The sequence below is a fragment of the Streptomyces echinatus genome, from assembly GCF_014203595.1.
Lineage (GTDB): Bacteria > Actinomycetota > Actinomycetes > Streptomycetales > Streptomycetaceae > Streptomyces > Streptomyces echinatus.
The window spans coordinates 172,714-229,116 of the sequence record NZ_JACHJK010000010.1 but is presented as its reverse complement, the minus strand read 5'-3'; the positions used below and the strand labels follow the sequence as shown (position 1 = coordinate 229,116).

The 56,403-nt window shown below is 72.2% G+C and carries 52 protein-coding genes, 1 pseudogene and 1 riboswitch (2 of these 54 cut by a window edge); of the genes and pseudogenes, 31 read left to right on the top strand and 22 right to left on the bottom strand.

The window, feature by feature from the left end:
- The 4 genes from FHS34_RS26890 to FHS34_RS26875 form a co-directional block, all read right to left on the bottom strand.
- Positions 1-228: the start of a response regulator gene (locus FHS34_RS26890; protein WP_184969952.1), read on the bottom strand. The gene continues 453 nt to the left of window position 1, outside the view; the window shows 228 of its 681 coding nt (coding positions 1-228); its start codon is at positions 226-228; the stop codon falls past the left edge of the window.
- Positions 228-1,922, bottom strand: a complete 1,695-nt coding sequence (locus FHS34_RS26885) for an ATP-binding protein (RefSeq protein WP_184969950.1) — start codon at positions 1,920-1,922, stop codon at positions 228-230. The genes FHS34_RS26890 and FHS34_RS26885 overlap by 1 nt, the downstream gene beginning before the upstream one ends.
- 100 nt (positions 1,923-2,022) lie before the next feature.
- Positions 2,023-2,964, bottom strand: coding sequence for a ferredoxin family protein (locus FHS34_RS26880; RefSeq protein WP_184969948.1), 942 nt, complete (start codon positions 2,962-2,964; stop codon positions 2,023-2,025).
- 53 nt (positions 2,965-3,017) lie between these two features.
- On the bottom strand, positions 3,018-4,274 hold the full coding sequence (locus FHS34_RS26875) for a citrate synthase (protein ID WP_184969946.1): 1,257 nt from the start codon (positions 4,272-4,274) through the stop codon (positions 3,018-3,020).
- 112 nt (positions 4,275-4,386) lie between these two features.
- Between FHS34_RS26875 and FHS34_RS26870 the strand changes: the two genes are divergently transcribed.
- Positions 4,387-5,553: a citrate synthase/methylcitrate synthase gene (locus FHS34_RS26870; protein ID WP_184969944.1), complete on the top strand. Its 1,167-nt coding sequence runs from the start codon at positions 4,387-4,389 to the stop codon at positions 5,551-5,553.
- A gap of 64 nt (positions 5,554-5,617) precedes the next feature.
- Positions 5,618-6,715, top strand: coding sequence for a CobW family GTP-binding protein (locus tag FHS34_RS26865; protein ID WP_225817618.1), 1,098 nt, complete (start codon positions 5,618-5,620; stop codon positions 6,713-6,715).
- Here FHS34_RS26865 and FHS34_RS26860 read toward each other — a convergent pair.
- Positions 6,712-9,168 (bottom strand): DNA gyrase/topoisomerase IV subunit A, encoded by a 2,457-nt coding sequence (locus FHS34_RS26860; protein WP_184969940.1) that lies wholly within the window; start codon positions 9,166-9,168, stop codon positions 6,712-6,714. The two genes, FHS34_RS26865 and FHS34_RS26860, sit on opposite strands and share 4 nt — an antisense overlap.
- 317 nt (positions 9,169-9,485) lie before the next feature.
- Between FHS34_RS26860 and FHS34_RS26855 the strand changes: the two genes are divergently transcribed.
- From FHS34_RS26855 to FHS34_RS26840, 4 genes are all read left to right on the top strand, one after another.
- Positions 9,486-10,883, top strand: coding sequence for a M16 family metallopeptidase (locus FHS34_RS26855; RefSeq protein ID WP_184969938.1), 1,398 nt, complete (start codon positions 9,486-9,488; stop codon positions 10,881-10,883).
- Positions 10,880-12,268 (top strand): M16 family metallopeptidase, encoded by a 1,389-nt coding sequence (locus FHS34_RS26850; RefSeq protein ID WP_184969936.1) that lies wholly within the window; start codon positions 10,880-10,882, stop codon positions 12,266-12,268. The genes FHS34_RS26855 and FHS34_RS26850 overlap by 4 nt, the downstream gene beginning before the upstream one ends.
- Positions 12,269-12,478: 210 nt before the next feature.
- Positions 12,479-12,638: riboswitch (cyclic di-AMP (ydaO/yuaA leader) on the top strand.
- 12 nt (positions 12,639-12,650) lie between these two features.
- Positions 12,651-13,406 (top strand): M23 family metallopeptidase, encoded by a 756-nt coding sequence (locus tag FHS34_RS26845; RefSeq protein ID WP_184969934.1) that lies wholly within the window; start codon positions 12,651-12,653, stop codon positions 13,404-13,406.
- A gap of 197 nt (positions 13,407-13,603) precedes the next feature.
- Complete coding sequence (locus FHS34_RS26840) at positions 13,604-14,290, top strand: GntR family transcriptional regulator (RefSeq protein ID WP_184969931.1); 687 nt, start codon at positions 13,604-13,606, stop codon at positions 14,288-14,290.
- Positions 14,291-14,471: 181 nt separating this feature from the next.
- Here FHS34_RS26840 and FHS34_RS26835 read toward each other — a convergent pair whose 3' ends face one another.
- Positions 14,472-14,753 carry an HPr family phosphocarrier protein gene (locus tag FHS34_RS26835; RefSeq protein ID WP_014675499.1) on the bottom strand — a complete coding sequence of 94 codons (282 nt, stop codon included), beginning with the start codon at positions 14,751-14,753 and terminating at the stop codon, positions 14,472-14,474.
- A gap of 178 nt (positions 14,754-14,931) precedes the next feature.
- On the opposite strand from FHS34_RS26835, the gene FHS34_RS26830 reads away from it, so the two are divergent.
- The 5 genes from FHS34_RS26830 (at position 14,932) to FHS34_RS26810 (ending at position 20,793) form a co-directional block, all read left to right on the top strand.
- Positions 14,932-17,862 carry a bifunctional acetate--CoA ligase family protein/GNAT family N-acetyltransferase gene (locus FHS34_RS26830; protein ID WP_184969929.1) on the top strand — a complete coding sequence of 977 codons (2,931 nt, stop codon included), beginning with the start codon at positions 14,932-14,934 and terminating at the stop codon, positions 17,860-17,862.
- A 255-nt stretch (positions 17,863-18,117) separates the two neighbouring features.
- The gene (locus tag FHS34_RS42755) at positions 18,118-18,285 is read left to right on the top strand and encodes a hypothetical protein (RefSeq protein ID WP_225817619.1); all 168 of its coding nucleotides are present in this window, start codon (positions 18,118-18,120) and stop codon (positions 18,283-18,285) included.
- A gap of 1 nt (position 18,286) precedes the next feature.
- Positions 18,287-18,883: a DUF5998 family protein gene (locus tag FHS34_RS26820; protein ID WP_184969927.1), complete on the top strand. Its 597-nt coding sequence runs from the start codon at positions 18,287-18,289 to the stop codon at positions 18,881-18,883.
- Positions 18,883-20,073, top strand: coding sequence for an alkaline phosphatase family protein (locus FHS34_RS26815; protein WP_184969925.1), 1,191 nt, complete (start codon positions 18,883-18,885; stop codon positions 20,071-20,073). Before FHS34_RS26820 ends, FHS34_RS26815 begins: the two co-directional genes overlap by 1 nt.
- A gap of 69 nt (positions 20,074-20,142) precedes the next feature.
- Positions 20,143-20,793 carry a thymidine kinase gene (locus FHS34_RS26810; protein ID WP_184969923.1) on the top strand — a complete coding sequence of 217 codons (651 nt, stop codon included), beginning with the start codon at positions 20,143-20,145 and terminating at the stop codon, positions 20,791-20,793.
- Positions 20,794-20,797: 4 nt separating this feature from the next.
- Here the strand turns inward: FHS34_RS26810 and FHS34_RS26805 are convergent, their stop codons facing one another.
- Complete coding sequence (locus tag FHS34_RS26805) at positions 20,798-21,589, bottom strand: VOC family protein (RefSeq protein WP_184969921.1); 792 nt, start codon at positions 21,587-21,589, stop codon at positions 20,798-20,800.
- Between the two features lie 318 nt (positions 21,590-21,907).
- Between FHS34_RS26805 and FHS34_RS26800 the strand changes: the two genes are divergently transcribed.
- Positions 21,908-22,759 carry a sulfurtransferase gene (locus FHS34_RS26800; RefSeq protein ID WP_184969918.1) on the top strand — a complete coding sequence of 284 codons (852 nt, stop codon included), beginning with the start codon at positions 21,908-21,910 and terminating at the stop codon, positions 22,757-22,759.
- Between the two features lie 58 nt (positions 22,760-22,817).
- On the opposite strand, the gene sepH is transcribed toward FHS34_RS26800, so the two are convergent.
- Positions 22,818-23,858, bottom strand: coding sequence for a septation protein SepH (sepH, locus tag FHS34_RS26795; RefSeq protein WP_184969916.1), 1,041 nt, complete (start codon positions 23,856-23,858; stop codon positions 22,818-22,820).
- A gap of 480 nt (positions 23,859-24,338) precedes the next feature.
- Here sepH and FHS34_RS26790 point away from each other — a divergent pair, with 480 nt between their 5' ends.
- Complete coding sequence (locus FHS34_RS26790; RefSeq protein WP_184969914.1) at positions 24,339-25,115, top strand: hypothetical protein; 777 nt, start codon at positions 24,339-24,341, stop codon at positions 25,113-25,115.
- On the opposite strand, the gene FHS34_RS26785 is transcribed toward FHS34_RS26790, so the two are convergent.
- The gene (locus tag FHS34_RS26785; RefSeq protein ID WP_184969912.1) at positions 25,039-26,358 is read right to left on the bottom strand and encodes a D-arabinono-1,4-lactone oxidase; all 1,320 of its coding nucleotides are present in this window, start codon (positions 26,356-26,358) and stop codon (positions 25,039-25,041) included. The two genes, FHS34_RS26790 and FHS34_RS26785, sit on opposite strands and share 77 nt — an antisense overlap.
- Positions 26,318-27,556, bottom strand: coding sequence for an MFS transporter (locus tag FHS34_RS26780; RefSeq protein WP_184969910.1), 1,239 nt, complete (start codon positions 27,554-27,556; stop codon positions 26,318-26,320). Before FHS34_RS26780 ends, FHS34_RS26785 begins: the two co-directional genes overlap by 41 nt.
- Positions 27,557-27,736: 180 nt before the next feature.
- On the opposite strand from FHS34_RS26780, the gene FHS34_RS26775 reads away from it, so the two are divergent.
- On the top strand, positions 27,737-28,864 hold the full coding sequence (locus tag FHS34_RS26775) for a ferrochelatase (protein ID WP_184969908.1): 1,128 nt from the start codon (positions 27,737-27,739) through the stop codon (positions 28,862-28,864).
- Positions 28,865-28,872: 8 nt separating this feature from the next.
- The gene (locus FHS34_RS26770; RefSeq protein WP_184969906.1) at positions 28,873-29,688 is read left to right on the top strand and encodes an inositol monophosphatase family protein; all 816 of its coding nucleotides are present in this window, start codon (positions 28,873-28,875) and stop codon (positions 29,686-29,688) included.
- A gap of 98 nt (positions 29,689-29,786) precedes the next feature.
- Here FHS34_RS26770 and FHS34_RS26765 read toward each other — a convergent pair whose 3' ends face one another.
- Positions 29,787-29,960, bottom strand: a complete 174-nt coding sequence (locus FHS34_RS26765; RefSeq protein ID WP_184969904.1) for a hypothetical protein — start codon at positions 29,958-29,960, stop codon at positions 29,787-29,789.
- Positions 29,961-30,372: 412 nt separating this feature from the next.
- On the opposite strand from FHS34_RS26765, the gene FHS34_RS26760 reads away from it, so the two are divergent.
- From FHS34_RS26760 to FHS34_RS26745, 4 genes are all read left to right on the top strand, one after another.
- Complete coding sequence (locus FHS34_RS26760; protein ID WP_003993508.1) at positions 30,373-31,026, top strand: response regulator transcription factor; 654 nt, start codon at positions 30,373-30,375, stop codon at positions 31,024-31,026.
- 5 nt (positions 31,027-31,031) lie between these two features.
- On the top strand, positions 31,032-32,288 hold the full coding sequence (locus FHS34_RS26755) for a sensor histidine kinase (RefSeq protein ID WP_184969902.1): 1,257 nt from the start codon (positions 31,032-31,034) through the stop codon (positions 32,286-32,288).
- Between the two features lie 393 nt (positions 32,289-32,681).
- Entirely contained in the window at positions 32,682-32,978 is a 297-nt protein-coding gene (locus FHS34_RS26750; protein ID WP_003997302.1) for a DUF4193 domain-containing protein, read from the top strand.
- A 13-nt stretch (positions 32,979-32,991) separates the two neighbouring features.
- Positions 32,992-33,906: a hypothetical protein gene (locus tag FHS34_RS26745; RefSeq protein ID WP_184969900.1), complete on the top strand. Its 915-nt coding sequence runs from the start codon at positions 32,992-32,994 to the stop codon at positions 33,904-33,906.
- Between the two features lie 68 nt (positions 33,907-33,974).
- Here FHS34_RS26745 and FHS34_RS26740 read toward each other — a convergent pair whose 3' ends face one another.
- A complete protein-coding gene (locus FHS34_RS26740; protein ID WP_184969898.1) occupies positions 33,975-34,439 on the bottom strand; it encodes a DUF3093 domain-containing protein in 465 nt (154 codons plus the stop codon).
- A gap of 150 nt (positions 34,440-34,589) precedes the next feature.
- Between FHS34_RS26740 and FHS34_RS26735 the strand changes: the two genes are divergently transcribed.
- The 8 genes from FHS34_RS26735 (at position 34,590) to FHS34_RS26700 (ending at position 42,175) form a co-directional block, all read left to right on the top strand.
- On the top strand, positions 34,590-35,174 hold the full coding sequence (locus FHS34_RS26735) for a PaaI family thioesterase (RefSeq protein ID WP_184969896.1): 585 nt from the start codon (positions 34,590-34,592) through the stop codon (positions 35,172-35,174).
- Complete coding sequence (gene dut, locus FHS34_RS26730) at positions 35,174-35,740, top strand: dUTP diphosphatase (RefSeq protein ID WP_184969895.1); 567 nt, start codon at positions 35,174-35,176, stop codon at positions 35,738-35,740. Before FHS34_RS26735 ends, dut begins: the two co-directional genes overlap by 1 nt.
- A 1-nt stretch (position 35,741) precedes the next feature.
- Positions 35,742-36,503 carry a DUF3710 domain-containing protein gene (locus FHS34_RS26725; RefSeq protein WP_184969893.1) on the top strand — a complete coding sequence of 254 codons (762 nt, stop codon included), beginning with the start codon at positions 35,742-35,744 and terminating at the stop codon, positions 36,501-36,503.
- A gap of 249 nt (positions 36,504-36,752) precedes the next feature.
- Positions 36,753-37,448, top strand: a complete 696-nt coding sequence (locus FHS34_RS26720; RefSeq protein WP_184969891.1) for an ABC transporter ATP-binding protein — start codon at positions 36,753-36,755, stop codon at positions 37,446-37,448.
- Between the two features lie 221 nt (positions 37,449-37,669).
- Complete coding sequence (locus tag FHS34_RS26715) at positions 37,670-40,279, top strand: DUF4118 domain-containing protein (RefSeq protein WP_225817620.1); 2,610 nt, start codon at positions 37,670-37,672, stop codon at positions 40,277-40,279.
- A complete protein-coding gene (locus tag FHS34_RS26710) occupies positions 40,276-40,962 on the top strand; it encodes a response regulator (protein WP_184969889.1) in 687 nt (228 codons plus the stop codon). Before FHS34_RS26715 ends, FHS34_RS26710 begins: the two co-directional genes overlap by 4 nt.
- 43 nt (positions 40,963-41,005) lie before the next feature.
- Positions 41,006-41,404: an OB-fold nucleic acid binding domain-containing protein gene (locus FHS34_RS26705; RefSeq protein ID WP_078629620.1), complete on the top strand. Its 399-nt coding sequence runs from the start codon at positions 41,006-41,008 to the stop codon at positions 41,402-41,404.
- A 3-nt stretch (positions 41,405-41,407) separates the two neighbouring features.
- Entirely contained in the window at positions 41,408-42,175 is a 768-nt protein-coding gene (locus tag FHS34_RS26700; RefSeq protein WP_184969887.1) for a DUF3159 domain-containing protein, read from the top strand.
- A 74-nt stretch (positions 42,176-42,249) separates the two neighbouring features.
- On the opposite strand, the gene FHS34_RS26695 is transcribed toward FHS34_RS26700, so the two are convergent.
- From FHS34_RS26695 to FHS34_RS42010, 3 genes are all read right to left on the bottom strand, one after another.
- Positions 42,250-42,921, bottom strand: coding sequence for a potassium channel family protein (locus FHS34_RS26695; RefSeq protein ID WP_184969885.1), 672 nt, complete (start codon positions 42,919-42,921; stop codon positions 42,250-42,252).
- Positions 42,921-43,592 (bottom strand): potassium channel family protein, encoded by a 672-nt coding sequence (locus FHS34_RS26690; RefSeq protein ID WP_184969883.1) that lies wholly within the window; start codon positions 43,590-43,592, stop codon positions 42,921-42,923. The genes FHS34_RS26695 and FHS34_RS26690 overlap by 1 nt, the downstream gene beginning before the upstream one ends.
- 63 nt (positions 43,593-43,655) lie before the next feature.
- The gene (locus FHS34_RS42010; RefSeq protein ID WP_221509486.1) at positions 43,656-43,802 is read right to left on the bottom strand and encodes a hypothetical protein; all 147 of its coding nucleotides are present in this window, start codon (positions 43,800-43,802) and stop codon (positions 43,656-43,658) included.
- A 161-nt stretch (positions 43,803-43,963) separates the two neighbouring features.
- Here FHS34_RS42010 and FHS34_RS26685 point away from each other — a divergent pair, with 161 nt between their 5' ends.
- Both FHS34_RS26685 and FHS34_RS26680 read left to right on the top strand, forming a co-directional pair.
- Positions 43,964-46,015: an APC family permease gene (locus FHS34_RS26685; RefSeq protein WP_184969881.1), complete on the top strand. Its 2,052-nt coding sequence runs from the start codon at positions 43,964-43,966 to the stop codon at positions 46,013-46,015.
- 109 nt (positions 46,016-46,124) lie between these two features.
- Entirely contained in the window at positions 46,125-47,453 is a 1,329-nt protein-coding gene (locus FHS34_RS26680) for a class I SAM-dependent RNA methyltransferase (RefSeq protein WP_184969878.1), read from the top strand.
- Between the two features lie 172 nt (positions 47,454-47,625).
- Here FHS34_RS26680 and FHS34_RS26675 read toward each other — a convergent pair whose 3' ends face one another.
- Both FHS34_RS26675 and FHS34_RS26670 read right to left on the bottom strand, forming a co-directional pair.
- The gene (locus FHS34_RS26675; RefSeq protein ID WP_184969876.1) at positions 47,626-48,306 is read right to left on the bottom strand and encodes an NAD(P)H-binding protein; all 681 of its coding nucleotides are present in this window, start codon (positions 48,304-48,306) and stop codon (positions 47,626-47,628) included.
- A 20-nt stretch (positions 48,307-48,326) separates the two neighbouring features.
- Complete coding sequence (locus FHS34_RS26670) at positions 48,327-49,370, bottom strand: zinc-dependent alcohol dehydrogenase family protein (protein ID WP_184969874.1); 1,044 nt, start codon at positions 49,368-49,370, stop codon at positions 48,327-48,329.
- Positions 49,371-49,481: 111 nt separating this feature from the next.
- Between FHS34_RS26670 and FHS34_RS26665 the strand changes: the two genes are divergently transcribed.
- Positions 49,482-50,435 (top strand): LysR family transcriptional regulator, encoded by a 954-nt coding sequence (locus FHS34_RS26665; RefSeq protein WP_184969872.1) that lies wholly within the window; start codon positions 49,482-49,484, stop codon positions 50,433-50,435.
- 6 nt (positions 50,436-50,441) lie between these two features.
- Here FHS34_RS26665 and FHS34_RS42005 read toward each other — a convergent pair whose 3' ends face one another.
- Together FHS34_RS42005 and FHS34_RS42750 are read right to left on the bottom strand one after the other, a co-directional pair.
- The gene (locus tag FHS34_RS42005) at positions 50,442-50,777 is read right to left on the bottom strand and encodes an aldehyde dehydrogenase family protein (RefSeq protein ID WP_225817621.1); all 336 of its coding nucleotides are present in this window, start codon (positions 50,775-50,777) and stop codon (positions 50,442-50,444) included.
- The gene (locus FHS34_RS42750) at positions 50,731-51,291 is read right to left on the bottom strand and encodes a carboxylesterase family protein (protein ID WP_225817622.1); all 561 of its coding nucleotides are present in this window, start codon (positions 51,289-51,291) and stop codon (positions 50,731-50,733) included. Before FHS34_RS42750 ends, FHS34_RS42005 begins: the two co-directional genes overlap by 47 nt.
- 44 nt (positions 51,292-51,335) lie before the next feature.
- Here FHS34_RS42750 and FHS34_RS44210 point away from each other — a divergent pair.
- Positions 51,336-51,839 (top strand): annotated as a pseudogene (locus FHS34_RS44210) (AMP-binding protein); the annotation flags it as partial.
- 58 nt (positions 51,840-51,897) lie between these two features.
- On the opposite strand, the gene lpdA reads toward FHS34_RS44210, so the two are convergent.
- The 3 genes from lpdA to scpA all read right to left on the bottom strand — a co-directional run.
- Positions 51,898-53,298, bottom strand: a complete 1,401-nt coding sequence (gene lpdA, locus FHS34_RS26650; RefSeq protein ID WP_184969868.1) for a dihydrolipoyl dehydrogenase — start codon at positions 53,296-53,298, stop codon at positions 51,898-51,900.
- Between the two features lie 309 nt (positions 53,299-53,607).
- Complete coding sequence (meaB, locus tag FHS34_RS26645) at positions 53,608-54,612, bottom strand: methylmalonyl Co-A mutase-associated GTPase MeaB (RefSeq protein WP_184969866.1); 1,005 nt, start codon at positions 54,610-54,612, stop codon at positions 53,608-53,610.
- A gap of 6 nt (positions 54,613-54,618) precedes the next feature.
- On the bottom strand, positions 54,619-56,403 hold the 3' portion of the coding sequence (gene scpA / locus FHS34_RS26640) for a methylmalonyl-CoA mutase (protein WP_184969864.1). The gene runs 390 nt beyond the window's last position; the window shows 1,785 of its 2,175 coding nt (coding positions 391-2,175); its start codon lies off the right edge, out of view; its stop codon occupies positions 54,619-54,621.

The following is a 56,403-nucleotide window of genomic DNA, read 5'->3' as shown; positions in this document are numbered from 1 at the left end:
CTGGTGGCCGCGCCTGCGCATCTCCTGGACGACCGCGAGGCCCGTGTCGTCGGGCAGATAGTGGTCCATCAGGACGAGATCGAGCTTCGGCAGGGTCTCCACCCGGCGCAGCGCCTCGGCCGCGTTGTGCGCCTCGCCGGCCACGTGGAAGCCCGGCACCTTCTCCACGTAGGCCGCGTTGACCCGGGCCACCCGGGTGTCGTCGTCCACGACCAGGACCTCGATCATCACGCCTCCTCCTCGGCGACGGCCGGGACGTTCGCGGTCTCCGTGGCCGGCTCGGCCGCCCCGGTGAGCGCCGGTTCAGGCTCCGGCTCGGTCAGCGCCTCGGGCAGGACGACGGTGAACTCCGCGCCTCCGCCGTCCGCCCCGCTCACGGTGGCGCTCCCGCCCTGCCGTTCGGCGAGCCGCCGCACCAGGGAGAGGCCGATGCCCCGCTTGCCGTGCGCGGGCGGCTTCTTGGTGGACCAGCCATCCGTGAAGATCAACTCCCGTTGGTCCTCCGGGATCCCGGGGCCCGTGTCGCGCACCCGGAGAACGACGGTGCGGCCCTCCGCGTGCAACTCGGCCTCCACGCGCGCGTGGAGTGTGCCCGCGACCGCGTCGAGCGCGTTGTCGACGAGGTTGCCCACGACGGTGACCACTCCCCGCGGGTCGATCAGCCGGTCCGGGAGCCGGGTCCGCTCCGACACCCACAGGGCGACCCCGCGCTCGGCCGCCACCGTCGCCTTGCCGACCAGCAGCGCGGCCAGCAGCGGGTCCTGGATCTTCTCCGTGACCTGCTCGGCGGTGACCCGGTGGTCCCCGACCACCTCACCGACGAACTCCACGGCGTCGTCGTACATCTCCAGCTCCAGCAGCCCCAGCAGGGTGTGCATGCGGTTGGCGTGTTCGTGGTCCTGGGCGCGCAGGGCGTCGATCAGCCCGCGCGTCGAATCGAGTTCGCGCCCCAGTTGCTCCAGCTCGGTGCGGTCGCGCAGGGTGGCCACGGCGCCACCGTCGTCGGTGGGCATGCGGTTGGCGACCAGGACCCGCTGGCCGCGCACGGTGAGCAGATCGGTGCCGGTCACCCGGCCGGCCAGCACGTCCGTCGTACGGCCCGCGCCGAGGGCCTCGTCCGGGGTCCGCCCCACGGCCTCGTCGCCGATGCCCAGCAGCCGCCGTGCCTCGTCGTTGAGCAGGCGGACCCGGCCGCCGTGGTCCAGGGCGACCACACCCTCCCGGATGCCGTGCAGCATCGCCTCGCGCTCCGCGAGCAGCGCCGAGATGTCGGAGAAGGCCAGGTCCCGGGTCTGCCGCTGGACCCGGCGCGAGATCAGCCAGGCGGCCAGCGCGCCCACCGCGAGCGCGCCGCCGGCGTACGCGAACAGTCCCGGGATCGCACTGATCAGCCGCGCCCGCACACTGTCGTAGGCGATGCCGACCGAGACCGCGCCGACGATGCGGTGGTCGGCGTCGTACAGCGGCACCTTGCCGCGCGCCGAGCGCCCCAGGGTGCCCTTGTCGATCTCCATGACCTCGTTGCCCTTCAAGGCGTCGGAGGGACTGGTGGATACGGGCCGGCCGATCTCCGAGACCGTGGGGTGCGACCAGCGCACCCAGTGCTCGTCCAGCACCACGATGTACTCCGCGTGCGTGGCGCGCCGGATCCGCTCGGCCTCCCGCTGCACCGGGCCGTTCCTGGTCGGCGGGGTGGTACGGACGCCCTCGGCGATCTGCGGGTCCTGGGCCGTGGTCTCGGCGATGGCCAGTGCGCGGCGCATCGCCTCCTGGTCCAGCTGCTTGCTCAGCGGCGCCAGGAAGAGCCCGGTCGCGAGCACCGCCACGCCCGCGGCGATCGCCACCTGCATCAGCAGCACCTGGGAGAACATCCGCCGGGGCAGCCCGAGGCGCGGACGGCGTGCGGGGGGAGTGGGGCTCATGTCCCCGACCGTACGTGGGGCCGCCGGAAGGACCCCAGGGGGGTGTGGTGTGGATCTCTTGATCGACTATTGACCCCAGCGATCAATTGTTGAGATCCGGCTAGCTCGCCAGCGCCGTAGGCCGCAGTTCGCGCACCTCGACCACGTCCATCCGCGCGGGCGCGCCCAGCACCGCCGCGCCGCAGCTCTCCGGGCGGGGCGGCAGCGACGCCCCCTGCGCCACGGTGACCCGCCACCGGCGGCCGTCGGTGTGGGCGACCGTGACCTCCCGGCGCGCGGCCGTGCCGGCGGTCCGCACGACGGTCAGCACTCCCGCCCGGTACTCGCCCACGGCCGACCGCACGGCCAGCTCCGCCGCCTGTCCGGGCCGTTCCCACGCGGAGCACCCCCGGCACCCCTCGACCACCACACGCCCCTCCCGGACACCGTCCAAGGCCTCCTTGACGGTGTGGACCTCGGCGCGGCCGTAGGCGTAGCCGTACGGCAGGACGAGCACCGTGGGCGCGAACCGATGTCCACCCAGATGGGTGACCTCCCAGACGCCGCGCACCCCCGAGGCGACCAGCTCCGTGGCGAGGGGGCGGCCCAGGAGGGCGCAGCAGCGGTCGCGCTTGCCGTTGGTGCACACGAGCGCCAGCGGGTCCCCCCGATGCGGCCGCCCGTCGAGCACCGCGCCGAAGGAACGGTGGTCGCCCGCCCCGAGGGCGGAGAAGTCGAGGTCGAGCAGCCGCCGGGGATCACGGGTGGTGGCGCCGTGCAGCCACACACGCCCGGGAACGGTGTGTGCGGCGTACACCTGCCGCATCGGGGGCGTGCCGGGGTCCGCGTGGCGTCCGGGGTGCCGGATGAGCGCGATACGGACACCGGTTCCGTCGGCGGCGGCCTCCAGCGCCCGGCCCAGAGCGGGGTCCAGGTGGCTGGAGGTGAGCGCCTTGGCACCCCACGGGCCGGGCTGTTCCAGCAGCAGCCACGTCGTCGCCGTGGCAGCCGTGCCGGACACCGGTTCGTCAAGGCTCCGGGAGACGGTCGCACACCTACTCACAGAGGTGAGCCTAACCTGACTCGTCCGGAGGGGACTTCCGGGCCCTGCGTGTCCTACTCCGGGAGGGGCTGCGGCGGGCGCGGACCGACGTAGTGACCGCTGGGGCGCATGCGCAGCGGGCGCTCGCCGTACTCCTCCAGGGCATGGGCGATCCAGCCCGCGGTCCGGGCGACGGCGAAGATCGTCTCGCCGGCCGTGGACGGCATGCCGCAGGACGCGGTGAACACCGCCAGGGCCAGGTCCACATTGGCGTGCAGCGGGGTGTGCCGGGCGGTCGTGGCGACGATGTCACGGGCCGCGAGCAGCGCGGACTCCGCGCGCGGGACCTGTTCCAGCAGGCCGAAGAGCATCCGCGCGCGCGGGTCCTCACCGGTGTACAGCCGGTGGCCGAGGCCGGGGACGCGGCGGCCGGCGCGCAGCTCCTCGGCGATCACCGGGACGGCCGTGCCCTGGTCGAGCACGTCCAGGAGCATCCGGTGGGCCAGCCCGCTGGCCGCGCCGTGCAGGGGGCCCTCCAGCACGCCCAGCCCGGCCGACACGGCCGCGTAGGCGTGGGCGCGGGCCGAGGCGGCGACCCGGACGGCGAGCGTGGACGCGGCGAGGTCGTGGTCGGCGAGCAGGGCGAGCGCGGTGTCGAGGACCCGCAGGGAGGCCTCGTCGGCGGGACGGCCGGTCAGCCGGCCCCACAGCCGGTGGGCCAGCGGACCGGTGTCCTTGTGCTCGTGCCGGGCCGGCGGCAGCGCGGCGACGAGGGTGGGGATGAGGGTGCGCGCCGTGTTCAGCACGGCGTCCTCGGAGAGGTCGAAGCGCAGCGGGTCCTCGGCCGCCGCGGCGATCGCCGCCACCCGCAGCCGGTCGACGGGGGAGGCGTGTCCGGACAGGGCGTCCACCGCGCGGCGGGCGACCCGCACGGTGTCCTCGGGCGCGGTGAACGACACCCCCGGGGCCGGCCGGCCGGTCCACAGCCACTCCGCGACCTCCTCGTAGGAGTGACGGGCGGCCAGCTCGACGGCGTCCACACCCCGGAAGAAGTACCGGTCCCGGTCGATGAGCGTGATCCGCGTGCGGACGGACAGATCGCCGCCGGAGCCCGGACTCCCGGCGGCCTCCCGCCGGTTGCGGCGGGCCAGTGTCTCCACCTCCCCGGCCTCGAAGGTGCTGGCCCGGCCGCCGGGTTCGCGTCTGCTGCTGAGCAGGCCGCGGCTCACGTACGCGTAGACCGTCTCGGGCTTCACGCCGAGCAGTTCGGCGGTCTCCTTGGTGGTCAGCCGGCGCCCGGGACGGTGAGGAGCGGTGTCGTGGTCGCGCATGGGGTCACCGTAGTCGCATCTGTACACGTTGATGGACCTGCATTGATCCGATCAACATTGACAGAAAGTTCGTCAAGCCTGGACAGTCGGATCAAGTCCAGGGAGGAAAACCATGACCATCAACAGGGCCGCCACCCCGCTCATCGACGCCCCGCGCGGCCTCGCGGGCGTCGTCGTCGCCGAGACCGAGGTCGGTGACGTCCGGGGCAGGGAGGGCTTCTACCACTACCGTCAGTACTCGGCCGTCGACCTCGCCCGCACCCGCAGCTTCGAGGACGTCTGGCACCTCCTGGTCCACGGCACGCTCCCCGACGCGCGGCGCGGCCCCGCCTTCGCCGCCGAGACCGCCGCGCTGCGGCGCCTGCCCGAGGACGTCCGCGCGGCACTGCCCGCCATCGCCGAGGCGGGCCGGCTGTCCGGACCCCTGGCCGGACTGCGCACGGCACTGTCCCTGCTGGGCGCCGCCCAGGGCTTCCGGCCGGTCTACGACATCGACGCCGACCGGCGGCGCGCCGACACCGTGGCGGTCTGCGCGGCCGTACCCACCCTGCTCACCGCGCTGTACCGGCTCGGCCGGGGGCTGGACCCGGTCGAACCGCGAGAGGACCTCTCGTACGCGGCCAACTACCTGTACATGCTGACGGGTTCGGAACCGGACCCGCGCCGGGCCCGTGCCGTCGAGCAATACCTGATCTCAACCATTGACCACGGATTCAACGCGTCAACCTTCACCGCACGCGTCATCGCCTCCACGGGCGCCGACGTCGCGGCCTGCCTGACCGGTGCCCTCGGTGCCCTGTCCGGGCCGCTGCACGGAGGCGCGCCCAGCCGGGCCCTGGACACGCTGGACGCGATCGGCACGCCCGGCCGGATCGACCCCTGGATCCGTGAGCGGGTCCTCGCCGGTGACCGGATCATGGGCTTCGGGCACGCCGTCTACCGCACGGAGGACCCCCGCTCGCGGATGCTCCGGGAGATCGCCCTGGGCTTCGGCGGTCCGCGGGTGGACTTCGCGGTGGAGGTCGAGCGCCGCGTGGAGGCGATCCTCGCCGAGCTGAAGCCCGGCCGCGAGCTCCACACGAACGTCGAGTTCTACGCCGGTGTGGTCATGGAACTGTGCGGCCTGCCCCGGGAGATGTTCACCCCCACCTTCGCCGCGGCACGGGTGGTCGGCTGGAGCGCCAACATCCTGGAACAGGCGGACGACTCGAAGATCATCCGCCCGGCGGCCCGCTATGTCGGCCCCCAGCCGCCCGTCGCGGTCCCCGCCGCCGGCTGACGCACCAGCCTCCGGGGCCCTCTTATCCTGGTCCGCAGCAGGTTCACAGGAGAGAGGTCCCCCCTTGGCGAACAGCTTGGCGAACAGCCAGGACAGCAGCCGTAGTCCGCAGCAGATCCCGGTCGTCGTGCTCGCCGGCTTCCTGGGGTCGGGGAAGACCACACTCCTCAACCACCTGCTGCACCGCAGCGGAGGCAGCCGGATCGGGGCCGTCGTCAACGACTTCGGCGCCATCGAGATCGACGCGATGGCCGTCGCCGGCGCCCTCGGCGACTCGACCGTCTCGCTGGGCAACGGCTGTCTGTGCTGTGCCGTCGACGCGAGCGAACTCGACCTCTACCTGGACCGGCTGGCGGCGCCCGCCGCCGGCATCGACGTGATCGTCATCGAGGCCAGCGGGCTGGCCGAGCCCCAGGAACTCGTGCGGATGGTGCTCGCCAGCGAGCATCCGGGCATCGTCTACGGCGGTCTCGTGGAGGTCGTGGACGCCGCCGAGTTCGACGACACGCGCGCGAAGCACCCCGAGATCGACCGGCATCTCGCCCTCGCCGACCTGGTCGTCGTCAACAAGCTCGACCGTGCCGACGACACCGGCCGGGTCCTGGAGCTCGTCCGCTCGCTCACCGACCGCGCGGCCGTCGTCCCCGCCACCTACGGCCGTATCGACCCCGAGTTCCTCTTCGACTGCCGGCCCGGCGAGGAGCGCATCGGACAGCTGTCCTTCGACGACCTCCACCCGCACGGGGAGGACGGGCCCGGCCACGCCGGACATCTGCACACCGGCTACGACAGCCTGTCCTTCGCCTCCGATGTCCCCCTGGAGCCCCGCCGGCTCATGCAGTTCCTGGACAGCAGGCCCGAGGGGCTGTACCGGATCAAGGGGTATGTGGACTTCGGGCCGTACGACCCCGGCAACCGGTACGCCGTGCACGCCGTCGGGCGGTTCCTGCGTTTCTACCCGGAGCCCTGGGCGCCCGGCGAAGCCCGCCTCACCCAGCTCGTGCTGATCGGCTCGGGCATCGACGCGGACGCCCTCGGCAAGGAACTGAAGGCGTCCGAGAACGACGCCCCACACGCCGACGAGCGTGGCATGTGGGGCGTCCTGCGCTACGTACAGGGACCGGACGAAACGGAAGCCGATCTCGAGGATCCGCCCGTCTAGAGCACCGGTCCGGCCACCACCGCGACCGTCTTCGGCAGCGACGTGCCCGAACCGTCCCGGCGCGGGTCCGGCTCCGGCAGTTCCACCGGGGTGCCGTTCTTCTGCGCCGCGAGCGCGGGCACCCGGCCCGCCCAGGCCAGCGACAGGCAGTCCTCGCCCTTCAGGAACCGCTGGCAGCGCACGCCACCCGTGGCGCGGCCCTTGCGCGGGTACTGGTCGAACGGCGTCAGCTTGGCCGTCGTCTGCACCGAGTCGTCCAGCGTGCCGCGCGAGCCCGCGACCGTGAACACCACCGCTTCGGCGGCCGGGTCGATCGCCGTGAAGGAGATCACCTTCGCGCCCTCGGTGAGCTTGATGCCCGCCATGCCGCCCGCCGGGCGGCCCTGCGGACGGACGATGGAGGCCTGGAAGCGCAGCAGCTGCGCGTCGTCGGTGATGAACACCAGGTCCTCCTCGCCGGTGCGCAGCTCCACCGCACCGACGATCCGGTCGCCCTCCTTCAGCGTGATGACCTCCAACTCGTCCTTGTTGGACGGATAGTCGGGCACCACACGCTTGACGACACCCTGCTCCGTGCCGAGCGCCAGACCCGGGGACGACTCGTCCAGCGTGATCAGGCAGATCACCGTCTCGTCGCCCTCCAGGGAGACGAACTCCGCCAGCGGGGCTCCTCCGGAGAGGTTCGGCGCGGTCGCCGCCTCGGGCAGCTGCGGCAGGTCGACCACGTTGATCCGCAGCAGCCGGCCGTCCGAGGTCACCGCGCCGATCACGCCGCGCGCCGTCGTCGGCACCGCCGAGACGATCACATCGTGCTTGACGCGCTTGCCACCCGCCTCCGGGAGCGGCTCGCCGGTCGCCGTACGGGCCAGCAGCCCGGTCGAGGACAGCAGCACCCGGCACGGGTCGTCGGCCACCTGCAGCGGCACCGCCGCCACCGCGGTGCCCGCGGCCTCCAGCAGGACCGTCCGCCGGTCGGTGCCGAACTTCTTGGCCACGGCCGCCAGTTCGGCCGAGACCAGCTTGCGCAGCTCCGCGTCCGAGTCCAGGATCCGGGTCAGCTCCGCGATCTCCGCGGTGAGCTTGTCCTTCTCCGCCTCCAGCTCGATCCGGTCGAACTTCGTGAGCCGGCGCAGCGGCGTGTCGAGGATGTACTGCGTCTGCACCTCGCTCAGCGAGTAGCGCTCCATCAGGCGCTGCTTGGCCTGCGCGGAGTTCTCGCTGGAGCGGATGATCCGGATGACCTCGTCGATGTCGACCAGCGCGGTCAGCAGGCCCTCGACCAGGTGCAGCCGGTCGCGCTTCTTGCCGCGGCGGAACTCGCTGCGGCGCCGGACCACGTCGAAGCGGTGGTCCAGGTAGACCTCCAGCAGCTCCTTCAGGCCCAGGGTGAGCGGCTGGCCGTCGACCAGGGCGACGTTGTTGATGCCGAAGGACTCCTCCATCGGGGTCAGCTTGTACAGCTGCTCCAGGATCGCCTCCGGCACGAAGCCGTTCTTGATCTCGATGACCAGGCGCAGCCCGTGCTCGCGGTCGGTGAGGTCCTTGACGTCGGCGATGCCCTGGACCTTCTTCGCGTTGACCAGGTCCTTGATCTTCGCGATGACCTTCTCGGGGCCGACCGCGAAGGGCAGTTCCGTGATCACCAGGCCCTTGCGGCGGGCGGTGACCGTCTCGATCGAGACCGTGGCACGGATCTTGAAGGTGCCGCGGCCGGTCGCGTACGCGTCCCGGATGCCGTCCAGGCCGGCGATCCGGCCGCCGGTGGGCAGGTCCGGGCCCGGGACGTGCTTCATCAGCGCGTCCAGGTCGGCGTTCGGGAACCGGATCAGGTGGCGGGCGGCGGCGATGACCTCGCGCAGGTTGTGCGGCGGCATGTTCGTCGCCATACCGACCGCGATGCCCGACGAGCCGTTGACCAGCAGGTTCGGGAAGGCGGCGGGCAGGGCCACCGGCTCCTGCTCCTGGCCGTCGTAGTTCGGCGTGAAGTCGACCGTGTCCTCGTCGATCGACTCGGTCATCAGGCTCGTCGCCTCGGCCATCCGGCACTCGGTGTACCGCATGGCGGCCGGCGGGTCGTCGTTGCCCAGCGAGCCGAAGTTGCCGTGGCCGTCGACCAGCGGCACGCGCATGGAGAACGGCTGCGCCATGCGCACCAGGGCGTCGTAGATCGACGCGTCGCCGTGCGGGTGGAGCTTGCCCATGACCTCGCCGACGACACGCGCGCACTTCACGTAGGAGCGTTCGGGGCGCAGGCCCATCTCGTTCATCTGGTACACGATCCGGCGGTGTACCGGCTTGAGGCCGTCGCGGGCGTCCGGCAGGGCGCGCGAGTAGATGACCGAGTAGGCGTACTCGAGGTAGGAGCCACGCATCTCGTCGACGACGTCGATGTCGAGGATCCTCTCCTCGAACGAATCGTCGGGCGGCGGGGTCTTCGTGCTGCGGCGGGCCATCGCTGCCGGCTCCTCCTGATCTGGTCGCTCACCGAGGGGGCGCGCACCCTCCGGCTCGCTCTTGCTGAAGCGATTGACTGATCTGTCGCGGACCATTGTGGACCGCGGCACTGACAACCCGGGCCACGACCCGGTCTGCGTGGGCCCGCCGCGCGCCCGCAGGGCGTCCGGAGGGGGCCGGACGCAGGCTACGCGATCCGCTCTGGGCGTACGGCCCGCGGGAACTTCGCCGAGCCCCCGCACGCTTTGCATACAGTGGCAGGAACGGCAGGAAAAGCGCGGTTTCCACAACCGCCTCCGCTCGCGAAGGGACGTACATGCCCATGGGTCACACGACCACAGCCGAGGCAGGCTCCGGGGGCCTGACAGCGACCGAGCACCGCCTGGCCAACGGTCTGCGCGTGGTGCTCTCCGAGGACCACCTGACCCCGGTGGCGGCGGTCTGCCTCTGGTACGACGTCGGTTCGCGCCACGAAGTCAAGGGACGCACCGGTCTGGCTCACCTCTTCGAGCACTTGATGTTCCAGGGCTCCGCGCAGGTCACGGGCAACGGACACTTCGAGCTGGTGCAGGGCGCCGGCGGCTCGCTGAACGGCACCACCAGCTTCGAGCGCACCAACTACTTCGAGACCATGCCCGCCCACCAGCTGGAGCTCGCCCTCTGGCTGGAGGCCGACCGCATGGGCTCGCTGCTGGCCGCGCTGGACGACGAGTCCATGGAGAACCAGCGGGACGTCGTCAAGAACGAGCGCCGCCAGCGCTACGACAACGTGCCGTACGGCACCGCCTTCGAGAAGCTGACCGCCCTGTCCTACCCGCAGGGCCACCCGTACCACCACACGCCGATCGGCTCGATGGCGGACCTGGACGCGGCCACCCTGGAGGACGCCCGCCAGTTCTTCCGCACCTACTACGCGCCGAACAACGCGGTGCTCTCCGTGGTCGGCGACATCGACCCCGAGCAGACGCTCGCCTGGATCGAGAAGTACTTCGGCTCCATCGCGTCCCACGACGGCAAGCCCGCGCCCCGCGACGGCTCCCTGCCGGACGTCATCGGCGAGCAGAAGCGCGAGGTCCTCGTCGAGGAGGTCCCGGCGCGCGCCCTGATGGCCGCCTACCGGCTCCCGCACGACGGCACGCGCGCGTGCGACGCGGCCGACCTCGCCCTGACCGTCCTCGGCGGCGGCGAGTCCTCCCGCCTCTACAACCGGCTGGTGCGCCGGGACCGTACGGCCGTCGCCGCCGGCTTCGGTCTGCTGCGCCTGGCCGGCGCGCCCTCCATGGGCTGGCTGGACGTGAAGACCTCCGGTGACGTCGAGGTGCCGGTCATCGAGGCCGCCATCGACGAGGAGCTGGCCCGGTTCGCCGAGGAAGGGCCCACGCCCGAGGAGATGGAGCGCGCCCAGGCCCAGCTGGAGCGAGAGTGGCTGGACCGGCTCGGCACGGTGGCCGGCCGCGCCGACGAACTGTGCCGGTACGCCGTCCTGTTCGGCGACCCGCAGCTCGCCCTGACCGCCGTGAAGCGCGTTCTTGAGGTCAGCCCGCAGGAGGTCCAGGAGGTCGCCAAGGCCCGCCTGCGGCCCGACAACCGAGCGGTCCTCGTCTACGAGCCCAAGTCCCCGGAGACCGTCGAGGACGCCCGGGTCCCCGAGGACCCGGAGCGCGAAGCGACCGTAGAGGCCGGCAACGACAGCGACGAGGAGACGGCCAAGTGACCGAGCTCGCCACCATGGAGTTCCACCCCCAGCCGCAGGCCGGCGAGGCCAAGCCCTGGGCGTTCCCGGCCCCCGAGCGCGGCACGCTGGACAACGGCCTGACCGTGCTGCGCTGCCACCGCCCCGGCCAGCAGGTCGTCGCCGTGGAGGTACTGCTGGACGCGCCCCTGGACGCCGAGCCGGCCGGCCTGGACGGCGTCGCCACGATCATGGCGCGGGCCTTCTCGGAGGGCACCGACCGGCACTCCGCCGAGGAGTTCGCCGCCGAGCTGGAGCGCGCGGGCGCCACCCTCGACGCGCACGCCGACCACCCCGGCGTCCGGCTCAGCCTGGAGGTCCCGGCCTCCCGCCTGGCCAAGGGCCTCGGCCTGCTCGCCGACGCCCTGCGCGCGCCCGCCTTCGCCGAGAGCGAGGTCGAGCGGCTGGTGCGCAACCGTCTGGACGAGATCCCGCACGAGCTGGCCAACCCCTCCCGCCGGGCCGCCAAGGAGCTGTCCAAGGAGCTGTTCCCGGCCGCCTCGCGCATGTCCCGTCCGCGCCAGGGCACCGAGGAGACGGTCGAGAAGATCGACGCGCCGGCCGTACGCGGCTTCTACGACCGCCATGTGCGGCCCGCCACGGCCACCGTGGTCGTGGTCGGCGACCTGACCGGCGTCGACCTGGACGCGCTGCTCGGCGAGACCCTGGGCGCCTGGACCGGCACCCCGGGCGAGCCCCGGCCGGTGCCGCCGGTGACCGCCGACGACACCGGGCGCGTGGTCATCGTGGACCGTCCCGGTGCCGTCCAGACGCAGCTGCTCATCGGCCGCGTCGGCTCCGACCGGCACGACCGCGTGTGGCCCGCCCAGGTGCTCGGCACGTACTGCCTCGGCGGCACCCTCACCTCCCGCCTGGACCGCGTCCTGCGCGAGGAGAAGGGCTACACGTACGGCGTGCGGTCCTTCGGCCAGGTCCTGCGGTCCGCGCCGGAGGGCACGGGCGCGTCGATGCTCGCCATCAGCGGCTCCGTCGACACGCCGAACACGGGCCCGGCGCTGGACGACCTGTGGAAGGTGCTGCGCACCGTGGCGGCGGAGGGCCTGACCGACGCCGAGCGGGACGTCGCCGTGCAGAACCTCGTCGGTGTGGCCCCGCTGAAGTACGAGACCGCGGCCGCCGTCGCGGGCACGCTGGCCGACCAGGTCGAGCAGTACCTGCCCGACGACTTCCAGGCGACGCTGTACCGGCAGCTGGCCGCCACCGGCACGGTGGAGGCCACCGCGGCCGTCGTGAACGCGTTCCCGGTGGACCGTCTGGTGACCGTCCTCGTCGGTGACGCCTCCCAGATCAAGGCACCGGTCGAGGCGCTCGGCATCGGTGAAGTGACCGTGGTGGCGGCCGAGTAGCGGCACGCGCGCGTGGGGCCCTGACGACCTACGGATCGTCAGGGCCCCTGCTGTTCCACTCTTTCCTCCAGATGCCCGTTTTGGGGCGGAGGTTGCCTGTCTGCCCTGTGGGATGCGCTACAAAAGGGCCGATCTGTTTGAGGATTGAAAGCGCGCCCCCTTAGCGTCGTCCAGGCTGTTCGTCAGGCAGTGCGCCGCGCCCGCGGCACCGGACAGTCATCGCCGAGTCCCCGTACGGCGCGAGCCAGGGGAGCCGGGGACCCACGTCCCTGGGGTGAATCGGGCGCCCGCGCGGCAGCGAGGGGGCCCGTAGGAGACCTTCCTGCTCCGAACCCGTCAGCTAACCCGGTAGGCGAGAGGGAAGGAAAGGACCAGCCACTACATGGCGTTCATGTGCGCCACCGGGAAGCACCGCAAGCCCGGCCGGGTCAAGCGGACGACCGCTCAGGCGGCCGGCGTCGCGGCCCTCACCACCACCGGTGTGATCGGTACCCTCGCCGCCTCCCCGGCGCTCGCCGCCGAGAACACCGCGGAGCAGACCGGCCTCATCCCGGTCCTCGCCGCGACCGACGACGTCGCCGAGCAGATCGACGCGCAGGCCGCCGCCCAGCAGCATGCCGCCGACCAGAAGGCGGCCGAGGAGGCCGCGGCGAAGGCGGCCGCCAAGCGGGCCGAGGAGGTACGCGCGGCCAAGGCCCGCGCCGCCCGCGAGGCCGAGCGCAAGCGGCTGAACGCCTTCACCGCCCCCATCGCGCAGTCCTACGTCTCCACGGGCTACCAGGCCAGCAGCTCCCTGTGGTCCTCCGGCTCGCACACCGGCGTCGACTTCCATGCGGCCAGCGGCACGACCGTCCACGCCGTGGGTTCCGGCACGGTCGTCTCCACGGGCTGGGGCGGCGCGTACGGCAACCAGATCGTGATCCGGATGGCCGACGGCATGTACACCCAGTACGGGCACCTGTCCTCCATCGGTGTCACGGTGGGCCAGAAGGTCGTCCCGGGCCAGCAGATCGGCCTGTCCGGCGCCACCGGCAACGTCACCGGCCCGCACCTCCACTTCGAGGCGCGCACCACCCCCGACTACGGCTCCGACGTCGACCCGGTCGCCTATCTGCGTCACCACGGCGTGAACGTCTGACGCGCACCGCAAGCCCTTCGAAGCCCCGGCTCACCGAGCCGGGGCTTTCGTCGTTCTTTCGCGTCGTCCGCCGGGCCGCTGTCCAAAAAATATCCATGGATCGGCGCCCGCCGTCGGAAATTCCGGCTCATTGGAATAGAGTCACGGAAACACAAGTCCGTCGTGGCGTTTCACGGGGATCAAGGCGGAGGTCGGTCATGCGTATTCCGGCGCATTCGGTGTGCACCGCGGTCCGGGACGACATCGTCGCCGGCGTCCACGAGCGCGGCAGCCGCCTCACCGAGGAAGTCCTGGCCCGCCGCTACGGCGTCTCGCGCGTCCCCGTGCGCGAGGCGCTGCGCACGCTGGAGGCCGAGGGCTTCGTGGTGACCCGGCGGCACGCGGGCGCGTGCGTGGCCGAGCCGACCGAGCAGGAGGCCGCCGACGTGCTGGAGATGCGGTCGCTGCTGGAGCCGCTGGGTGCCGCACGGGCGGCCCAGCGGCGTACCGAGGCCCACCTCAAGGTGCTGCGTGGCCTGGTCAGGCTCGGCCAGGAGCGGGCCAGGACGGGAAACGGCGCCGATCTGCGCTCGCTGGGCGGCTGGTTCCACGAGACGCTCGCCCAGGCCTCCGGCAGTCCCTCGCTGACCCTGATGCTGACCCAGCTGCGGCACAAGATCGCCTGGATGTACGTGGCGCAGGCGCCGCCGAGCCCGGTGGACTCCTGGGCGGAGCACGGCGCGATCGTGGACGCGGTGGCGCGCGGGGACGGTGAACGCGCGCGGACGCTCACGGCACTGCACACCGAGCGCGCGACGAGGGCGCACCGGCTGCGCCTTTCCGGCACCGCGGACCGTGTGAGGACTTCGCAACACGCCGTAAACACGTCGGGCCCGCGGTATTAACACCGACGCCGTATACAAAGAAGAGTTATTCGGCGGAGGTGTTTCCGCGATTTTCCGCTGCCCTTTTCGTGCCGTGAATTGCGCAGGGTGATCGTCTCGGGTGCCGGTGGGGAATTCGGCCGGCCGGGAAAACGCGGAAGCCGCGCCGCCCGGTACGGACGACGCGGCTTCCGGGTCCCGCTCAGACGGTCTCGGGCAGCTCTTCCAGGCCCTCGGAGACCAGCTTGGCCAGACGGTCGAGGGCGGCGTCCGCGCCCTCGGCGTCGGAGGCGAGGACGATCTCCTCGCCACCCTGGGCGCCCAGGCCCAGGACGGCCAGCATCGAGGCCGCGTTGACGGGGTTGCCCCCGGCCTTGGCGATCGTCACCGGGACGCCTGCGGCCGTGGCGGCTCGGACGAAGATGGAGGCGGGGCGGGCATGGAGGCCCTCGGCCCAGCCGACGTTGACGCGGCGCTCAGCCATGTGTTGCTGCCCTTCAGTGCTCAGGGTTGTCTAGACCAGTTTCCCACATCGTGAAGCGTGCCCGGAGAGGACCTTCGTTCCCTCGCGGTGTGGCCCCGGACCGCGGCCTCGGTCCGGCTTGTCGTCCTCCACAGACTGCCTCGCGCTGTTGTCCTACGCGAGCCGTACTCTGGGGCCCATGCAGACCTCGGCGGACCGGCAGGACCGGCACCAGTACCCCGCCCACTGGGAGGCGGACGTGGTGCTGCGCGACGGTGGCACCGCACGCATCAGGCCCATCACCGTTGATGACGCCGACCGCCTGGTCAGTTTCTACGAGCAGGTCTCGGACGAGTCGAAGTACTACCGCTTCTTCGCGCCGTACCCACGGCTCTCCGCCAAGGACGTCCACCGCTTCACGCACCACGACTTCGTGGACCGGGTGGGTCTCGCCGCCACCGTCGGCGGCGAGTTCATCGCCACCGTACGCTACGACCGCATCGGCGCCGACGGCATGCCCGCCTCCGCGCCCGCCGACGAGGCCGAGGTCGCCTTCCTGGTGCAGGACGCCCACCAGGGCCGCGGCGTCGCCTCCGCCCTGCTGGAGCACATCGCCGCCGTCGCGCGCGAGCGCGGCATCCGCCGCTTCGCCGCCGAGGTGCTGCCCGCCAACAACAAGATGATCAAGGTGTTCACCGACGCCGGCTACACCCAGAAGCGCAGCTTCGAGGACGGCGTCGTCCGCCTGGAGTTCGGCCTCGAACCCACCGACCGCTCCGTCGCCGTGCAGCGCGCCCGGGAGCAGCGCGCCGAGGGTCGCTCGGTACGGCGGCTCCTCGCCCCCGGCTCCGTCGCGGTCGTCGGCGTCGGCCGCGCCCCCGGCGGCGTCGGCCGCAGCATCCTCGGCAACATCCGCGACGCCGGCTACGCGGGCCGGCTGCACGCCGTGAACAAGGCCTTCCCGGAGGACCTCAAGGAGGTCGACGGGGTGCCCGCGTACCGCTCGGTGCGGGACATCGACGGGCATGTGGACCTCGCCGTCGTCGCCGTACCGGCCGAGCTGGTGCCCGCCGTGGTCGCCGAGTGCGGCGAACACGGCGTCCAGGGGCTGGTCGTGCTCTCCGCCGGATACGCCGAGAGCGGTCCCGAGGGACGCGAACGGCAGCGGGCCCTCGTCCGGGCCGCGCGCGCGTACGGCATGCGGACCATCGGCCCGAACGCCTTCGGGATCATCAACACCGCCCCCGACGTCCGGCTGAACGCCTCCCTCGCCCCCGAGATGCCCCGGCCCGGCCGCATCGGACTGTTCGCCCAGTCCGGCGCCATCGGCATCGCCCTGCTGTCCCGGCTGCACCGGCGCGGCGGCGGGGTGACGGGGGTCACCGGCGTGTCCACGTTCGTGTCCGCCGGCAACCGCGCCGACGTCTCGGGCAACGACGTCCTCCAGTACTGGTACGACGACCCCGAGACCGACGTCGCCCTCATGTATCTGGAGTCCATCGGCAACCCCCGCAAGTTCACCCGCCTCGCCCGGCGGACGGCGGCGGCGAAGCCGCTGGTGGTGGTGCAGGGGACCGGAACGGCTCCGCCGGGGCACACGGTCCGGGCCACCCGGCTGCCGTACGCGACCGTCTCCGCGCTGCTCCGGCAGGCGGGCGTGATCCGGGTCGACACGATCACCGAGCTGGTCGACGCGGGGCTGCTGCTCGCCCGGCAGCCGCTGCCCGCGGGGCCGCGCGTCGCCATCCTCGGCAACTCGGAGTCGCTCGGCGTGCTGACGTACGACCGGTGTGTCGCCGAGGGTCTGCGGCCGGCGCGGCCGGTGGACCTGACGACCGGGGCGACGGCGGAGGACTTCCACCGTGCGCTCGCCGCCGCGCTGGCGGACGACACGAACGACGCCGTCGTCGTCACGGCGATCCCGGCGATCGGGGAGGCCTCGCCCGGGGACGCGGAGCTGGCGGAGGCGCTGCGGTCGGCCGCGGCCGCTGTGCCGGGGAAACCGGTGCTGGTGGTGCACGTGGAGCTGGGGGGACTGGCGGAAGCGCTGTCCGCCGCGGCCAGCACGGCCCCCCGTGCCTCCGACATGGCTCCCGCAACCGGCACGGCTCCCGCAACCGGCACGGCTCCCGGAACCCACACGGCTCCCGGAACCCCGGGCCGAGCCCCCGCCCCCCCGTCCCGGGAGGACGCGCGCCCCGGGAGCCGGCTGTCCGACGCGGTGTCGGAGCGGCCGCCGGGCGCGGTGCCGAATCCTCCGGAAGGCCCCCGTCTCATCCCCGCCTACCCCGCCGCCGAGCGCGCCGTGCGCGCCCTCTCCGAAGCAGTGGGGTACGCGCGGTGGCGGCGGGAGGCGGCCGACCCCGGGAAGGTGCCGGAGTACGACGACATCGACGAGAGGGCGGCCGCCCGGCTGATCCAGGGGCTGCTGGAGCGCGGCGAGGGGCTGACCATCTCCGCCGCCGAGACCTGCGAGCTGCTCGGGAAGTACGGCGTCCACGTCCGCCGGGCGCTTCCCGCGCCCACCCCCGGCGCCGCCGTCGAGGCCGCCCGCGCGCTCGGCTACCCGGTGGCCCTCAAGGCCACCGCCCCGCACCTCAGGCACCGCGCCGACCTGGGCGGCGTACGGCTGGACCTCGCGGACGAGGAGCAGCTGCTGCGGGCGTACGCCGAGCTGACCGAGCTGTTCGGACGGCCGGAGGAACTGCGCCCGGTGGTCCAGTCGATGGCGCCCCGGGGCGTCGACACCGTCGTCCGCGCGGTGATCGACCCGGCGGCCGGGGCCGTGCTGTCGTTCGGTCTGGCCGGGGCCGCTTCCCAGTTGCTCGGGGACATGGCCCACCGGCTGATCCCCGTCACCGACCGGGAGGCGACCTCGCTCGTGCGGTCCATCCGCACCGCCCCGCTGCTGTTCGGCTGGCGCGGCTCCACCCCCGTCGACACCCCCGCGCTGGAGGAGCTGCTGCTGCGGGTGTCCCGGCTGGTCGACGACCATCCGGAGGTGGTCGCGGTCACCCTGGAGCCGGTCGTCGTCGCCCCGCACGGCGTGAGCGTTCTCGGCGCCACCGTACGGATCGCGCCGCCGCCCGTCCGCGACGACCTCGGCCCGCGCACGATGCCGGCCTACTGAGCGGGGAGGGGGGACCTGGCATGGAGATCGCCGGGCGCCGGCTGCCCGGGAGCAGCTGGTGGGACCGGGAAGTGATCGTCCGGGACGGCGGCGGGCGGCTGCACCTGGCCGCCGGGTACGACCTCACCCCCGACCACGGCCTGGAGCCCGCCTTCGTGTCCCCTCCGCCCGGCCTCCAGGACCCCGTCTTCCGTGCGCCCATCGCCGAGGCGGCGGCAGGCCCCGCGCGGCGGCCGGGCGAAACTCCGCCCCCCCGTGGTCGCCTTCGAAGCGGACGCCGGCGGCCGGGAACCCGTCTCCTGCCCGGTGGCCGCCGAGCGGCTGGACGTCCTGCCGCGGCTCGTCCCGGGGCACCCCGCGAGCGAGGCCCAGGCCTCCCCGGGTGTCGCCGACTGGCCCGGACCCCCCTTGCCCACGGATTAGGATGGACGCCATGGCCAAGACCAGTACGACGACCCAGGGGCTGCGCGCGGCGATCGAGCGCAGCGGCTACTACCCGGCCCTCGTGGCCGAGGCGGTGGAGGCCGCTGTGGGCGGCGAGCCCATCCGGTCGTACCTGGTCCACCAGGAGACGACGTTCGACCAGAACGAGGTGCGCCGGCACGTGACCGTGCTGGTCCTCACCGGCAACCGCTTCATCGTCAGCCACACCGACGAGCAGGCCGCCGACAGCACCTCCCCGACGCCCTACGCCACCACCTCCACCGAGTCCGTGAAGCTGGACCGGATCTCCTCCGTCGTGGTCAGCCGGGTGGTCGCGAACCCCGAGCAGTACACGCCGGGCACGCCGCCCCGCGAGGTCGTGCTGACCATCGGCTGGGGCGCGGTCAGCCGCATCGACCTGGAGCCCGCCGCCTGCGGCGACCCCAACTGCGACGCCGACCACGGCTACACGGGCAGCTCCACGGCGGACGACCTCAGCCTGCGGGTCAGCGAGGCGGGGGACGGCCCGGAGACGGTGCGCCAGGCGCTCGCCTTCGCGCAGTCCATCTCGGAGGCGACCGCGGACGTCACGCGCTGATGTCCCAGCTCTCCGCCTGGGACCACCCCGAACCCCTCGCCCTCGACTCCGCGCCGCTGCCCGAGTACGGCACCGGCTCCCTGGCCGACCTGCTGCCCACGCTGGCCGCCGGCATGGGTGTGCCCGGCCTGACCGCCACCATCGAGGAACTGACCGCCGCCGACCGGGTCTGTGTCTTCCTGGTCGACGGTCTCGGCTGGGAGCAGCTCAGGGCGCACCCGGACGAGGCTCCGTTCCTCACCTCCCTGCTCGGCACCTCGCGCGGCGGCACCGGCCGCCCGCTCACCGCCGGCTATCCGGCGACCACCGCGACCTCCCTCGCCTCCGTCGGCACCGGCCTGCCGCCGGGCGCCCACGGCCTGCCGGGCTACACCGTGCGCAATCCCGGCACCGGCCAGCTGATGAACCAGCTCCGCTGGCAGCCGTACACGGAACCGCGCCCCTGGCAGCCGTACCCCACCGTCTTCCAGCTGGCCCACGAGGCCGGCGTGCACGCCGCGCAGGTGTCCTCGCCCACCTTCCAGCACACCCCGCTCACGAAGGTCGCGCTCAGCGGCGGCACCTTCGTCGGGCGGCTCACCGGCGAGGACCGCATGGACCTCGCGGCCGAGCAACTGGCCGCCGGCGACCGCTCTCTGGTGTACACGTACTACGCCGAGCTGGACGGCTCCGGCCACCGCTACGGCGTCGCCTCCGACACCTGGCGCGGCCAGCTCATGTGCGTCGACCGGCTCGCCCAGCGGCTGGCCGAGCAGCTGCCGCCGCGCAGCGCCCTCTACGTCACCGCCGACCACGGCATGGTCGACGTGCCGTTCGACGAACAGCACCGCATCGACTTCGACGAGGACTGGGAGCTGCGGGCCGGCGTCGCCCTGCTGGGCGGCGAGGGCCGGGCCCGGCACGTGTACGCGGTGCCCGGCGCCGAGAACGACGTCCTGACCTGCTGGCGCGAGGTGCTGGGGGAGCAGTTCTGGGTGGCCTCGCGGGACGAGGCGATCGCGGCCGGCTGGTTCGGGCCGAGCGTGGACGAACGCGTGTACCAGCGGATCGGTGACGTGGTCGCCGCCGCGCACGACGACGTCCTGCTGATCGCCTCCGAGCGCGAACCGAAGGAGTCCGCGCTGGTGGGCAACCACGGCTCCATGACCCCGGCGGAACAGCTCGTCCCCCTCCTCGAAGTACGCTCCTGACACCCCCTGACCCCGTGCCGCGCCCCCGCACACGATCCTGACGACTTGCCGAAAGGTGCTCAACTCCTCATGCCCGAGCTGGTGTTCTTCTCCGGAACGATGGACTGCGGGAAGTCGACGCTGGCTCTGCAGATCGAGCACAACCGGTCCGCGCGCGGTCTGACCGGCATGATCTTCACCCGTGACGACCGCGCCGGCGAGGGCAAGCTGTCCTCCCGGCTGGGCCTGGTCACCGACGCGGTGGAGGTCGAGGACGGCCAGGACCTGTACGCGTACCTGGTGGACCATCTCTCGCAGGGCCGCCGGGCCGACTATGTGATCGCGGACGAGGCGCAGTTCCTCGCGCCCGAGCAGATCGACCAGCTGGCGCGCGTGGTGGACGATCTCGGCCTGGACGTGTTCGCCTTCGGCATCACCACCGACTTCCGCTCCAAGCTCTTCCCCGGCTCCCAGCGGCTGGTGGAACTGGCCGACCGGATCGAGGTGCTCCAGGTGGAGGCGCTGTGCTGGTGCGGCGCCCGCGCCACGCACAACGCCCGCACGATAGGGGGCGCGATGGTGGTCGAGGGCGCCCAGGTCGTCGTCGGCGACGTCAACCACTCAGCCGACGAGATCGGCTATGAGGTGCTGTGCCGCCGCCACCACCGGCGCCGGATGACCGCCGCGTCGGCCCGCGCAGCGGCCCTGTCCCCGGACGTGCTGCCCGTGCCGTCCCCCTGAGGGCTCAGCTCGGGTTCTGCACCACCGAGAACTCGGCGCCCTCCGGGTCCGCCACCGTCGCCACCCGCCCGTGCGGGCTGTCGTGGGCCGGCCTGAGCACCCGGCCGCCCAGCTCGATGACCTGCCGCAGCGTCGCGTCGACGTCCGCGGCCTCGAAGTACGTCTGCCAGTGCGGCCCCCGGTCGCGGGGCAGGCCGTGGCCCAGGCCGTGCAGCCCGGCCACCGGACGGCCGTCCAGGTGCAGGGTCAGATAGTCGAAGTCGGCGGAGACCACCGGCTCCTCCGTGTAGCCGAACACGGACGTGTAGAACTTGGCGACGCTCTCCGTCTCGAAGGTGAGCAGTTCGTTCCAGACGGGCGTGCCGGGCACCCCGGTGATCGCCGTGCCGAGATGCGCGGTGCCCTGCCAGAGCCCGAACACCGCCCCGGAAGGGTCGGAGGCGATCGCCATCCGCCCGGCCTCGGCGGCGTCCAGCGGGCCGACGGCCACCGTGCCGCCGCACAGCCGTACCGTGTCGGCGGTCTGGTCCACGTCGTCCGTGGCGAGATACGGCGTCCAGGCGACCGGCAGCCGGCGGTCCGGCGGCAGGTGGCCCATGCCCGCCACCTCCCGCCCGTCCAGCAGCGCCCGCACGTACGGGCCGAGCTGCTGCGGGCCCGGCCGGAACTCCCAGCCGAACAGCTCACCGTAGAACTCCTCGGTGGCGTCCAGCGCGTGCACCATCAGGCTCACCCAGCAGGGTGTGCCGGGCACGCGCCCCGCGTGCGGACCGGCCGACTCCCGTGCCTCGGTCATCGATCACTCTCTCCCCGGCCCCTCGTGGTGGCCGTGTCGCTTCCGCTCCCCGGAAGGGGTGTCCACGCCGTCGGCGCGTACTCCCGTGCCGGTGCCCGCATCCTCCACGGTGCCGGGGGCGGTACCGCGCCGCTCGGCGACACCTCCGAGAGAATGCCTGATATGCCGTCTTTCGCCACTTCCAGACGATGGCCGACGGATGTCCGTCGGCTGTACAGCCCGTGCTCGATCCCGTACGCCTCGTGATCGAGCCTGTCCGGCCGAGCAGAGTAGCCGGACCTGGACGCAACGGCCACCCCTGGCGTATGGATGGACGCCATGAGAGCCATCATCACCGCATCCGAACTCGCTCATGAGCTGACCGGGGGCGCCCCGCCCCTGTTGCTGGACGTGCGCTGGCAGTTGAGCCTGGCGAAGGCCGCGGGCGCGCCGGCCTTCGACGGCCGGGCCGAGTACGCGGCCGGGCACATCCCCGGCGCGGTCTTCGTCGACCTGGACCGGGAGCTGGCCTCCGCACCCGGTGCGAGCGGCCGGCACCCGCTGCCCGACCTCGCGGAGTTCGGTGCCGCGATGCGCCGTGCGGGTGTGTCGGCGGGCCGGCCGGTCGTCGTGTACGACGGCGGACAGGGCTGGGCGGCCGCGCGCGCGTGGTGGCTGCTGCGCTGGACGGGTCACCCGGACGTGCGGGTGCTCGACGGCGGGTTGCCGTCCTGGCGGGGCGAACTGTCCACGCGGACGCCGGCGCCGGCCGAGGGCGACTTCGCACCCGCGCCCGAGGCCGTGGGGCGGTTGGACGCCGACGCCGCCGCGGTGCTGGCCCGCACGGGTGTGCTGCTGGACGCCCGCGCGGGGGAGCGGTACCGCGGTGAGGTGGAGCCGATCGACCGGGTCGGCGGGCACATCCCGGGCGCGGTGTCGGCGCCGACGACGGAGAACGTGGGCCCCGACGGCCGCTTCCTGCCCGCGGCGGAACTGAGGGACCGTTTCAAGGCCCTGGGAGTGTCGGAGGACACCGAGGTGGGCGTGTACTGCGGTTCGGGCGTCTCCGGCGCGCACGAGGTCCTCGCGCTGGCGGTGGCGGGCATTCCGGCGGCCCTGTACGTCGGTTCCTGGTCCGAGTGGTCCTCGGACCCGTCCCGGCCGGTGGCGGTGGGGGCGGATCCGCAGTAGCGGGACAGCCCGGTGAGGGGGCACGCGCGCGTGCCCCCTCACCGATGTTCGCGGAGTCCTACTCCTGCTTCTTGCGGCGGGTGCCGAACACGATCTCGTCCCAGCTCGGGACGGCCGCGCGGCGGCCGGGCCGGACGCCGTCCGCCTCGGCCTGACGGTCGGTCGCGCCGACGAGCCGGTCACGGTGGCTGCCGACGGAGCGCGGCATGAGGACGTCCGCGTAGGCGGAGCCGGCCGAAGCGGCGGGCGCCGGCGGCTCCTCGGCGGCGGGCTCGTCGTCGGTCTCCTCCGGGGACTCCGCCGGGCGCTCCGGGACCACCAGGTCGCCGCGGAAGCTCGGTACGGCCTCCAGCAGGCTGGTCAGCGAGTCGCGTTCGCCCGTGCTCTCCTCCGCCGGCTCCGACGCCTGCGCGGGCAGGCTGGGCCGTTCCCGGTCGCTCCGGTCGAGGGCGCGGTCCATCCCCCGCTCGCGCGGCAGCCGCGCGATCCGCGGGACGAACGGGAAGCTCGGCTCCGGCACGGCGAGGTCGTCGGACTCGCCGATCAGCGAGCGCGCCTCGTCGTCCACGGCCTGGACGAGCCGCCGGGGCGGGTCGTACGTCCAGCTCGCCGAGTGCGGTTCGCCCGCGACTTGATAGACGAGGAGCACTTCCCAGGTGCCGTCGTCGCGGCGCCAGGAGTCCCACTGCACGGTGTCCTTCTCGGCACCGCGCAGCAGCAGCCGCTCCTGTACCGCCTCGCCGAGGAGCGGGCCGGAGTTCTCGCCGGGGCGGCGGACGGGCGTCTTGCGGGCCCGCTCGGCCATGAAGGCGCGCTCGGCCAGCACCGGACCCTCGAAGCGCCGCACCCGGTCGACGGGGATGCCGGCGAGCTGGGCGACCTCTTCCGCGGTCGCACCCGCACGTATACGGGCCTGGATGTCGCGGGGGCGGAGATGGCTCTCCACCTCGATCTCGATCTGGCCGAGGCGGGGCCGGTCGCCGCGCACGGCGGCGCGCAGGCGTTCGTCGATCGGAAGTGTGTACTCCGTGGAGTCGGCAGCCTTGAGCACCAGCCGTGTGCCGTCATTCGAGACGGCCACGACACGCAGTTCGGGCATGGGGACCTCCCGGGTGGTGCCTGCCGACGTCACGTGCGTCGCTGCTTCCGCTAGTCGAGTGTGGCCTGCCCGGGTGCAGCCTGCCACAACCTTGCCGAGTTGCCCGGCGTGTCGGGCACGGGCCCGGGACCGCCGTTATGGCACGGTTACCTGTTCGCAACGCTAAGTGACCAACTCCGTCACCCTGTGCAACTAGCCCCCTCCCGGCGGTCCTGCAAGGCCGCGGGCACCCTGGTAGGAGGCCGGGCCCAGGGCTCGCAACAGTACTCCATTCGGACCACGTGCGTGGATCGGCGCGCGGTCCAACTTCCGGCAAGAGAGCCGACTTCGCCGTCCGCAACCGGTTTTGTCGATCATGAACGTGGTGAACTTCACGCAATCACCAGAAACGGAACTAATGGTTTCGTCTGTACGTCCCCTTCTCGTGCAGTCGGTCGAGCAATGTCGATCAAGTACGGGAAAGGCAGGCAAGTTCCGGGTATGCGTGAGACACCCGATACGGGTCGCAAGCGGATCGACCTGAGCGTCCCCCAGGTCGCGGGCAGCGCCCTGGCGGCGGTCGTGGCGGCCAAACTGGCTTCGTACTTCGGGGTGTACGGCACGATCCTCGGCGCCGGAGTGGTCAGCGTCGTCGCCACCTGCGGGGGCTCGCTGTTCCAGCACTTCTTCAAGCGGACCGGCGAGCAGTTCCGGGAGAAGACCGTGGCGACGGCCCGGCCGGGCGAACGGACGGCCCCGCCGCCCGGCGAGTTCACCGCGGGCACCGTCTACCGCGCCCGCGTGAGGGGCCGGCGCGGCCCGCTGGTCGCCGCCGCCCTGGTCTTCGGGGTCACCATGGCCGGCATCACGACGTACGAGCTGGTGTCCGGCGACAGCTTCAGCGGCGGCGGGGGCACGACGGTCAGCGACGCGGTCACCGGCCGCGGGTCGTCCGGCGGCAAGTCCGTGGACTCGCCCGCCTCTTCGGGCACACCGTCGCCGGAGCGCACGCCGTCCACCGGCGACGGCGCGACCCGGGGCACTCCGCGGGGCACGTCCCCGGCCCCCGGCGACCCGACGGGCGGGGCGCCGAGCACCGGTCCGGACGGGAAGCCGAGCGGCGGACCCGGCGGGGAACCGAGCGGCGACCCGGCCACTCCGGCCCCCACACCCGGCACGCCCGACGCGTCGGCCACGACGCCTACGCCCCCAGAACCCTCCTCAAGTAGTCGTTCTGGAACAGACGTTCCGGGTCGAGACGATCCCGCAGCGCGGTGAACTCGCCGAAGCGCGGGTACACCCGGGCGAGGTACTCCGCGTCCCGCGTGTGCACCTTGCCCCAGTGCGGACGCCCCTCGTGCGCGGTGAAGATGCGCTCGGCGGCGGTGAAGTACGCCTGGTACGGCGTGCCCCGGAACATGTGCACCGCGATGTAGGCGCTGTCCCGGCCGGACGCGGTGGACAGGGCGATGTCGTCGGCCGGGGCGGTGCGCACCTCGACCGGGAAGCTCACCCGCAGGCCCGAGCGGTCGACCATGGCCCGCAGCTCGCGCAGCGTCTCCACCAGGGCGGCGCGCGGGACGGCGTACTCCATCTCCAGGAAGCGCACCCGGCGCGGCGAGGTGAAGACCTTGTAGGGAATGTCCGTGTACGTCCGTGCGGACAGGGCCTTGCTGGAGACCCGGGCGATCGCGGGGATCGTGGCCGGGGCGGCGCGGCCGGCCCACTGGGCCGCCTGGAACACCCCGTTGGAGAGGAACTCGTCCTCGAACCAGCCGGCCAGCCGCCCCACCGGCTGCTCGGGGCCGGCGCTGCGGTTGTTGCGCTTGGTGTTGGTGCTGCCCGTGTGCGGGAACCAGTAGAACTCGAAGTGCTCGTTCTCGGCCCACAGCTGATCGAACTCGGCGAGGACCCGCTCCAGGGGCATCGGCTCCTCGCGCGCAGTGAGCAGGAAGAGGGGCTCCACGGCGAACGTGATCGCGGTGACGACGCCCAGGGCGCCGAGGCCGATGCGGGCGGCGGCGAAGACCTCGGGGTTCTCCTTCTCGGAACAGGTGAGCACCGAGCCGTCGGCCGTGACCAGTTCGAGCCCCTTGATCTGGGCGGCGATGGAGGCGGACTCGCGCCCCGTGCCGTGCGTGCCGGTACTGGTGGCTCCCGAGACGGTCTGCTCCATGATGTCGCCCATGTTGGTGAGCGACAGACCCTCGCGCGCGAGAGCGGCATTGAGTCTCTTGAGCGGGGTACCGGCGTCCACGGTGACCGTCATGGATTCCCTGTCGACCTTGCGTATGCCGGTCAACAGTTGAGGGCGTATCAACACACCGTCGGTGGCGGCGATCGAGGTGAAGGAGTGCCCGGTCCCGACCGCCTTCACCTTCAGACCGTCCTCCCGGGCCCGGCGCACCGCCGCGGCCAGTTCCTCCACCGAGGCCGGTGCGATCTGCCGGGCGGGCCGGGCGGTGACGTTCCCGCCCCAGTTACGCCAGGTGCCGTACTTCCCGCTCGCCGTGCTGCTCAACGGTGCCTCCCCGACCCGCGGCCGGCCTGCGCAGCCGGCGGTACCCGAGGAAACCGACCGCGACCGCGACGGCTCCGGACACCGCCGGAACCCCGTACCCGGCCCGCGCTCCGGCGGCGTCGATCACCCAGCCGGCCGCGGACGAGCCGAGCGCGACGCCGACCGCGAGGCCGGTGCTCACCCAGGTCATGCCCTCGGTGAGCTGCGCGCGAGGTACGTGCTCTTCGATGAGGGACATCGTCGTGATCATCGTCGGCGCGATGGACAGCCCCGCAACGAACAGCGCCACGGCCAGAAGCGGCAGGTTTCCGACCAGTAGGAGGGGGATCATACTCACGGCCATCGCCGCCACGCCCAGCAGCCAGCGGCGTTCCGGCGCACCGCCCAAGCGCAGCAGCCCGAAGACCACGCCGGCCGCACAGGAGCCGGCCGCGTACAGCGCCAGGACGACGCTCGCGGCGCCCTTGTGGCCCCGCTCGTCGGCGAAGGCGACGGTGACCACGTCCACGGCCCCGAAGATCGCGCCGGTCGCCACGAAGGTCGCCACCAGCACCTGGAGCCCGGCCGAGCGCAGGGCGCTGCCGCCGCCGCTGCGCTCACGCGGGTGCGGCTCGGGCTCGGTGGCGCGCTGGGCGGTCAGCCAGACGACGCCGGCCGCGAGGAAGCAGGCGGCCAGCAGCGGGCCGGCCTCCGGGAACCAGGCCGTGGACAGTCCGATGGAGATGATCGGCCCGAAGATGAAGCAGACCTCGTCCACGACCGACTCGAACGAGTAGGCGGTGTGGAGCTGGGGCGTGCCCCGGTACAGCGCCGCCCAGCGGGCCCGGATCATCGCGCCCAGGCTCGGTACCGACCCGATCCCGGCGGCGCACACGAACAGCGCCCAGTCCGGCCATTCGAAGTGCGCGGCGAGCAGCAGTCCGGCCGCCGCGACCAGGGCCACCAGGGTCGCGGGGCGCAGCACCCGGCGCTGCCCGTGCCGGTCCACCAGCCGGGAGATCTGCGGTCCGATCGCGGCGGCGGACAGCGCGACGGTGGCCGACAGGGCGCCCGCGAGGCCGTACCGCCCGGTGAGCTGGGAGACCATCGTGACCACGCCGATGCCCATCATCGACAGCGGCATCCGGCCGAGGAATCCCGCGGCGGAGAACGCCTTGGTGCCGGGCGCGTCGAACAGGGCTCTGTAGGGGCTGGGCACGGGGACTCCGAAGCGGTCGTAAGGCGCGAATGCGACGGATACAGCTTACGAGTTAGGGCACCCTAATTGAACGGTGTTCGACGGAGGGAATTGCTGGTACAAATCGACCCGAACCCTCTGTGATCCGATTCTTCTCCCCGCTGTTTCCCCGCTGTCGGTGCCGGGTGGCAGGATCGACTCATGCCAGACGCGCTCGATGCCACCCCGTACGACGCCCTCCTCCTGCTCTCCTTCGGCGGCCCCGAAGGCCCGGACGACGTGGTCCCGTTCCTGGAGAACGTCACGCGCGGGCGCGGCATCCCGAGGGAACGCCTCAAGGAAGTCGGGCAGCACTACTTCCTCTTCGGCGGGGTCAGCCCCATCAACGACCAGAACCGCGCCCTGCTGGACGCCCTGCGCAAGGACTTCGCCGAACACGGCCTGGACCTGCCGGTCTACTGGGGCAACCGCAACTGGGCGCCGTACCTCACGGACACCCTGCGCGAGATGGCCGCCGACGGCCGCCGCCGCATCCTGGTCCTCGCCACCAGCGCCTACGCCTCCTACTCGGGCTGCCGCCAGTACCGCGAGAACCTCGCCGACGCGCTGGCCGCCCTGGCGGCGGAGGGCCTGGAGCCGCCGAAGACCGACAAGCTGCGGCACTACTTCAACCACCCCGGCTTCGTCGAGCCCATGACCGACGGCGTGCTGCGCTCCCTCGCGGACCTTCCCGAGGACGTCCGCGCGGGCGCCCACATCGCCTTCACCACCCACTCCATCCCGACCGCCGCGGCCGACACCTCGGGCCCCGTGGAGGCCCACGGCGAGGGCGGTGCCTACGTCGCACAGCACCTGGACGTGGCCCGGCTGATCGCCGACGCCGTCCGCGAGCGCACCGGCGTCGACCACCCCTGGCGGCTCGTCTACCAGTCCCGCTCCGGCGCCCCGCACATCCCCTGGCTGGAGCCCGACATCTGCGACCACCTGGAGGAGCGGCAGGCGGCCGGCGTCCCGGCCGTGGTCATGGCCCCCATCGGCTTCGTCTCCGACCACATGGAGGTCCTCTACGACCTCGACACCGAGGCGCAGGCCAAGGCCGAGGAGCTGGGCCTGCCGGTGCGCCGTTCGGCCACCGTGGGCGCCGACCCGCGGTTCGCCGCGGCCGTCCGCGAGCTGATCCTGGAGCGGGCCGCCGTGGAGCGCGGCCAGGAGGTCACCCCCTGCGCGCTGGGCGCGCTCGGCCCGAGCCACCAGCTCTGCCCGGTCGGCTGCTGCCCGGCCCGTGCCCCCCGCCCGGCCGCCGCGGGCGCCGACAGCCCCTACGCGTGAGGAGACCCGTGACCGACGCCCTGCACCGGGACCTGCTCGCCCTGGCCCAGGAGGCCGCCCGCCGCGCCGGCGAGCTGCTGCGGGACGGCCGCCCGGCCGACCTCGCCGTGGCGAAGACCAAGTCCAGCCCCATCGACGTGGTCACCGAGATGGACATCGCGGCGGAGAAGCTGATCACCGACCTGATCTCCGGCCGGCGCCCCGAAGACGGCTTCCTCGGCGAGGAAGGGGCCTCCGCCCCCGGCACGAGCGGCATCCGCTGGGTCATCGACCCGCTGGACGGCACCGTCAACTACCTCTACGGGCTGCCGACCTGGGCCGTGTCCATCGCGGCCGAGCAGGACGGCGAGACCGTCGTCGGGGTCGTCACGGCTCCGATGCGCGGGGAGACTTACCACGCCGTCCGGGGCGGCGGCGCGTGGGCCACGGGCGCGTGGGAGGGCGAACGGGCGCTCGCCTGCCGGCCCGCGCCGCCGCTGGACCAGGCGCTGGTCTCCACCGGATTCAACTACGTCACGGAGGTCCGCGCCCACCAGGCCCGGATCGCCGCCCGCCTCATCCCCCTGCTCCGGGACATCCGGCGCGGCGGCTCGGCGGCGGTCGACCTGTGCGACGTGGCCTGCGGCCGGCTCGACGGGTACTACGAGCGCGGGCTGAACGCGTGGGACTACGCGGCGGGGGACCTGATCGCCAGGGAAGCCGGTGCGCTGACCGGTGGACGGCCCGGAGAGCGGCTCTCACGGGATCTGACGGTCGCGGGTACACCGGGGGTCTTCGAGCCGCTCCAGGGCCTGCTGGAGGACTTCGGGGCGTGGCACGACTGACCGGCGCCGCGCCCGGCCCCGGCCCCGGCGCCGCCGGGGCACACGCAAAGGACCCCGGCGCTGGATTCGCCGGGGTCCCTTGTTGCGCTTTCGGCCGATCAGACGCGTGACGCGCCGACCTCCACACCGTGTTCGGCGGCGAGGCGTCGCAGGTCGTCGAGCTCGCCCTGCTCCACCTCGACGAGGAAGTCGTCGCCCTCGTCACGAGCCCGCGACAGGTCGGACTCGGTCGCCTTTATGCGCTGCAGAAGTCCTGCGGTGAAAGCGTCCATGCTGCGCCCCCTCGTCCTGGGTCGTGGGTCGGGTGGCACGGGGGTGTGCCGGAGGGAAGGGGCGATCACAGCTCTCGCAGGTGCCCAGCGCTGCCCGGCCGGGCGGCGACGGTGCCGGACACCCGCGCCCACTCTGCGAAGCGGATGGCGGGGTACCGCATGGTGCTGCGGCACATGCAGAGCGTGATCGCGGGGTGTAAAGCCGTCCTCCCCCAGCTCCCCTCCGCGGAAACCTCACCGGAGGAGAAAATCTCGTATTCCCGCCCCACGACTCCGGTCCCTGTGGCCCCGTCCCCGCCTTACAGCCGACTTATGGCCGAAAAGGGCAGGATGGGGGTCACACCCTACGCAGCCCCCTGCCCGCACGCGCCCACGGCGCGCTACGCGGGTGGACAGAGGAAGGACAAGCGACGTGCGCGTACTCGTCGTCGAGGACGAGCAACTGCTCGCCGATGCGGTGGCCACCGGCCTGCGCCGGGAGGCCATGGCCGTCGACGTCGTGTACGACGGTGCGGCCGCCCTGGAGCGCATCGGCGTCAACGACTACGACGTGGTCGTCCTCGACCGCGACCTCCCGCTCGTGCACGGCGACGACGTCTGCCGCAAGATCGTCGAGCTGGGCATGCCCACACGAGTGCTGATGCTCACCGCGTCCGGCGACGTGAGCGACCGGGTCGAGGGCCTGGAGATCGGCGCCGACGACTACCTGCCCAAGCCCTTCGCGTTCAGCGAGCTGATCGCGCGCGTGCGCGCCCTCGGCCGCCGCACCAGCGTGCCGCTGCCGCCGGTCCTGGAACGTGCCGGCATCAAGCTCGACCCGAACCGCCGCGAGGTCTTCCGCGACGGCAAGGAGGTCCAGCTCGCGCCCAAGGAGTTCGCGGTGCTGGAGGTGCTGATGCGCAGCGAGGGCGCGGTCGTCTCCGCCGAGCAGCTGCTGGAGAAGGCCTGGGACGAGAACACCGACCCGTTCACCAACGTGGTGCGCGTCACGGTGATGACGCTGCGCCGCAAGCTGGGCGAACCGCCTGTCATCGTCACCGTGCCCGGCTCCGGCTACCGGATCTGACCGCCGTGGCCGCGACCCCGGCGCCGGCCCAGGCGCCCCCGAAACCCACCTGGGACCCCAGGCGGCCGCAGGCCCCCTTCCCGTGGCTGCGCCCGACCATCCGCATACGGCTGACGCTGCTGTACGGCGGCATGTTCCTGATCGCCGGCATCCTGCTGCTGTCGATCATCTATCTGCTGGCCGCACAGGCGATCAGCACCGGCAACCAGCCGCTGTTCAGGATCGTCAGCTTCTCGCAGGGCTCCCAGCTCAAGGTCTCCAGCGCCAACTGCCCCGCGATCAACGCGACCAGCCTGTCGCTGCAGGACTTCAACGACGCGATCGCCCACTGCGTGGACCAGCAGCGCCAGGAGGCCCTGGACAACCTGCTCAGCCGCTCCCTGCTGGCTCTGCTCGGCCTTGCCGTGATCGCCTTCGCCTTCGGTTACGCGATGGCCGGCCGCGTGCTGTCCCCGCTCGGCCGGATCACCCGCACCGCACGACAGGTGGCCGGATCCGATCTGTCCCGCCGGATCGAACTGGACGGCCCCGACGACGAGCTGAAGGAGCTGGCGGACACCTTCGACGACATGCTGGAACGGCTGCAGCGGGCCTTCACGGCACAGCAGCGCTTCGTGGGGAACGCCTCGCACGAGCTGCGCACCCCGCTCGCGATCAACCGCACGCTGCTCGAGGTGCACCTGTCGGATCCGCACGCGCCGGTGGAGCTGCAGCAGCTCGGCAAGACGCTGCTGGCCACCAACGAGCGCAGCGAACAGCTGGTCGAGGGACTGCTGCTGCTCGCCCGCAGTGACAACCAGATCGTCGAGCGCAAGCCGGTCGACCTGGCCGAGGTCGCCACCCAGGCCGTCGACCAGGTGCACGCCGAGGCCGAGGCCAAGGGCGTGGAGATCCGCGGCGAGCGCAAACCGGCCGTGACGCAGGGCAACGGCGTGCTTCTCGAACGGATCGCGCTGAACCTCGTCCAGAACGCGGTGCGCTACAACGTGCCCGAGAACGGCTGGGTCGAGGTGGACACCGAGGTCCGGCACGGCCAGGCGGTACTGACCGTGTGCAACACGGGACCAGTGGTGCCGGCGTACGAGATCGACAACCTCTTCGAGCCCTTCCGGCGGCTCCGTACCGAGCGCACGGGCAGCGACAAGGGCGTCGGCCTCGGCCTGTCCATCGTGCGGTCCGTGGCCCGGGCGCACGGCGGACACATCCTGGCCCAGCCCCGGGAGGGAGGCGGCCTGGAGATGCGCGTCACGCTGCCGGTGTGATGAGGAACCGACACACGAGGGGGGTGTTCGCTGCACGCGGAATTTTTCGACGGCCGGACGGGCTTCTTCTTGTGTGATCGATCACATGGGCGGATTTCCGGCCATGTACGCACGGTGATCATGACAGAAGGTGGAAAGCCGGGAAAGTCCTGGTTTTCAGGGCTCTTGATCACGGGAAGTACACGGTGAGGCGCCTTTGAGGTGCGGCATTCGAACCGTGTACGGTCCTCACCGCCAGCCAAGCCGATCACTCTTGAGGGGTCGGGTTGGGTGTCGATTGAGTAACAGACCTTGATGTGAGGCAAAATCTCCGCCTCAGGTCGGGCACAAGTCCGGCCTCTCACGCGTTACGTGCGCTGGAGACACCGCAGACACCCAGAGGGGGAGAGCGATATGGCAACCGATTACGACACTCCACGCAAGACCGACGACGACGTCGACTCGGACAGCCTTGAAGAGCTGAAGGCCCGGCGGAACGACAAGTCCACCTCGTCGGTGGACGTCGACGAGTTCGAGGCCGCCGAGGGCCTCGAACTGCCCGGCGCCGACCTCTCGAACGAGGAGCTGGCCGTCCGGGTGCTGCCCAAGCAGCAGGACGAGTTCACCTGCATGAGCTGCTTCCTGGTGCACCACCGCAGCCAGCTGGCCCGCGAGAAGAACGGTCAGCCGATCTGCCGCGACTGCGACTGAGGACGGGTCGGCCATGTCTGGCTCGACCCCTCCACGGAAGCGCCGCTTCTCCCTCGGGAAAGCGGACCAAGGGCCGTCCGACGGCCCGCACGGCGCGCGTGACGACGAGCGGGGCTCACCCGGAACGGGAGCCTCGCTCGTACCGGCGGCCGACCGGGAGGACCGGCCGGCGCCGCCGCAGCACCCCACGCCCGTCGCGCGGCGCCGGGCGGTGGTGATCGGCGCGAAGGCCCGGGATCTGGCCCGTGAGGGCGCCCGTAGGGGCGGTAGCCGGGCCCGCGAGGGGCTTGGGTACCTCGCGGACCGGATCATCGAGATCGCCCCGCGTGTCCCCGTACGCGACCTCGCGACCCTGCGCAGGCAGTTCCCCGGTCTCGGACCCGAGGAACTCGCCGACAAGCTGGTGGCGGGCGCCGCGGCCGGCACCTCGACGGTCGGAGCCGGAGTCGGGGCGGCGGCCATGCTGCCCGTACCGCCGGCCATGCCGACCGAGCTGGCCGCGGAGATCACCGGGGTCGCCGCGATCGAGCTGAAGCTGGTCGCCGAACTGCACGAGGTCTACGGCGTACGCCCGCCGGGCAACCTCAAGACCCGCAGCACCGCGTATCTGTCCTCCTGGTCGGGGGAGCGCGGGGTCGACGTGATGAAGCCGTCGACGTACGACACGGCCCTGGGCGGCCGGATGAAACGCGAGCTGCGCCAGCGGATCATGAAGCGGATGGTCCGCAACCTGCCCAACCTGATGCCGTTCATGGTCGGAGCCGCGGTCGGGGCGGTCATGAACCGCCGGGACACCAGGAAACTCGCGGCACACATCCGTGCCGACCTGCGCAAGGCACAGGTGCCGTGGGACGAGCTGCGGGAGCTGCCGCCGCTGGAGAAGCCGGCGGAACCCCTGCGGATGAACGACCTCCCGAAGGAGCTCTGACCGCTCCGGCCACCGAGTCCCGCGCGCTGCGGAGGAGTCCCGCGCGCTCTGGAGGAGTTTCGCGCGCTCTAGGCGTGCGTCTTCCGCGCCGCCTCGATCGCTGCCGCCAGCCGCTCCGGCTCCCGCGTCGACAGGTACAGGTACGGCGTCGGGTCCTCCGGGTCCGTGACCTCGACGCGCAGCGCCCCGGGGATGTACGCGCGCAGCAGCAGGAAGGCGCGGGTGTCGGCCTTGTACGTCCGCCAGGCGCGGGCCTCCTCCGCGTCCAGCACCTCAGCCGTGCCGAGCGCCGACACCGGGATCTTCGCCTCGCCCGCGATGAGGGAGTCGCCCACGACGCGGATGCGCGGGGAGCCGTAGGCGCTGGCCACCACCGCCGCGGCGGCCGTGCCGCCGACCAGGCCACCGAGGAGCGGCAGGGTGCCGAACGGGAGCAGGATCAGGGCGAACGAGACACCCACGAGGAAGCTGATCAGCCACCACGAGCGCGGGGCGGTGAGGCGTTCTTCGTAAGGGGTGGCGGAGGGCTGCATGACGTCAAGCTTGGCACGGGAGCCCGATCCCCCCGGCATCAGGGGGAGCCGGTGCGGGCGGGGCGACGGCGGGCATCAGCCGGAGGCGGTGCCGGGCGCGGCCGGGCGGGGCGACGGCGGGTGACGGGCGGCCGGGTAAGGTCTGCGCCTGTGAGTGGTAGTTCCGCAGCTCTTCAGCCTCCCGCCGACGCGGGTGAACCGGTACGGCACCCCGACGCGCCCGCGCCCGGGGAACTCCTGGGTGCCCACTACGAACACTGTTTCGGGTGCGGCCCCGGACAGTCGCACGGACTGCACCTGGAGGCCCGGGCCGGCGAGGGGGTCTCGCTGACCGCCGAGTTCACCGTGCAGCCGGCCCACCAGGGCGCCCCGGGCCTCGCGCACGGCGGAGTGCTCGCCACGGCCCTGGACGAGACCCTCGGCTCGCTCAACTGGCTGCTGCGGACCATCGCCGTCACCGGACGCCTGGAGACGGACTTCGTGCGGCCCGTGCCCGTGGGCACCACGCTGTATTTGGAGGCCGCGGTGACCGCCGTGGCCGGGCGGAAGATCTACTCCACCGCCACCGGGCGCATAGGCGGCCCCGACGGCCCGGTCGCCGTCCGCGCCGACGCCCTCTTCATCGAGGTGAAGGTGGACCACTTCATCGACCACGGCCGCGGCGAAGAGATCCGCGCCGCCATGAACGACCCGGACCAGATCCGGCGTGCCCGCGCCTTCGAGGTGAACCCGTGATGCCGGCAGACCCCGCGGGCCGCGGCCCCCTGGACGTGCTCATCCGGCGCGTAGACCCGGACGTACCGCTTCCGGCGTACGAACACCCCGGGGACGCCGGCGCCGATCTGCGCACCACCCGGGCGTGCGAGCTGGGACCCGGCGAACGGGCCGTCCTGCCGACAGGGGTGTCGATCGCCCTGCCGGAGGGGTACGCGGCTTTCGTGCATCCGCGTTCCGGCCTCGCCGCCCGCTGCGGTGTCGCCCTCGTGAATGCCCCGGGGACGGTTGACGCCGGGTACCGTGGGGAGATCAAGGTGATCGTGGTGAATCTCGACCCGCGCGAGAGCGTGCGGTTCGAGCGCTTCGACCGGATCGCCCAACTGGTCGTCCAGCAGGTCGAGAGGGTCCGCTTCCAGGAGGTGGCGGAACTTCCCGGCTCGGCGCGGGCCGAAGGGGGCTTCGGGTCCACCGGTGGCCATGCCGCGGTGGGCGACGAGAGCGGCACAAGCGGTCAGGCCGCCGAGGGCGGTCCGACGGGTGGGAATCGATACGCTTCGGTCGTATCCGACCGGGAAGGACAGTGACGTGTTCGGACGTCGCAACAAGAAGGGTGCCGCCGAGGACGCGGCCGGCGAGGCCGAGCAGGTCGTCGACAGCGTCGACAGCGAGGCGGACGAGGAAGAGGCCGAGCGCGAGCGCGTCCGGCTGGAGCCGGGGCCCCGGCCCGACGGGCCGTGGGACAGCAGCGAGGTGCGGGACCCGGCCGAGGGCCGGGTGGACCTCGGTGGTCTGTTCGTGCCGGGCGTCGACGGCATGGAGCTCCGGGTCGAGGTCGCGGGTGACGCCATCGTCGCCGCGACCGTCGTGCTGCGCGACAGCGCCATTCAGCTCCAGGCGTTCGCCGCACCCAAGCGCGAGGGCATCTGGGGCGAGGTCCGCGAGGAGATCGGCTCCGGGATCACCCAGCAGGGTGGCATCATCGACGAGGTCGAGGGCCCGCTCGGCTGGGAGCTGCGCGCCCAGGTGCCGGTGCAGCTGCCGGACGGCACGGGCGGCTTCCAGGTCGTGCGGTTCGTCGGCGTGGACGGCCCGCGCTGGTTCCTGCGCGGTGTGATCTCCGGCCAGGGCGCGGTGCAGCCGCAGGCCGCCGGGCTGCTGGAGCAGATCTTCCGCGACACGGTCGTGGTCCGCGGCGAGGGTCCGATGGCCCCGCGCGACCCGATCGTCCTCAAGCTGCCGAACGATGCCCAGATGGTCCCCGAGGGCGTCCAGCAGGAGGAGGGCTCGCGCTTCTCCGGCGGGATGGGGCAGCTGCAGCGGGGGCCGGAGATCACCGAAGTGCGTTAGCGGCTGTCGGCCGGGGCCTGCGGGGCGCCTGGTCCAGCCATGGGACACGGGCCGTGCCTCTGAGGGGTGCGGCCCGTTGTCGTGGGCGCACGCGGTGGGCTGTCGCGGGCGGGCCCGTGACCGTCCTGTGCGGCGCCGTCGTGGCCGGTCGCGCAGTTCCCCGCGCCCCTTCGGGGCGCTGTCGTCGTGGCCCTAGCCGGGTGGTGCGTCGCGCGGGGATACTGGCGCCCGGTCGACGGGGGAGGCGGCATGAGTGGTCAGGTGGTCACCGACACCATGGTGCGGGTGGAGGACGTCCACCGGTCGTACGGGCGGGGGGCCGCGGCCGTCCACGCGCTGCGCGGGGTGTCCTTCGAGGTGCCCCGCGGCGAACTCGTCGCCCTCAAGGGACGTTCCGGCTCCGGTAAGACCACACTGCTGAACATCGTCGGCGGCCTCGACACCCCCGACCGGGGCGGGGTCGAGGTCGACGGGCTCCGCCTCGGCGAGCTGGGCGAGAGCGAGCTGCTGCGGCTGCGCCGGGACCGGGTCGGCTTCGTCTTCCAGTCCTTCGGGCTCATCCCCATCCTCAGTGCCGCGGAGAACGTCGGCGTGCCGCTGCGGCTGCGCCGCGCCGACCCGCGCGAGCGCGAGGAACGGGTCGAACTGCTGCTCTCCCTCGTGGGACTCGCCGGCCACGCGGCCCAGCGGCCCGGCGAGCTGTCCGGCGGCCAGCAGCAGCGGGTCGCCATCGCCCGGGCCCTGGCCAACCGCCCCGCCCTGCTCATCGCCGACGAGCCCACCGGCCAGCTCGACGCCGAGACCGGCCACGCCGTCATGGAACTGCTGCGGGCCGTCGTCCACAGCGAGCAGGTCACCGCCCTGGTCGCCACGCACGACGCGACCCTGCTGGACCTGGCCGACCGGGTGCTGGAGCTGCGCGACGGCGAGATTCGCGAGCACTGAACCGGCCCGGCCCGAGCACGGAACCGTCCGGCCCGAGCACGGAACAGACCGGCCCGATCGCTGGTGCGGCCGCTCGCCGACGGGATCGTCGGCGCACCGTGCCGGGCTCATCAGGGTTGCGTCAAAGTTGCCCACCGCTCGCCCTCCTGTCCCGTTTGCCGTGATTGTTGGCCGTAGGGTCGACGCTGCGTAGGCGACAGGTACGGGAAGACAATGGGGCCATGGCACGCGGCAAGCTTCGGATCTACCTCGGCGCGGCACCGGGCGTGGGCAAGACGTACGCCATGCTCGCCGAGGCGCACCGCCGGATCGAGCGGGGCACCGACTGCGTGGTCGCGTTCGTGGAACACCACGGCCGGCCGCGCACCGAGGTGATGCTGCACGGCCTGGAGCAGGTACCGCGCCGGCAGCTGGAGTACCGGGGCGCCACCTTCGGCGAGATGGACGTCGACGCCGCCCTGCGCCGCGCCCCCGCCGTCGCCGTCGTGGACGAACTGGCCCACACCAACGTCCCCGGCTCCCGCAACGCCAAGCGCTGGCAGGACGTCGAGGAACTGCTCGCCGCCGGGATCGACGTCGTCTCCACCGTCAACATCCAGCACCTGGAGTCACTCGGTGACGTCGTGGAGTCGATCACCGGGGTGCGCCAGCGCGAGACCGTCCCGGACGAGGTCGTACGGCGGGCCGACCAGATCGAGCTGGTCGACATGTCGCCGCAGGCGCTGCGCCGGCGCATGGCCCACGGCAACATCTACCAGCCGGACAAGGTCGACGCGGCCCTCTCCAACTACTTCCGGCCCGGCAACCTCACCGCCCTGCGCGAACTCGCCCTGCTGTGGGTGGCCGACCGGGTCGACGAGTACCTGAACGAGTACCGCAGCGAACACCACGTCTCGAAGATATGGGGCTCGCGGGAGCGGATCGTGGTCGGCCTGACCGGCGGCCCCGAGGGGCGCACCCTGATCCGCCGGGCCGCCCGGCTCGCCGAGAAGGGTGCCGGCGGCGAGGTCATGGCCGTCTACATCGCCCGCAGCGACGGGCTGACCGCCGCCTCCCCGAAGGAACTGGCCGTCCAGCGCACCCTGGTGGAGGACCTGGGCGGAACCTTCCACCACGTCGTCGGCGACGACATCCCCGCCGCCCTGCTGGACTTCGCCCGTGGCGCGAACGCCACCCAGATCGTGCTGGGCTCCTCGCGCCGCAAGGCCTGGCAGTACGTCTTCGGGCCCGGCGTGGGCGCCACCGTCGCCCGGGACTCCGGCCCCGACCTGGACGTGCACATCGTCACCCACGACGAGGTCGCCAAGGGCCGGGGGCTGCCCGTGGCGCGCGGCGGCCGGCTCGGGCGGGCGCGGATCATCTGGGGCTGGGCGGTCGGCCTGGCCGGTCCCGCCGTCCTCGCGGTGCTGCTGAACACCGTCGACCTCGGTCTCGCCAACGACATGCTGCTGTTCCTCGCCGTCACCGTCGCCGCGGCCCTGCTCGGCGGTCTGCTGCCGGCGCTGGCCTCGGCGGCCCTCGGCTCGCTGCTGCTGAACTACTTCTACACCCCGCCGCTGCACCGGCTGACCATCGCCGACCCGAAGAACATCGTCGCCATCGCGATCTTCTTCGGGGTCGGCATGTCGGTCGCCTCGGTGGTCGACCTCGCCGCCCGCCGCACGCAGCAGGCCGCCCGGCTGCGCGCCGAGTCGGAGATCCTCTCCTTCCTCGCCGGGAACGTGCTGCGCGGCGAGACCGGCCTGGAGGAGCTGCTGGAGCGGGTCCGTGAGACCTTCGCCATGGAGTCGGCCGCCCTGCTGGAACGCGAGCGCGACGTCGCGCCCTGGACCTGCGCGGGCCGCGCCGGGTTCGGGCCGGAGCTGGAGCGCCCCGAGGACGCCGATGTCGACGTGCCCGTCGGCGACCACATGGCGCTCGCGCTCACCGGCCGGGTGCTGCCCGCCGCGGACCGCCGGGTGCTCGCCGCGTTCGCCGCCCAGGCGGCCGTCGTCCTCGACCGCAGGCGTCTGCAGGAGGAGGCCGACCAGGCCCGCGCGCTCGCCGAGGGCAACCGCATCCGCACCGCCCTGCTGGCCGCCGTCAGCCATGACCTGCGCACCCCGCTGGCCGGCATCAAGGCCGCCGTGTCCTCCCTGCGCTCCGACGACGTGGCCTGGTCCGAGGAGGACCAGGCGGAGCTGCTGGAGGGCATCGAGGAGGGCGCGGACCGGCTCGACCACCTGGTGGGCAACCTGCTGGACATGTCCCGGCTCCAGACCGGTACGGTCACCCCGCTGATCCGGGAGATAGACGTGGACGAGGTCGTGCCGATGGCCCTCGGCGGCGTACCCGAGGACAGCGTCGAGCTGGACGTGCCCGAGACCCTGCCGATGGTCGCCGTCGACCCCGGCCTGCTGGAACGGTCGGTGGCCAATCTGGTGGAGAACGCCGTCAAGTACAGTCCGCGCGGGCAGCGCGTCCTGGTCTCCGCCAGCGCCATCGCCGACCGGGTGGAGGTGCGCGTGGTGGACCGGGGCCCGGGCGTGCCGGACGAGGCCAAGGACCGCATCTTCGAGCCCTTCCAGCGGTACGGTGACGCCCCGCGGGGTGCCGGCGTCGGGCTGGGCCTCGCGGTCGCCCGGGGCTTCGCCGAGGCCATGGGCGGCACCCTCAACGCCGAGGACACGCCGGGCGGCGGGCTCACCATGGTGCTCAGCCTCCGCGCGGCGGGAGCACGCGCCGCCACCGTCCCGCCCGGAGCGGACACCGCACAGGCCCCTGACGGCACGGGCATCGCACCGGTCCCCGGCGGGTCCGGCATCGCAGAACCAGAAAGGCAGACCCTATGACCCGGGTGCTCGTGGTCGACGACGAGCCGCAGATCGTGCGCGCCCTCGTGATCAACCTCAAGGCGCGCAAGTACGAGGTCGACGCGGCCCCCGACGGCAGGACCGCGCTCGAACTCGCCGCCTCCCGCCACCCCGACGTGGTCGTCCTCGACCTGGGCCTGCCCGACATGGACGGCGTCGAGGTGATCAAGGGCCTGCGCGGCTGGACCCGGGTGCCGATCCTGGTCCTCTCCGCCCGCCACTCCTCGGACGAGAAGGTCGAGGCGCTGGACGCGGGCGCCGACGACTACGTGACCAAGCCGTTCGGCATGGACGAGCTGCTGGCCCGGCTGCGGGCCGCCGTCCGCCGGGCCGAGCCGGTCGGGCCGGGCGAGGAGGATCTGACGACCGTCGAGACCGAGGGCTTCGCCGTCGACCTCGCCGCCAAGAAGGTCAACCGAGGCGGCAAGGACGTCCGGCTCACCCCGACCGAGTGGCACCTGCTGGAGGTGCTGGTCCGCAACACCGGCCGCCTGGTCAGCCAGAAACAGCTGCTGCAGGAGGTGTGGGGACCGTCGTACGGGACCGAGACCAACTACCTGCGGGTCTACATGGCCCAGCTGCGCCGCAAGCTGGAATCGGACCCCTCCCACCCGAAGCACTTCATCACGGAGCCGGGCATGGGGTACCGGTTCGAGAAGTGAGCTGGCTTACAGCTCCGTCGGCGGGCACCGGTACGCTTCACATATGACTGCTGTTCCTCGTTCCGAAAAGCCGGCCGGCCGGTTCCGGCGCATGCTCGACCGGCTCTCCTCGTCGCAGGAGGACCTGGAGTCCGAGGAGCTGCGCGAGGACGCCGAGACGGCGGGCTGCACGAAGATCGGCGACTGCCATGACCGGCAGATCGTCACCGTAACTGGTACCTTGCGCACGGTCACCCTGCGTCCACGCGCCGGCGTCCCGGCCCTGGAGGCGGAACTGTTCGACGGCTCCGCCGCGCTGGACGTGGTGTGGCTCGGCAGGCGCTCCATCGTAGGCATAGAACCGGGGCGCAAGCTGATCGCATCGGGCCGGATCTCGATGAGCCGGGGCCGCCGGGTGCTGTTCAACCCGAAATACGAACTGCGACCCCTCGGACGGGAGTAGCCGGTGACGTCACTCGACAAGCCGACCGAAGCCACCGACCAGACTCGGCCCGACGACGCCCGCGCGGTGACCGAGGCGGCGCTGTTCGAGGCCTTCGGCGGGGTCCGCGGCATGGTCGAGACGGTCGTGCCGGGCCTGCTCTTCGTCGCGATCTTCACGGTCAACAAGGACCTGCATATCTCCGCGATCGCCGCGCTGGCGGTGTCCCTGCTGCTGGTCGTGGTCCGGCTGGCCATGAAGGACACGGTCAAGCACGCTTTCAGCGGCGTCTTCGGCGTGGCCTTCGGTGTCGTCTTCGCGATGTTCACCGGCAACGCCAAGGACTTCTACCTCCCCGGCATGCTCTACACGCTGGGCCTGGCGCTGGCGTACATCGTCACGACCCTCGCCGGGGTGCCCCTGATCGGCCTCATCCTGGGCCCGGTCTTCAAGGAGAACCTCTCCTGGCGCACCCGTAACCCCGGCCGGAAGAAGGCGTACGCCAAGGCCAGTTGGGCCTGGGGCCTGATCCTGCTCGCCAAGTGCGCGATCCTCTTCCCGCTGTACTGGTGGGCGGACACCGCCCAGCTCGGCTGGGTCCTGATCGCCCTGAAGATCCCGCCGTTCCTGCTCGCGGTCTGGCTGACCTGGCTCTTCCTGGGCAAGGCCCCCGCGCCCATCGACGTCTTCGCCGAGATGGAGGCCGAGGAGAAGGCGGAGGAGGCGCGCAAGGAGGCGCTGGCCGCGGAGGGCGGCGAGGCGCAGGGCGGCCGGCACCGCCGCGACGCGTAGACAGCCGTCGTACGACGACGAGGGGCGCCCCGGAAGAACCGGGGCGCCCCTCGTCGTCGTGGCGCCGGACCGCGTCAGGCCTCTTCCCGCCGCACCGACAGCAGTTCCTCCAGCTGTTCCTCCCGGGCCTGCGCGGCCACGAACAGCAGCTCGTCGCCCGCCTCCAGGGAGTCCTCCTTGGACGGCGTCAGCACGCGGGTCCCGCGGATGATCGTGACCAGGGAGGTGTCCTGCGGCCACTCCACGTCCCCGACCTGAGTACCGGCCAGGGCCGACTCCTCGGGCAGGGTCAGCTCGACGAGGTTGGCGTCGCCGTGGCTGAAGCGCAGCAGCCGGACCAGGTCGCCGACGCTCACCGCCTCCTCGACCAGGGCAGACATCAGACGCGGGGTGGAGACGGCCACGTCGACGCCCCAGGACTCGTTGAACAGCCACTCGTTCTTGGGGTTGTTCACCCGGGCCACGACGCGCGGAACGCCGTACTCCGTCTTGGCGAGCAGCGAGACGACCAGGTTGACCTTGTCGTCGCCGGTCGCGGCGATCACGACGTTGCAGCGCTGCAGCGCCGCCTCGTCAAGGGAGGTGATCTCACAGGCGTCGGCGAGCAGCCACTCCGCCTGCGGGACGCGCTCGACCGAGATGGCGGTCGGCGCCTTGTCGATCAGCAGGACCTCGTGGCCGTTCTCCAGCAGCTCGCCCGCGATCGAGCGGCCGACGGCGCCGGCTCCGGCAATGGCGACCCTCATCAGTGACCGCCCTCCTCTTCCGGGCCACCGGCGAAGGCCGCCTCGACCTTCTCCACGTCGTCCGTCCGCATCATCACGTGCACGAGGTCGCCCTCCTGCAGCACCGTCTGGGAGGTGGGCAGGATCGCCTCGCCCAGGCGGGTCAGGAACGCCACCCGGACGCCCGTCTCCTCCTGCAGCTTGCTGATCTTGTGGCCGACCCACTTCGGCGAGACGTGCACCTCGGCGAGCTGGACCCCGCCGGTGGGGTCGCGCCACAGCGGCTCGGCCCCGGAGGGCAGCAGGCGGCGCAGCATCTGGTCGGCGGTCCAGCGGACCGTGGCCACCGTCGGGATGCCCAGGCGCTGGTAGACCTCGGCGCGGCGGGGGTCGTAGATGCGGGCGGCCACGTTCTCCACGCCGAACATCTCACGGGCCACGCGCGCGGAGATGATGTTGGAGTTGTCACCGCTGGAGACGGCGGCGAAGGCGCCGGCCTCCTCGATGCCCGCCTCGCGCAGGGTGTCCTGGTCGAACCCGACCCCGGTGACCCGGCGTCCCCCGAACCCCGGGCCCAGCCGGCGGAAGGCAGTGGGGTCCTGGTCGATCACGGCGACCGTGTGGCCCTGTTGCTCCAGGGTCTGGGCAAGAGCGGAACCCACTCTTCCGCAGCCCATGATGACGATGTGCACGACCGTCCTTCCGGTGTCCAAAAGTTACTGCTCGGGATCAGGGTCTCAGACCGACGCCCAAAGCTACACACGGGCGCCGTGGGGTGGGCACCCCTGTGCCTGGCCCGGCGGGAGCCGCCTGCGAGTGATGCTGCGCACGCTGCACAGGGTCAGGATTCCGAGGCCGGCCAGGGCGAGCACCGCCCCGATCAGCACCGCGGTCGCGGGCATGTAACCTCCGAAGTGCGAAGACAGACGGGGTTTGCCATCTAGACATGGAGGGCACACCAACCACGGATTCCGCAGTTCCGTGCGCCCCCGAATTCACTCGTGAGGCAGATCGCGCATGCCGGGTGGGCGGGTGCCAGTTCGAAGGCTTACGATCCTCTCTCGTGTCCAAACTGACCGACGTGCCCAAACGGATCCTGATCGGGCGCGCACTGCGCAGTGACCGGCTGGGCGAAACGCTCCTGCCGAAGCGCATCGCACTCCCCGTCTTCGCCTCCGACCCGCTGTCCTCCGTCGCCTACGCGCCGGGGGAGGTCCTGCTGGTCCTGTCCATCGCGGGCGTGTCGGCGTACCACTTCAGCCCCTGGATCGCCGTCGCGGTCGTCGTGCTGATGTTCACCGTGGTCGCCTCCTACCGGCAGAACGTCCACGCCTACCCGAGCGGCGGCGGTGACTACGAGGTCGCCACCACCAACCTCGGTCCCAAGGCCGGCCTCACCGTGGCCAGCGCCCTGCTCGTGGACTACGTCCTCACGGTCGCCGTCTCCATCGCCTCCGGCATCGAGAACCTCGGCTCCGCGATCCCCTTCGTGGTCGAGCACAAGGTGCTCTGCGCGGCCGCCGTCATCGTCCTGCTGACGCTGATGAACCTGCGCGGCGTGAAGGAGTCCGGCAAGCTCTTCGCGATCCCGACGTACGTGTTCGTCGGCGGCGTCTTCGTCATGATCGCGTGGGGTGCGTTCCGGGGCCTCGTCCTCGGCGACACCATGCATGCGCCGACGGCCGACTACCACATCAAGGCCGAGCACCAGGGGCTCGCGGGCTTCGCGCTCGTCTTCCTGCTGCTGCGCGCCTTCTCCTCCGGCTGTGCCGCCCTGACGGGCGTGGAGGCCATCTCCAACGGGGTCCCGGCCTTCCGCAAGCCCAAGTCGAAGAACGCGGCGACCACGCTCGCGATGATGGGCCTGCTCGCCGTCACCATGTTCTGCGGCATCATCGCCCTCGCGATGGCGACGAAGGTCCGGATGGCCGAGCACCCCGCCACCGACCTGATCCACAACGGCGTCCCGGTCGGTTCCGGCTACGTCCAGAACCCGGTGATCTCCCAGGTCGCCGAGGCGGTCTTCGGCAAGGGCAGCTTCCTGTTCATCCTGCTGGCCGCCGCCACCGCGCTGGTGCTGTTCCTGGCCGCCAACACGGCCTACAACGGCTTCCCGCTGCTCGGCTCGATCCTCGCCCAGGACCGCTACCTGCCGCGCCAGCTGCACACCCGCGGCGACCGGCTCGCCTTCTCCAACGGCATCGTGCTGCTCGCCGGCGCGGCGGCCCTCCTCGTGGTCATCTACGGCGCGGACTCCACGCGGCTGATCCAGCTCTACATCGTCGGCGTGTTCGTGTCCTTCACGCTCAGCCAGACCGGCATGGTCCGGCACTGGAACCGCCACCTCGCCGTCGAGAAGGACCCGGCCAAGCGCCGCCACATGGTCCGCTCCCGCGCGATCAACGCCTTCGGCGCCTTCTTCACCGGCCTGGTGCTGGTCGTCGTCCTGGTCACCAAGTTCACGCACGGTGCCTGGGTGGCCCTGCTCGGCATGTGCATCTTCTACGCGACGATGACGGCGATCCGGAAGCACTACGACCGCGTCGCCGAGGAGATCGCGGCCCCCGAGGGCCCGGCCGACGACATGGTCCGCCCGTCCCGGGTCCACTCCGTCGTCCTGATCTCCAAGATCCACCGCCCGACGCTCCGTGCCCTGGCCTACGCCAAGCTGATGCGCTCGGACACCCTTGAGGCGCTGACGGTCAACGTCGACCCGGCCGAGACCAAGGCCCTGCGCGAGGAGTGGGAGCGGCGCGGGATCGACGTACCGCTGAAGGTCCTCGACTCGCCGTACCGCGAGGTCACCCGCCCGGTGATCGAGTACGTCAAGAGCCTGCGCAAGGAGTCCCCGCGCGACGCGGTCTCCGTGATCATCCCCGAGTACGTGGTCGGCCACTGGTACGAGCACCTGCTGCACAACCAGAGCGCCCTGCGCCTCAAGGGCCGCCTGCTCTTCACCCCGGGGGTCATGGTGACCTCGGTGCCGTACCAGCTGCAGTCCTCCGAGGCGGCCAAGCTGCGGGCCCGCAAGCGGCAGGAGTGGAACGCCCCGGGTGCGGTCCGGCGCGGCCCGGCGGTGGAGCGGCCGAAGGAGTCCTCGGCGGCCAAGGACTGAGGCACGGCGGGGAGGCCGTAGACTGGTGGGCTGTTGTCCGGCCCACCGGTGTGCGGCCGTACCCGTGTCCTTCCTCGCCTCCCCCTTCTCGATCTGGAGTCACCCCACCATGCAGGCAGAACCGACGAAGTCTCTGGTGGGCGAGGAGTACGAGGTCGAGGTCGGCCCCGTCGCCCACGGCGGCCACTGCATCGCCCGTACGTCCGAGGGGCAGGTGCTGTTCGTCCGGCACACGCTGCCCGGCGAGCGGGTGGTGGCCCGGGTGACCGAGGGCGAGGAGGGCGCCCGCTTCCTGCGCGCCGACGCGGTGGAGATCCTCCAGGCGTCCAAGGACCGCGTCGAGGCGCCCTGCCCCTTCGCCGGCCCCGGCCGCTGCGGCGGCTGCGACTGGCAGCACGCCAAGCCGGGCGCCCAGCGCCGGCTGAAGGCCGACGTCATCGCCGAACAGCTGCGGCGGCTCGCCGGCCTCACCCCCGAGGAGGCCGGCTGGGACGGCACCGTGGTCCCGGCCGAGGGCGACAAGCTGCCCGCGGGCCAGGTGCCCCAGTGGCGGACCAGGGTGCAGTACGCGGTGGACGCGGACGGCAACGCGGGCCTTCGCCGCCACCGCTCGCACGAGGTCGAGCCCATCGATCACTGCATGATCGCCGCGGCCGGCGTCAGCGAACTGGGCATCGAGGACCGGGACTGGTCCGGCATGGCCTCCGTCGAGGCGATCGCCGCGACGGGGTCCCAGGACCGCATGGTGATCCTGGAGCCGAAGCCGGGCGCACGGCTGCCGCTCGTCGAGCTGGACCGGCCCGTCTCCGTGATGCGCGTCGACGAGAAGGACGGCGGCATCCACCGCGTCCACGGCCGCGCGTTCGTGCGTGAGCGCGCCGACGACCACACCTACCGCGTCGGCAGCGGCGGCTTCTGGCAGGTCCACCCGCAGGCGGCCGACACCCTCGTCAAGGCCGTCATGCAGGGCCTGCTGCCCCGCAAGGGTGAGATGGCCCTCGACCTCTACTGCGGCGTCGGCCTCTTCGCCGGAGCCCTCGCCGACCGCCTCGGCGAGAAGGGCGCGGTCCTCGGCATCGAGTCCGGCAAGCGGGCGGTGGAGGACGCGCGGCACAACCTGGCCGACTTCCCCCGCGTCCGCATCGAGCAGGGCAAGGTCGAGTCGGTGCTGCCGCGCACCGGCATCACCGAGGTCGACCTCGTCGTCCTCGACCCGCCCCGCGCCGGCGCCGGCCGCCGCACGGTCGAACACCTCTCCTCCCTCGGCCCCCGCCGCATCGCCTACGTCGCCTGCGACCCCGCCGCCCTGGCCAGGGACCTGGGGTACTTCCGGGACGGGGGGTACCGGGTGCGGACGCTGCGGGCGTTCGACCTGTTCCCGATGACGCACCACGTGGAGTGCGTGGCGATCCTTGAGCCTGCCGCGAAGAGCCTCTGACCTGCCAGTTCCGTAATTTCTGAGGTTCCGGGCGGGTCGGCCGGGGAAACGTCCTGACGCTCGTCCGACTGATTCCGGCGGAGCGTCACGACGTCTGCCCGGTGGGCTGGCGGCCCCAAGGCGAAGGTCCTGGCAGGCGCCGGCCTTGGCGGCCCCGACGCGCTACCTGGAATCAGCGGCGGGGTTCGCCCGTGCGGTTGCTCGCGGCGTGTGCCACCGCTTCGGCGACGGGATCAGGCCCTTGGGCGAGTTCCAGGACGAGCCCTGCGGTAGCAGGCGTGGCGAGCAGGCAGGCCAGGACCTCTGCGACGTCGTCGCGGGTGACCTGGCCCACGCTCCTCTCCGCGGTGAGGCGTACCGCGCCGGTGCCGGGAGCGTCGGTGAGGGCTGCGGGGCGCAGGATGGTCCAGTCGAGGTCCTGTGCCATGACGTGGTCGTCGGCGGCGGTCTTGGCGTGAACGTAGGCGGCCCAGACGTCGTCGGCGTGAGCCGGGGGCGGACTGCCGGCGCCGCGGGTGGAGACCATCACGTACCGCCGGACGTCTGCCCGCAGGGCGGCCTCGGCCAGAAGCACTGCGGCCTGGTGATCGACGGTGTACTTGCGGGCTGCGCCGCTGCCGGGGCCGGCGCCGGCGGCGAAGACCACGGCATCGGCTCCGGACAGGGCCGCGGCGACGTCGTCGGACGACGCCGCCTCGAGATCGCAGACGATCGGCCGTACTCCGTCGTCCAACAGGTCAGTGCTGTGGGCGGGGTTACGGATGAGCCCCACGACGCTGTCTCCCCGGGCGGTGAGGAGTCGGCCCAGACGCCGGGCGATCTGGCCGTGCCCGCCGGCGATGGCGATCTTCATGAACGTCTCCTCGTGCGTGATCAGAAGGTGATGCGGACTTTCAGAGCCGTCCGGTCGTCCATGGCGCGGTAGCCGTCCGGCACCCCGTCGAGGTCGACGGTGCGGTCGAAGACCGGAGCGGGATCGATGACGCCCGCCAGCACATCGGTGAGCAGTTCGGGTATGTAGGCGCGTGCCGGGGCGACGCCACCTGCCAGAGTGATGTTCCGGTCGAACATCCGGGCGATGTCCACGCCGGCGCTGCCGCCGTGCGGTACGCCGACATAACCCACGGCGCCGCCGTCGCGAGTGAGGGAGATGGCGGTACGCATCGACTCCTCCGTTCCGACGGCTTCCAGTACGGCGTGTGCGCCCTGGCCGCCGGTCATCTCCCGGATCGCCTCGATCGCTGCCTGGCCGCGCTCGGCGACGACGTCGGTGGCGCCGAACGAACGGGCGATGTCCGTGCGGCTCCGGTGGCGGCCGAGCGCGATGATCCGGTCGGCGCCGAGTCGGCGGGCGGCGAGCACGCCGCACAGGCCGACCGCTCCGTCGCCCACGACGGCGACCGTGGCTCCGGGACGGACCCGCGCCGAGACGGCAGCGTGGTGTCCGGTGCTCATCACGTCGGCGAGGGCCAGCAGGCCCGGGAGGAGCTTTTCGTCGGTGACGGCGTCCCGGGGGAGTTCGACGAGGGTCCCGTCGGCGTAGGGCACACGGACCGCTTCCCCCTGGCCCCCGTCGGATCCGACCTCTCCCCAGAACCCGCCGTGCGGGCAGGAGGTCTGCAGGCCCTGCCGGCAGTAGTCGCACGTGCCGTCGGACCAGACGAAGGGTGCGACCACGAAGTCACCTGGAGCGAAACCGGTGACCTCGGAGCCGACCTCCTCCACGACCCCGAGGAACTCGTGCCCGATGCGCTGGCCGGCCACGCGTGAGGCCACCCCGCGGTAGGCCCAGAGGTCACTGCCGCAGATACAGGCGCTGACCACGCGCACCACCGCGTCCGCAGGGTGCTGGATCCGGGGGTCCGGGACCTCCTCGACGCGGATGTCGTTCGGTCCATGGATCACGGTGGCGCGCATGTCGGGAACTCCTGATGCTGCTCAACGGGGTGGGACAGGCTGCCCAGCGTCCTCGCATGAGGTCTTTTCTGTCCAGCTACATCAGGTACATCATTCATTTAAGCTGAACTAATGCTCGATGTTCGACGACTGGTCCTTCTGCGCGATCTGGCCGCACACGGCACCGTGACCGCTGTGGCGGAACTGCACGGCGTCACCCCCTCCGCCGTCTCGCAGCAGCTCCGGCTCCTGGAGGAGGAGTCCCACACGCGCCTGCTGGAACGCACGGGCCGGTCCATTTACCTGACGCCCGCCGGGCACCGGCTGGCCGAAGACACCGAGCACGTGATCGACGCCCTCGAACGTGCGCAACGCCACCTGCGCAGCCATGCCACGGAGCCGGCCGGGCCACTCCACCTCGCCGCCTTCCCCAGCGCCCTCGCCCCGCTGGCAGCCCCACTCGGCCGGGCGCTGGAAGACGCCCACCCCGGGCTGGTCCTGCACATCACCGAGGCCGAACCCGAACTCGCCGTGCGCCTGCTGCTCCAGCGACGCGTCGACCTCGCGCTGGTCTACCGCTACACGAACCTCGCTGATCCCGTGCCCCTGGGCGTCGAGACCCACCAGTTGCATGTCGACCCGCTGGTCGCCGTGGTCCGGCGTGATCACCCAGCGGCCGCCGCGGAAGGGTCTCCCCTCGCTTTGCGGGACCTCGCGCACACACCGTGGATCACGGCCCGCGCGGACACCGCCTGCGGCGCAGCCGTCCTCCACGCCTGCCGGTCGGCGGGGTTCACTCCGCAGATACAGCACACCTGCTCCGACTTCAACGCCATGATCGCCCTCGCGGCGAGCGGTGGCCACCCTGTCGTCCTCCCTCGCATGGCCGCCGTGCATCTCCCGCCCACGCTGGTCGCGCGGCCGGTGGCCGACCCCGCGCTCGCTCGCACGATCGAGATCGCCACCCGGATCGACGCAGGCCACGAACCCGCGATCGGAGCCTGCCTCGATGTACTGCGGTCCCTTGCGCCGAGCAGTACGCATGACGGCGCAGGTGCCACAAGCCATCTGCCGGGAGGCCGCTGAACCCGGTCACCGGCACTCAGGAACGTGATCACCCGTAGGCCCGTACTGATGACAGCCTGCGCGCGGAACGGAACTCTGCGCGAACGCGGCGCCGGAGTCGACGGCGGCGGACCCGCCTCCCAGTTCCAGGGGCACCGGCTTCGGCAACTGTGCGCACGCGGCGGCCACTTGCTGCCCGGCGCTGCGGGATCCGGTGAACGACACCTTGTCGGCGTCAGGGCGGGAGACCAGACAGGCGCCGGTGTCGCGGCTGCCCGGAGCGAGGGTCTGCGGCAACGCGGGGAGCCGGGCCGGTTCAGCGCGGATCGGCCCACAGGGCCCGGAGTTCGCCGCGTGGATCACGGTGGGTGGTCGGTGATGTCGCAAAGCGCATGACGGACCGGTCTGGTTCGCCGTAGGCGGCCCAGCCGGGATCGCCAGTGGTGGCGAAGGATACCCAGGCGGCGTGCATGGTCTCCGCGATCGCCTGCGGCGGGCTGTCGCCGAGCAGGAGCGCGAAGGCCGGGTCGGCCAGGTTGTCGAAGACGAAGGGGACGTCCAGCGCATGGCACGCGCCCAGTGCGCCGTCGTAGGCGGGGGAGGGCCAGGCGAACTCGTAGACGAAGGCGCGAGCACCGTGGCGTGCCTGGGCCTCGGCCAGGCGCAGCGCGGGCAGGCGGTAGAACCAGTCCGTGGCGATGTCCGCGAACACCTCGCCGGGGCTCGCTCCGGGGACAGCGGCGCGGTAGGCGGTGACGCCGCTGCCGGGCGGCAGGCCGTACGCGGCGGCGGTGCGTTCCACGAGTTCGTCGGTCACCGGACCGCTCAGTCCGGAGGGCACGGTGAACAGGCGGAACTCGTCACTGGTGCAGCTCACCAGGACGTCGACACCCGCCGCCACCGGGAACGGCCGACGCGTCGTCGCTGCGTCTGTGCGTCTCCGGCGGCGCTGCCCTGCCGGTCGAGGTCCTGCGCGGCTTCGAGACGGCCTTCGGCTGCACCGTCCTCGAGGGGTACGGCCTCTCGGAGACCTCACCGGTCGTCTCCTTCAACCACCCCGAGGGCCCCCGTCGGCCCGGCACCATCGGCACCCCGATCGAGGGCGTGCGCATGCGGATCCAGGACGACCGGGGCCGCCCGCTCCCGGACGGCGAGCCGGGCGAGATCCAGGGGCGGCTCTGCACCCGCGCCGCCCTGGACGCAGCTCTCGCCGCCGACCGCCGCCGACCGGCGCCGACTGCGCAGACCGCTGCCGGCGCTGCTGGCGCTGCCGGGGCGCGTCGGCTCGAGGCGGTTGCTGAGAACGACCGACTTCGCCTTCCTGCCGGCTCTGAGCCTTTCCGGCCGTACGGCGGCACCGGGCGCGCACCGCGTTCGGCGCGAGCCGACTGCCCCGGTGCCTTCCTGGCAGTCGGCTCCGCCTGATGACCGGCTCACCCGGGGGCCACGGGGCCGCGGGCCACCGTCCGGTCACGGCGGTCGGTCACATGTTGATCATGTGGCCGGCCAGGCCGTGGATGGCCTCCTTGACCGCTTCGCCGAGCGTGGGGTGCGCGTGGACGTTGCGGGCGACCTCGTGGACCGTCAGGTCCCACTGCTGGGCCAGGGTCAGTTCCGGCAGCAGTTCGGTGACCTCGGGACCGATGAGGTGGGCGCCGAGGAGTTCGCCGTGCGTCCGGTCGCTGATGACCTTGACGAAGCCCACGGGGTGTCCCAGGCCGTGTGCCTTGCCGTTGGCGGTGAAGGGGAACTTGGCCACCTGGACGTCGAAGCCGCGCTCGCGCGCCTGCGCCTCCGTCCAGCCGAAGCTGGCCACCTGCGGCTGGCAGTAGGTCGCCCGCGGGATCATGGTGTAGTCCAGCTCCATGGTCTCCGCGTCGGCGATCGTCTCGGCCGCCACGACGCCCATGGACTCGGCGGCGTGCGCCAGCATCAGCTTGGCGGTGACGTCCCCGATCGCGAAGATGTGCGGCACATTGGTGCGGCAGCGTCCGTCGACGTCGATGGCGCCGCGCTCGGTCAGGCGGACGCCGGTGTTCTCCAGGCCGTAGCCCTGGACGTTCGGGGCGAAGCCGATGGCCTGGAGCACCTTGCCGGCCTCCAGGACCCGGCGCTCGCCGCCCTTGTTGACGGTCACACGGACGCGCGGGCCGGAATCGTCGATGGTCTCGACGGCGGTGCCCGTGAGAACCTCGATGCCGAGCTTGCGGTAGTGCTTCGCCAGCTCCTTGGAGATGTCCTCGTCCTCCAGCGGGACCATGCGGTCGAGGAACTCGACGATGGTGACGTCCACGCCGTAGCTGCGCAGCACATAGGCGAATTCCACACCGATGGCGCCGGCGCCCGCGATGACGATGCTGTCCGGCAGCGTCTCGCTCAGGATCTGGCTCTCGTAGGTGACCACGCGATCGGACAGGGCGGTGCCGGGCAGCAGCCGGGGGGTGGCGCCGGCCGCGATGATGCAGTGGCCGAAGGTCACCGTCTCCGTACGCCCGTCCGGGTAGGTCACCGTCAGGGTGTGGTCGTCGGTGAAGGCACCCCGCCCCTCGAGCTGGGTGATGGCGTTCTTCTTCATCAGGTAGTGGACGCCCTTGACGCGGCCGTCGGCGACCTTGCGGCTGCGCTCGTGGGCGACCCCGTAGTCCGCGGTGACGTGATCGCCCACGGAGATCCCGTACGCCTTGGCCTCGTTCGTGACGAACTGCACCATCTCGGCATTGCGCAGCAGTGCCTTGGAGGGGATGCAGCCGACGTTGAGGCAGACGCCGCCCCAGTACCGCTCCTCCACCACCGCCGTGGTCAGACCGAGTTGCGCGCTGCGAACCGCGGCCGTGTAACCGCCCGGGCCCGCTCCTAGAACAAGTACATCGAAATGTTGGCTCACAAAGAGTCGATCCTCGTCCGGCTGTGCCTCGACGCGCAACCCGTTACGTCGCCGCAACACCCCCCACCCCACCGGGAAAAGGGCCCGGCCTGCGGTTACGCGGATGATCACGACGGCACGTGACAGGGGTTGGGGGAGAGGACGGCACGGGACCACGGACCCTGCCGACCGGCCCACCACGCCGGATTCCGGGCACGCCCGGTGGCCCGCCGCGCCGGTGAACGCGACGGGCTGACGGGCAGGTACCGCGACGGGCTGCCGCGCCGGTGGACGCGACGGCCCCGGGCCGGTGACGCGACGGGCCGGAGATCAGCTTCCGGTGGTGGGAGCCGCCTGTCCCTCGAAGGCCGCCAGGATCCGTTCCGCCGCCAGGGTCGCCGTCAGCCGGCCCTCCCTGACCTGCCGTTCGAGGTCCGGCGCGGCCTCGCGCACCGCCGGGTCGGCGTACAGCCGGCCGAGCAGCTCGTCGCGGACCATCGCCCAGGTCCAGCCGACCTGCTGGTCCCGCCGCTTGGCGGCCAGCCGCCCGGTGGAGTCCAGCAGCGTACGGTGCTGCTCCAGCCGCTCCCAGACCGTGTCCAGGCCCGCGGACTCACGGGCGCTGCAGTGCAGCACCGGCGGCGTCCAGAAGGCGTCCTTGCCGTGCATCAGCCTGAGCGCGCCCGCCAGCTCCCGGGCCGCGGCCCGGGCGTCGCGCTCGTGCGGGCCGTCCGCCTTGTTGACGGCGATCACGTCGGCCAGCTCCAGGACACCCTTCTTGATGCCCTGCAGCTGGTCACCCGTGCGGGCCAGGGTCAGCAACAGGAAGGAGTCGACCATCTCGGCGACCGTGGTCTCCGACTGGCCGACGCCGACGGTCTCCACGAGGATCACGTCGTAGCCGGCCGCCTCCATCACCACCATCGACTCCCGGGTGGCCTTGGCGACCCCGCCCAGCGTGCCCGCGCTGGGGGAGGGGCGCACGAAGGCGTCCGGGTCCACCGCCAGACGTTCCATCCGGGTCTTGTCGCCCAGGATCGAACCTCCGGTGCGCGTGGAGGACGGGTCCACGGCGAGGACCGCCACCCGGTGGCCCAGCGAGGTCAGCATCGTGCCGAACGCGTCGATGAACGTCGACTTGCCGACACCCGGCACCCCGCTCACGCCGATCCGCCGCGCCCGGCCGCTGTGCGGCAGCAGCTCGGTGAGCAACTGCTGGGCCAGCGCCCGGTGCTGTGGCCGGGTGGACTCGACGAGCGTGATGGCGCGGGCCACCAGGGCCCGCCTCCCGTCGAGCACACCCTTCACATACGTGTCGAGATCGATCGCTGCCATCGGCCGCTACAGCTCGTGGCCGAGGCCGGCCGACAGCCGCTTGACCAGGTCGTGGGCCGCGTCCGGGATCACCGTCCCGGGCGGGAACACGGCCGTGGCACCCATCTCCAGCAGCGTCGGCACGTCCTGCGGCGGGATCACCCCGCCGACCACGATCATGATGTCCTCGCGGCCCTCCGCGGCGAGCTGCTCGCGCAGCGCCGGGACGAGCGTGAGGTGACCGGCGGCCAGCGAGGACACCCCGACCACGTGCACGTCCGCCTCGACCGCCTGCCGGGCGACCTCCTCCGGCGTCTGGAACAGCGGGCCGACGTCGACGTCGAAGCCGAGGTCGGCGAACGCGGTCGCGATCACCTTCTGGCCGCGGTCGTGGCCGTCCTGGCCCATCTTGGCGACCAGGATGCGCGGCCGGCGCCCCTCGGCCTCGTCGAACGCGTCCACCAGGGCCCGGGTGCGGTCCACGGACGGGGACTGGCCTGCTTCGTTGCGGTACACACCGGAGATCGTACGGATCTGGCTCGCGTGCCGGCCGTACACCTTCTCCAGGGCGTCGGAGATCTCGCCGACGGTCGCCTTGGCGCGGGCCGCCCGCACCGCCAGCTCCAGCAGGTTGTCCTTCCCGTCTGCCGCCCGGGTCAGCGCGTCCAGCGCGTCCCGGCACGCGGCCTCGTCCCGCTCCGCCCGCAGCCGCCGCAGCTTCTCGATCTGCTGGGCGCGCACGGAGGAGTTGTCGACCTTCAGGACCTCGATCTGCTCGTCGCTGTCCACCCGGTACTTGTTCACGCCGATCACCGGCTGCCGCCCGGAGTCGATGCGGGCCTGGGTGCGGGCCGCCGCCTCCTCCACCCGCAGCTTCGGGATGCCGGCGTCGATGGCCTGCGCCATGCCGCCCGCCTGCTCGACCTCCTGGATGTGCGCCCAGGCCTTGCGGGCGAGGTCGTACGTCAGCTTCTCCACGTAGGCGCTGCCGCCCCACGGGTCGATGACCCGGGTGGTGCCGGACTCCTGCTGGATGAGCAGCTGGGTGTTGCGGGCGATCCGCGCCGAGAAGTCCGTCGGCAGCGCGAGCGCCTCGTCGAGCGCGTTGGTGTGCAGCGACTGGGTGTGGCCCTGGGTCGCCGCCATCGCCTCCACGGCCGTACGCGTGACGTTGTTGAACACGTCCTGCGCGGTCAGCGACCAGCCCGAGGTCTGCGAATGGGTGCGCAGGGAGAGGGACTTGCCGTTCTTCGGCTCGAACTGGGAGACCAGCTTGGCCCACAGCAGGCGGGCCGCCCGCATCTTGGCGATCTCCATGAAGAAGTTCATGCCGATCGCCCAGAAGAAGGAGAGCCGCGGCGCGAACGCGTCCACGTCCAGGCCCGCTTCCCGGCCCGCGCGGATGTACTCGACGCCGTCCGCGAGGGTGTACGCCAGCTCCAGGTCGGCCGTCGCACCCGCCTCCTGGATGTGGTAGCCGGAGATGGAGATGGAGTTGTAGCGGGGCATCCGCTGCGAGGCGTACGCGAAGATGTCGGAGATGATCCGCATCGACGGCTTCGGCGGATAGATGTAGGTGTTGCGGACCATGAACTCCTTCAGAATGTCGTTCTGAATGGTTCCGGCCAGCTTCTCGGGCGGTACGCCCTGTTCCTCCGCCGCCACGATGTACAGCGCCAGCACCGGCAGCACGGCGCCGTTCATCGTCATCGACACGGTCATCTTGTCCAGCGGGATGCCGTCGAACAGCTGCCGCATGTCGTAGATGGAGTCGATGGCCACGCCCGCCATGCCGACGTCGCCGGTGACACG

Excerpts from the sequence above, each read along its gene's own strand:
- FHS34_RS26885 (WP_184969950.1), bottom strand. The coding sequence starts at position 1,922 with ATGAGCCCCACTCCCCCCGCACGCCGTCCGCGCCTCGGGCTGCCCCGG.
- FHS34_RS26875 (WP_184969946.1), bottom strand. The coding sequence starts at position 4,274 with ATGCGCGACCACGACACCGCTCCTCACCGTCCCGGGCGCCGGCTGACC.
- FHS34_RS26870 (WP_184969944.1), top strand. The coding sequence starts at position 4,387 with ATGACCATCAACAGGGCCGCCACCCCGCTCATCGACGCCCCGCGCGGC.
- FHS34_RS26860 (WP_184969940.1), bottom strand. The coding sequence starts at position 9,168 with ATGGCCCGCCGCAGCACGAAGACCCCGCCGCCCGACGATTCGTTCGAG.
- FHS34_RS26855 (WP_184969938.1), top strand. The coding sequence starts at position 9,486 with ATGCCCATGGGTCACACGACCACAGCCGAGGCAGGCTCCGGGGGCCTG.
- FHS34_RS26845 (WP_184969934.1), top strand. The coding sequence starts at position 12,651 with ATGGCGTTCATGTGCGCCACCGGGAAGCACCGCAAGCCCGGCCGGGTC.
- FHS34_RS26840 (WP_184969931.1), top strand. The coding sequence starts at position 13,604 with ATGCGTATTCCGGCGCATTCGGTGTGCACCGCGGTCCGGGACGACATC.
- FHS34_RS26835 (WP_014675499.1), bottom strand. The coding sequence starts at position 14,753 with ATGGCTGAGCGCCGCGTCAACGTCGGCTGGGCCGAGGGCCTCCATGCC.
- FHS34_RS26830 (WP_184969929.1), top strand. The coding sequence starts at position 14,932 with ATGCAGACCTCGGCGGACCGGCAGGACCGGCACCAGTACCCCGCCCAC.
- FHS34_RS26820 (WP_184969927.1), top strand. The coding sequence starts at position 18,287 with ATGGACGCCATGGCCAAGACCAGTACGACGACCCAGGGGCTGCGCGCG.
- FHS34_RS26815 (WP_184969925.1), top strand. The coding sequence starts at position 18,883 with ATGTCCCAGCTCTCCGCCTGGGACCACCCCGAACCCCTCGCCCTCGAC.
- FHS34_RS26810 (WP_184969923.1), top strand. The coding sequence starts at position 20,143 with ATGCCCGAGCTGGTGTTCTTCTCCGGAACGATGGACTGCGGGAAGTCG.
- FHS34_RS26805 (WP_184969921.1), bottom strand. The coding sequence starts at position 21,589 with ATGACCGAGGCACGGGAGTCGGCCGGTCCGCACGCGGGGCGCGTGCCC.
- FHS34_RS26800 (WP_184969918.1), top strand. The coding sequence starts at position 21,908 with ATGAGAGCCATCATCACCGCATCCGAACTCGCTCATGAGCTGACCGGG.
- sepH (WP_184969916.1), bottom strand. The coding sequence starts at position 23,858 with ATGCCCGAACTGCGTGTCGTGGCCGTCTCGAATGACGGCACACGGCTG.
- FHS34_RS26790 (WP_184969914.1), top strand. The coding sequence starts at position 24,339 with ATGCGTGAGACACCCGATACGGGTCGCAAGCGGATCGACCTGAGCGTC.
- FHS34_RS26775 (WP_184969908.1), top strand. The coding sequence starts at position 27,737 with ATGCCAGACGCGCTCGATGCCACCCCGTACGACGCCCTCCTCCTGCTC.
- FHS34_RS26765 (WP_184969904.1), bottom strand. The coding sequence starts at position 29,960 with ATGGACGCTTTCACCGCAGGACTTCTGCAGCGCATAAAGGCGACCGAG.
- FHS34_RS26750 (WP_003997302.1), top strand. The coding sequence starts at position 32,682 with ATGGCAACCGATTACGACACTCCACGCAAGACCGACGACGACGTCGAC.
- FHS34_RS26745 (WP_184969900.1), top strand. The coding sequence starts at position 32,992 with ATGTCTGGCTCGACCCCTCCACGGAAGCGCCGCTTCTCCCTCGGGAAA.
- FHS34_RS26740 (WP_184969898.1), bottom strand. The coding sequence starts at position 34,439 with ATGCAGCCCTCCGCCACCCCTTACGAAGAACGCCTCACCGCCCCGCGC.
- dut (WP_184969895.1), top strand. The coding sequence starts at position 35,174 with ATGCCGGCAGACCCCGCGGGCCGCGGCCCCCTGGACGTGCTCATCCGG.
- FHS34_RS26720 (WP_184969891.1), top strand. The coding sequence starts at position 36,753 with ATGAGTGGTCAGGTGGTCACCGACACCATGGTGCGGGTGGAGGACGTC.
- FHS34_RS26715 (WP_225817620.1), top strand. The coding sequence starts at position 37,670 with ATGGCACGCGGCAAGCTTCGGATCTACCTCGGCGCGGCACCGGGCGTG.
- FHS34_RS26710 (WP_184969889.1), top strand. The coding sequence starts at position 40,276 with ATGACCCGGGTGCTCGTGGTCGACGACGAGCCGCAGATCGTGCGCGCC.
- FHS34_RS26705 (WP_078629620.1), top strand. The coding sequence starts at position 41,006 with ATGACTGCTGTTCCTCGTTCCGAAAAGCCGGCCGGCCGGTTCCGGCGC.
- FHS34_RS26695 (WP_184969885.1), bottom strand. The coding sequence starts at position 42,921 with ATGAGGGTCGCCATTGCCGGAGCCGGCGCCGTCGGCCGCTCGATCGCG.
- FHS34_RS42010 (WP_221509486.1), bottom strand. The coding sequence starts at position 43,802 with ATGCCCGCGACCGCGGTGCTGATCGGGGCGGTGCTCGCCCTGGCCGGC.
- FHS34_RS26680 (WP_184969878.1), top strand. The coding sequence starts at position 46,125 with ATGCAGGCAGAACCGACGAAGTCTCTGGTGGGCGAGGAGTACGAGGTC.
- FHS34_RS26675 (WP_184969876.1), bottom strand. The coding sequence starts at position 48,306 with ATGAAGATCGCCATCGCCGGCGGGCACGGCCAGATCGCCCGGCGTCTG.
- FHS34_RS26670 (WP_184969874.1), bottom strand. The coding sequence starts at position 49,370 with ATGCGCGCCACCGTGATCCATGGACCGAACGACATCCGCGTCGAGGAG.
- FHS34_RS26665 (WP_184969872.1), top strand. The coding sequence starts at position 49,482 with ATGCTCGATGTTCGACGACTGGTCCTTCTGCGCGATCTGGCCGCACAC.
- meaB (WP_184969866.1), bottom strand. The coding sequence starts at position 54,612 with ATGGCAGCGATCGATCTCGACACGTATGTGAAGGGTGTGCTCGACGGG.